We start from the raw sequence: 54511 nt of genomic DNA on the forward strand, positions 1-54511 counted from the left end.
CCGTCGTCGAGCCGACCTGGACGGACTACCACGTCGCCTACCGGGCCGGCTTCCGCCACCCGCTGGACCGGGGCGCGGCCGGACGGGCCATCCTGGCGGCCCGTCAGGGGGCGCTCATCGAGCCCGGATACACGCTCACCCACGGCGAACTCGAAGCGGGCGCCAGCGGCGCCGCCGCTCCGTTGGTCGGCATCACCGGGCTGGAGGGCAGCGTGGGCGTCGTCATGCTGGCCGACGCGGTCCCGGAGCGGGTGGGACCCCGGGTCGTCGACGCGGCACGCGAGGTCGCCGACGCCCTGCGCTGACCCCGCCACGACACCTGCCGATCCCGGCCCGGCCGCGAGCCCGGCCGGGTTTCCGTACGCCCGGCCGCGGTCGGCCGTACGGGCCGCCCCGGAGGCCGACCCGCCCGGGCCCCGACCCCGTAAGCCCGACCCCGGACCCCGACCCCGTACGCCCGGACCCGCCGGCCCGACCCCTGCCCCCGGGGTCCGGCTCCGCCGTGCCGGGGGCCGGGGTCGGGGTCCGGGCGGGTCGGGTCGGTAGATTGGCCGGGTGCTCTCACGCCTCACACGTCTGCCGCGCCCCGCCGCCCTGGCCGTCTGCGCCGCGCCCGTCCTCGGGCTGTTCGCCGTAGCGGCCCTCGCGCCACTGCCCTACGTGGTCGCCGTGCCCGGGCCCACGGCCGACGTGCTGGGCTCCGACCAGGGCAAGCCCGTCATCTCGATCACCGGTGCCCCGGTCCGCGACACCAAGGGGCAACTCCGCATGACCACCATCCGGGCCACCGGACCGTCCTCGACGATCAAGCTGCACGAGCTGCTCGGGTACTGGTTCGGGACCGGCGAGGCCGTCATGCCCCGCGAGGCGGTCTACCCGTCGGGCGGAAGCGACAAGGAGATCGAGGAGCACAACCTGGAGGAGATGACCAAGTCCCAGTCGGCCGCCTCCCAGGCCGCCCTCGGATTCCTGCGCAAGGACCCGAAGGACGTCAAGGTCGAACTGAACCTCGCCGACGTCGGCGGCCCGAGCGCCGGCCTCCTCTTCTCCCTCGGCATCGTCGACAAGCTCGACGGCGACGGCAGCGGCGCGGACCTCACGGGCGGCCGGAACATCGCCGGTACGGGCACCATCAGTGCCGACGGAGCGGTCGGCCCGGTCGGCGGAGTGGGTTTGAAGACGCAGGCCGCGAAGCGCGACGGAGCGAGCGTGTTCCTCGTGCCGAAGGCCGAATGTTCCGATGCCCGGGCGGAGTTGCCCGAGGGGCTGCGACTGATCCCGGTCACTTCGCTGACGGACGCGGTGAACTCCCTGCGGGCGCTGAACCGGAACGGAGAGGTTCCGTCCTGCTGACCCGCGACGGGCTCCGGTCCAGGCCGCGCCAGGCCGGGAAGACCAGCGGCGTCAGCGTGGTCAGCACGTAGACGCCGCCGAACAGGAGCAGGGCGGGGACGACTCCGAAACCGTCGACGAGCAGCCCCGCGGCGAGTCCGCCCATCGGCATGGCCAGCTCGCCGCCCGCCGTGGACACGCTGGAGACGCGGCTGCGGAGCTCCTCGGGGACCAACTCGTATACGACGGTGCTCAGGATCGGGTTGAGCACGCCCGCGCCCAGGCCCGCGAGGGCCATGGTGACCGCGAGCGGCAGCGGGGTGTCGGTGAAGGCGGCGACGACGTAGCGGGCGCCGCCGCAGAGCAGGAAGGCGACCGTGAACACCGCACGGCGGGGGAACCGCTCGCCCCACACCCCGTACAGCAGGGCGCCCAGCAGCGCGAAGCCGCCGAAGAGGGAGACCATCAGGCCGAGGGCCGTGGGCCCGCCGAGGGCCTCGTCGCCGTGGACCGGCAGCAGGACCGCGGACCAGCCCTGGTCCAGCCCGTTGGTCACCATCACCATCACGGTGATGCCCAGTAGCAGCCGCGAGCGGGTCAGGAAGGCCCACCCTTCGGCCAGTTCGGTCCGGTACGAGGCGAACGAGACCTTCTCGGCGAAGCGTTGGGGTTCGGCGGCCGGAACTCCGTGCAGGAAGGCGGCGACCAGCAGCGCGGAGGCGGCGAAGGTCGCCGCGTCCACCAGCAGCACGGTCCCGGCGCCGAAGGCCGCGATCAGCAGGCCCGCCACGGCGGCGCCGATCATCCGGGCCCCGCGCGAGACGGCGTCGTAGAGGCTCGCGGCCCGGGCCAGGCTGGTGCCGGCGTGCTCGGCGAGGCTGGGCAGCAGGACGTAGCGGGAGGTCAGGCCTGGGGTGTGGACGAGGCCGGTGACGGCCATCAGCGCGCACAGCATCCAGAACTCCAGCAGCCCCGCGTGGTGCAGCAGCGGGATCGCGCCCACGGACAGGGCGCAGACCAGGTCGGAGGCGGCCGAGACCCGGCGGCGACCGATCCGGTCGATGACGGGGCCGCCGACGAGCGCGGCCACGACGACCGGCAGGGTGGCGCAGAAGGCGACGATCCCGGCCCGGCCGGCGCTGCCCGTGGTCTGGAGCACGAACCACGGGACGCCGATCAGGGTGAGCGAACTTCCGGCTGTGGAGATCGTGTTGGCGGCCAGGACCGCCGCGAAGGGCCGACGGTTCACGCGGCGCGCCGGTGCATGCGGGCGTGGACGTGCGCCGGCTGCATCAGCCGGATCCCGGCGGCCACCAGCGCCTCCCCGAGCCGGTTGCGCAGGGCGGGCAGGGTGGGCAGCGGGCGCGCTGCGGTGGCGGTCGCGGGCGCGGCCTGGTGGGCGAGGTGCCAGGCGGCGGCCTCGGCGGCGAGCTCGGTGGTGCGGGCGGCGTGGTTCAGGGCGTGGTCGAAGGCGTGCACGGCAGGACTCCTTCAGGGCATGGGTGAGCTCGGGTCGGCGCGGGAGGGTCGGCGCGGGAAGAACGGGTTGCGCGGGACGGGCGGGTGGCGCGGACTACGCGCGGTCGCGGCGCGGCAGCGTGTGCGTGTGGATGCGGACGGCCTCCGCCCCCTCGGCGGGCGGCAGGTCCCGGTAGCCGTTGATCAGGTCGTGGACCCGGTGCGTCAGCTCGTGGGCCTGCTCGGGGGTCAGCCGCAGCGTGAAGTCACTGATGCCCGAGGCGCGGCGCCATTCCTTGCTCCAGTGGACGGCGTCGCCGATCCAGGTGTTGACCTCCTGCGCGTGGATCGTGGCGATCTCGTGCAGGAAGGCGTCGGCGGCGCCGCGCGTCTCGGGGTCGTCGTCGTACATGAGCGTTTCGTCGAACTGGGTGCCGTCGTGGGCCGCCCGCCACCAGCGCTCACGGCCCTTGCCGTGCTCGGGCGCGTCCTCGACGAACCCGTGCGAGGCGAGCTGGCGCAGGTGGTAGCTGGTGGCGCCGCTGGACTCGCCGAGCCGTTCGGCCAGCTGTGAGGCGGTGGCCGGCCCGTTCTGCCGCAGCGCGGACAGCATGCGGATGCGCAGCGGGTGGGCGAGGCCGCGCAGGGAGCGGGCGTCCAGGGTGCGGACGTTGGGTGCGGGGTTCCGGGTCTCTTCCTCGGGCATGCCTCAACAGTAGAGTTGCAAAGACTTCTGTGCAAGGGATTCTTTGCATAGAAGTCTTTGGAACTTCCGGGGGGTCGCGCGGCGCCTCATTCGTCCTCGTCCGCCGCCGCCTGCTCCACCAGCGGGATGATCCGCAACGGCACCGGGTTCTCCATGACGATCGCCGTCGAGGCCCGCACGATCCCCTCGAAGCCCACGACCCGGTCGATCACCCGCTGGAGGTCGGCGTTGGAGCGGGCCACGAGGCGGCACAACATGTCCCCGTGCCCCGTCGTCGTGTGCAGCTCCAGCACCTCCGGCACCCCGTCCAGGTGGGCCCGCACGTCGGCGCCCTGCCCCTGCTTGATCTCCAGGGTGGCGAAGGCCGTCACCGGGTACCCGAGGGCCGTCGGGTCCACCTGCGGGCCGAAGCCGCGGATCACGCCCTTCGCCTGGAGCCGGTCCAGGCGCGCCTGCACGGTGCCGCGCGCCACCCCGAGCCGGCGGGAGGCCTCCAGGACGCCGATCCGCGGCTCGCGGGCCAGCAGGACGATGAGCCGGCCGTCGAGCTCGTCGATTCCCATGGGGTTCCTCCCGCTGCTCCGGAGCTGGTCATACTGCACAGATCTCTCAGTCATTCTGCGGCCGGGCTGGTCAATATGTACAGCTGAAATCGAAACTATTGCGCAGCTTGTGGAAGGGCGGGAATCTGCGCTCATGACTGAGACCCTCGACACCACCCCGGCCACCGCGCGTGAGGCAGACCCCTTCCCGGTGAAGGGCATGGACGCGGTCGTCTTCGCCGTCGGCAACGCCAAGCAGGCCGCGCACTACTACTCGACCGCCTTCGGCATGAAGCTCGTGGCCTACTCCGGACCGGAGAACGGCAGCCGCGAGACGGCGAGCTACGTCCTCACCAACGGCTCCGCGCGCTTCGTCCTGACCTCGGTCATCAAGCCCGCCACCGACCACGGCCGCTTCCTCGCCGAGCACGTCGCCGAGCACGGCGACGGGGTCATCGACCTCGCCATCGAGGTCCCGGACGTCCGCGCCGCCTACGAGTACGCCGTCGCGCAGGGCGCCCGCGGCCTGGACGAGCCGTACGAGGTCAAGGACGAGCACGGCACCGTCGTCCTCGCCGCGATCGCGACGTACGGGCAGACGCGCCACACGCTGGTCGAGCGCGGCGAGTACACCGGGCCCTACCTGCCGGGCTACGTGGCCGTCGAGCCGATGGTCGCCGCGCCCGCCAAGCGGACCTTCCAGGCCATCGACCACTGCGTCGGCAACGTGGAACTCGGCCGCATGAACGAGTGGGTCGCCTTCTACAACAAGGTCATGGGCTTCACGAACATGAAGGAGTTCGTGGGCGACGACATCGCGACCGAGTACTCGGCGCTGATGTCCAAGGTGGTCGCGGACGGCACCAAGAAGGTCAAGTTCCCGATCAACGAGCCCGCGATCGCGAAGAAGAAGTCGCAGATCGACGAGTACCTGGAGTTCTACGGCGGCCCCGGCGTCCAGCACATCGCCCTCGCCTCGAACGACATCGTCGCGACCGTCCGCACGATGCGCGCGGCGGGCGTCCAGTTCCTGTCCGTCCCGGACAGCTACTACGACACCCTCGGCGAGTGGGTCGGCGACACCCGCGTGCCGATCGACGAGCTGCGCGAGCTGAAGATCCTGGCCGACCGCGACGAGGACGGCTACCTGCTGCAGATCTTCACCAAGCCGGTGCAGGACAAGCCGACCGTCTTCTTCGAGATCATCGAGCGCCACGGCTCGATGGGCTTCGGCAAGGGCAACTTCAAGGCCCTGTTCGAGGCCATCGAGCGCGAGCAGGACAAGCGCGGCAACCTGTAGCCGCCGCGCGGGTCACCTCCGCCGCGCCGACCACGTCCGAGGGTCCCGCCCCCGCCCCCGCCCTCCGGCGGGGCCGGGGGCGCCCCGCGTTCAGCGGGCCGAGGGGGCGGGCTTCGGCGCCGCGGGCTTCGGGGCGGCCGGCTTCGGATCCGTCTTCGCGTCCGCCCCGGGGGCCGTCTTCGCATCCGCCTTCGGAGCCGCCTTCGGGTCCGCCTTCGGAGCCGGCTCCGGCTTGGGCTTCGGCTTGGGCTTCGGACGGGGCTTCGGCATCTCCGGCGCCACCCACGGCTTGCTGGGCTGCATGTTCTCCGGTCCACCCGCCGCCTGTTGCCCGATCGCGGCCAGCGCCTCCTTCGCCAACGGTCCCCGGACCGGTGAGAAGAGGGGGTTCGTCCGCAGGGTCTCCTGGAGGTGCCGACGGGCCGCCTCGTCGTCGCCCAGACCCCGCTCGATCATCGCCCGGTGGTAGGAGAACTCGGCGCTGCGCAGCCCGAGCTCGGTGGCCTTCTTCGCGTACTCCAACGCCGCCGCGTCCTCGCCCAGCTTGTGCAGGGCCCACCCCAACGCGTCCGCGACCTGCACGCTCTTGTGCCGCGACCACTCCGCCGACAACCGGCGCACCGCCGCCGACGGATCGCCGTGGTCCGCCTCGAACAGGCCGAGCACCAACTCCTCGTTCACCCCGTTCGTCGTGCCCCGCGCCGCCAGCGCCGACAGCGACCCGTACGGCGCGCGCGCCTCCTCGTCCCGGCCCAGCGACTGCAGCAGCTCGCCCAGCTCCAGCGCCAGCCGCGGCGCCGGGGTCCGGCCCAGCGCCAGCCGGTAGTCCCGCACCGCCTCCCCGGAACGGCCCAGCGCGGCCAGGGCGCGGGCCCGGCCGCCCAGCGCTTCCGACTGCGCCGGGTCCGTCCGCAGCGCGGCCTCGAACTGCCGCATCGCCTCGGCCGTCTCGCCCCGCTCCCAGGACATCTCCCCGAGCCGGTACAGGACGTACGCCTTCTCCGCGGGCGCCTTCGCCGCGCCCCCGGCGTGCTCCAGCGACACCACCGCGTCCTCGCGCCAGCCCCGGTCCCGGTAGACCTGGGCGGCCCTCAGGTGCGACACCAGGCCCGGCCGGAGCTCCGACAGCCGCTCCATGGCCTTCTCCGCGGCCTTGTAGTCGCCGAGGCCCGTGTACGCGTCCACCAGGACCGGGTACGCCGTCCAGCGCTTCGGCGCCTGCGCACGGACCAGCTCGCCCCACTTCTTGCCCGTCCCGAAGTCCCGCCGGGCGTTGGCCAGCGCGCCCATGGCCGTCATCGCGTCGAAGTTGCCCTTCTCCGCGGGCCGCACCTCCAGCGACCGCTTGAGGGCCTTCTCCGCCTTCGGGAACCAGCCGGGATCGGCCGTGCGCCGCGACTGCTCCAGGTACGCCGACCCGAGCACCGCCCACGACGCGTCGTCGTCGGGATGCCCCGCGAGCCACCGCTCCCGGTCCGCCACCAGCGCAGTGAGGTCCACCGCCGCCGGCGGTGCGCCCATGCCGACCGCCGAGGCGGCCCGCTCGGTGGGCCCCGGCGGCCGGGCGTCGTCGGCCGTGCGGGCCGGGCGGATCAGCAGGGCGCCCGCGATCAGGACCACGGCGACCGCGGCCGCCACGACCGTCTTGCGGCCGGTGAAGGTCACGGGCGGCGCGGGCTGCTGCGATTCCTCGTCGATACGGTCCATGGGGTCACTGTGCGTCAATATGAAGAGCGCGCCGAGGTGTCCGAAGCCGGTCGCGGCCGTGTTCACACCGATGGCCCCGGCTGTCACGCTGGCCCCATGGCTGATGACCTCTCCGCACGGCTCTTCGCGCGCCTCGCCGAAGGACTCCCTCCCGAAGCCCTCCTGACCGACCCTCAGGTGACCGCCTCCTATTCCACCGACATGGCGAGCTTCTGCGCCGCCGGCACCCCGGCCGTCGTCGCCCTGCCCCGGACCGTCGAACAGGTCCAGCACGTCCTGCGCACCGCCACCGCCCTGCGGGTCCCCGTCGTCCCGCAGGGCGCCCGCACGGGCCTGTCGGGCGGCGCCAACGCCGCCGACGGCTGCATCGTGCTGTCCCTCATCAAGATGGACCGCATCCTGGAGATCTCCGCCGTCGACCGGATCGCCGTCGTCGAGCCCGGCGTGGTCAACGCCGTGCTCTCGCGGGCCGTCGCCGCGCAGGGCCTCTACTACCCGCCCGACCCCTCCAGCTGGGAGCAGTGCACCATCGGCGGGAACATCGGCACCGCCTCGGGCGGCCTGTGCTGCGTCAAGTACGGGGTCACCGCCGAGTACGTGCTCGGCCTCGACGTGGTCCTGGCCGACGGGCGTCTGATGCGCACCGGGCGGCGCACGGCCAAGGGCGTCGCCGGATACGACCTGACCCGGCTCTTCGTGGGCTCCGAGGGCAGCCTCGGCGTCGTCGTCGGAGCCGTCCTCGCGCTGCGGCCCGCGCCGCCCCGGCAACTGGCGCTGGCCGCCGAGTTCCCCTCCGTCGCAGCCGCCTGCGAGGCCGTGTGCGCCGTCATGGAGGCGGGCCTGGCGCCCTCGCTGCTGGAGCTGATGGACCGGACGACCGTCCGCGCCGTCAACGCCCTCGGGAAGATGGGCCTGCCCGAGACCACCGAGGCCCTGCTGCTGGCCGCCTTCGACACCCCGGACGCCGCCGCCGGACTGGACGCCGTCGCCGCCCTGTGCGAGGCCGCCGGGGCCACCGCCGTCGTCCCGGCCGAGGACGAGGCGGAGTCCGAACTGCTGCTCCAGGCGCGGCGGATGTCCCTGACCGCGCTGGAGGCGCTGCGGCCCGCGACGATGATCGACGACGTGTGCGTCCCGCGGTCGCGGCTCGCCGAGATGCTCGACGGCACGGCCGCCATCGCCCGGACGTACGACCTGCTCATCGGCGTCTGCGCGCACGCGGGCGACGGCAACACCCACCCGGTCGTCTGCTTCGATCCCGCCGACGAGGACGAGGCGCGGCGGGCCCGCGCGTCCTTCGACGCGATCATGGAGCTGGGGCTGGAGCTGGGCGGCACCATCACCGGCGAACACGGCGTCGGTGTGCTGAAGAAGGAGTGGCTGGCCCGCGAACTGGGGCCGGTCGGACTGGAGATGCAGCGCAACGTCAAGCACGCCTTCGACCCGCTCGGCCTGCTGAACCCGGGCAAGCTCTTCTGACGCAACCCGCCGGGCGGGGCGCGCCGGACGCTCCCGCGCCGGACCTGCCCGCATCACGCGTCCCCGTCCGCCGACTCGTCCGAGGGCCACGGGTCCCGCAGCCACAGGTCGTCGGCCGGGGTCGGGGTGAGCAGTTCCGCCAGCGCCGCGTCCAGGCCGAGCCGGTCGGCCTCGGTCCCCGGCGGGACGACGCGCAGCGTCCGCTCCAGCCAGGCGGAGACGGAACCGGCCGGCGCCTCCAGCAGGGCGTCGCCGTCGGGGGAACTGAGGGCCATGCACAGGACCGCCTTGTTGTCGATCTTCGTCGGCCAGATCCGGACGTCCCCGTGCCCGCACGGACGGAACACCCCCTCGACGAGCAGCTCGCGGGCGAACGTCCAGTTGACGGGGGCGCTGGAGCCGGTGTGGAAGGTGATGTGCACCGCGAACGGGTCGTCGAGGAGGTAGAGCAGGCGGGCGGGGACGGGGACGGCACGCTCGGGGGACAGGACCAGCTTGAGTTCCAGCTCGCGCTCGATGACGGGGTGGTGCATGGCGGCCTCACTTCGGTGCGTTCGTGTCCGGGCGCGGGGCCGGACCGGGCCCCGCACCCGCAGAGAGCGCACCGGGGGCCGGTGATGACGCGAGTCCGGGCAACGAACCGCGAATTGGCCGAAATCTTTCGGGTGACCGAAAGTCGACGCTCGGGGGCGGGCGGGGCCGGTCCGAGCCCGTCCCGGGGTCGCCGCGGGGCGAATAAAGGGCCGAGGTTCGCCCGAAGGCTTGGAATCTCCCGTTACCGGACCTGTCGGGAGGGGGTTCTTGGCTATGGTCCTCCCCTTGGGTCCTCCCCTGCACAAGCCTCAAGCCACGATCGGAGTTGGGGACATTGACGGCCTCCCCTGGTGACGGCGATCACGCTGCCCGCGAGGGCTACTACCCCGACCCGTCCATCCCCGGGTACGTCCGGTACTGGAACGGCGCGGCCTGGGTGCCGGGCACGAGCCGCCCCGCCGCCCCCGCGGACGAGACCGGGCCGGTGTTCCTCGACCAGACCTCCGTGACCGAGGCGCTCCCCGAACCGGAACCCGAACCCCGGCCCGCGTCGCCGGGCTGGCAGGCCGACCCCGCGCACCAGGCCGGCTTCGGCGGCCCCCGTGACGTACGCGTCTCCTGGGGCGGCCCGGGCGAGCCGGAACCCGAACGCCGCCCCGCCGGGATCTCCCTGGCCCGGGACGCGGCGCAGGCCGCGCCCCCCGCCCCCGCCGATGCCCCCGTACCCGCTGCCGCCGCCGCGTCCGCGTCCCCACCCGCCGCCGCGTCCGCCGCGCGGCGGCTCCCGACGCAAACCGCGTCCGAGAGCGTGGGCATCCTGTCGGCCCGTCCGCCCGCCTGGCCCGACGCCCCCGGCGGCGGCGTGTCCGGACTGACCTCGTCCTGGCCCGAGGCGACCCCCGCCCGGTCCGCCGCACCGCAGGCCGCCCCGCCGGACGCGGGCCACCCCGCCCGACGGACCCGGACCGCGCCCTGGGAGGACGAGGCCCGCCGGGCTCCCGCCGCTCCCGCGCCCTGGGAGGACGAGGCCCGCCCGGCTCCCGCAGCTCCCGGTCCGGCCCGCCCCACCGCCACCCGGGCCCCGGCCGCCGCGCCCTGGGAGGAGGAGGCCCGCGGGGTCCGGCCGACCGGGTCCCGGTCCGAGGCCGCCGAGTCCGCGCCGACCCGTACCCCGGGTGCCGGGGAGGCCCGCGCGGAGCGGCCCCGTCCGGCCGTCCCCTGGGACGACGAGGCCCGCCGCGGGCCCGAGCCCCGGCGCCGCCCCACCCTCCCGGAGAACCCGCCCCGGCCGCCCGCGCCGGTCACCACCCGGGCCGTCTTCGAGCGCATGGCCGAGCGGGCGGTGCGCCCCGCCGGGTTGGTCCGCCGCACCCTGGCCCGCGTCCTGGACTCCGTCGTCCTCGGCGCCTTCGCGGCCGGGGTCGCCGTGCCGTTGGTGCCCCGGGTGACGGACCACCTCCAGGCCAAGGTCGACGCGGCCCGGGGGAGCGGACACACCACCACCGTGTGGCTCCTCGACGCCACCACCGCCGGGTACGGGTGCCTGCTGCTGGCCGCCGTACTGCTCTTCGGGCTGTTCTACGAGGTGCTGCCCACCGCCCGCTGGGGCCGCACCCCGGGCAAGAAGCTGTGCGGCGTCCGCGTCCTGACCGTCGCCACGCTGCGCCCGCCCGGCTTCGGCGCGGCCCTGCGCCGCTGGCTCGTGGGGGCCCTGTTCGGCCTGCCGGGCTGCCTGCGGTCCCTCTTCGACCGGACCCGTCGTCAGGCCTGGCACGACCGGGCGGCCGGCACCTACGTAGCGCGGTAGGCGCAGCCCCTACCCCGAACGGACGCGGTCCCGTTGCGAGTCGGGCGGGCCCGGGTTCGACTCGGGCCATGAGCACCGACCAGCCGCCGCCGGGCCAGCCGCCCGAGGACGACCCGTTCCTCAAGAAGCCCCAGGAACCGACGCCTCCGTCGGGTGGCTCGCCGTACGGCCCGCCCCCCGGTGGCGGCGGGTACCCCCCTCCGCCGCCACCCGGAGGCCCGGGCGGCGGATACCCGCCCCCGCCGCCCCCGTACGGCGGTGGTGGCGACCCGTACGGCGGTGGAGGCGGCTACGGCATGCCCGATCCGCTGGCCGGGATGCCGCCGCTCGCGGACTTCGGCAAGCGGCTCGCGGCGCGCGTCATCGACGTGCTCATCGTCGGGGTTCCGCTCTACCTGATCCAACTCCCGTTCAACACGCGGCGCTACATGGTCGACTCGAACCGCGGCGAGGACGCGACCGAGATCATCACCCGCTCCTACAGCGGTACCGGCCTGGTGTGGACGCTGATCTCGATCATCGCGTACGTCGGGTACGACTGGTGGTTCACCAAGAAGAACGGCCAGACCCTCGGCAAGAGGGCGATGGGCCTGCGCACCGCGATGCTCAACGACGGCAGCGTGCCCCCCTCGAACGCCGCGCTGAGCAGGGCCGCGCTGCTGTGGATCCCGACCCTGGTCTGCTGCCTGTGCCTGTGGCCGCTCGCCCTGATCGTGTCGATGCTCATCGACAAGCCGTACAAGCAGGGCCTGCACGACAAGGTCGCCAAGACCGTGGTGGTCAGATCGGCGACCTGACCCGGTCGGCCCGTTGCGGGCGACCGTCCCCGGAAGGGGGGCGGTCGCCCGCACCCTTGTGTCCGGGCCCGGTGGCGGCCGGGCCCGGTGGCGCGGGAGCTCGGTGGCGGGGAGCTCAGTGGTGCACGGGGTGTTCCGCGTCGGCCCTGGCGGGCCCGGTGGCCGGGGAGGTGCCCTCCGGGGCGCCCTGACGGCCGGTCGGGGCGGCGTGCCGGCCGCGGCGGCGCGGCGTGGGCACCGTCAGCGCGACCAGGAGCCCGAGGGCGAGCGCGGCGGCGGAGATGACCGCCACCCCGAGCCCCGTGCTCGTCTGCGAGAGCAGGAGCATGGCGATCGTCGACACGATGACGGTGGCGGACCCGTAGGCGAGCTGTGCGGCAGTCGGTCGCGGCATGACGTTTTCCGTCCTCAAGGCGGGGGAGGGGGGAGACCGCTCGACAGGTGCGCGTGTCAAGTGAGTCCCTGACGGGATTCCCGAGGCGACCGACCGGTAAGCGCGACCCGACCCCCGCTGTCGGAGCACAGGGGGCGCACACGGGTCACCCGCCGGCCGGTTTCGAGGGGTTCTCGACCGGTCTTCGAGCGATCTCCGAGCGACCTTCGAGGAGAAGGGGAGGCGGGTCCTTCGCCCCGGAAGGACCCGTAAGGCTGCGGAACGTCCGAATAGCGGAACTGACTGACCGCATAGTGCAGTTGTAAGGAACAAGTCAAGGTCTGTCTTTTCTTTCGACTCTCCGGTCAAATGTCGTCACTTGAGACGCGCGCCGCGCGGAACCCCCCGCTCCTATGGAGACGTTCCGACCTACGTTGCGGCCGCGGGAGGGGAACGACATCAAGTGACCAGCAACTCCGCAAGGAAGCGCGCGCTGCGTGCCGCCGCCGTCGGCGTGACGATGGCCGCGACCGCAGCTTCCGGCGCTTTCTTCACCACGGCCACCGCCGACTCCAGCTGGGGCGGCGCACCCGCGGCCGACCACCAGGACCCGACCGCTCCGTCCAAGGAGAAGGTCAAGCACGACCTCGAAGGCCCGTTCAGCAAGCAGCAGGCGCAGCAGCGCGAGGCAGCCCTTGACCAGGTGCTCTCGGGCAAGAAGGGCATCGAGCAGCGCGGCGCCTCCAAGGTCGTGAAGCTCGACGACAAGAAGTACGTCGAGCTCGGCCGCGAGAAGACCGACAAGATCTTCACGATCCTCGTCGAGTTCGGTGACCAGGTCGACAACACGACCATGCACGACCCGGACGGTCCGGAGGGCCCGAAGCCGCCGGCCCCCAAGTACGGCGGCACCCCCGGTCCGCTGCACAACCAGATCGCCCAGCCGGACCGCGCGCAGGACAACAGCACCGCGTGGCGCAAGGACTTCAGCCGTTCCTACTTCCAGGACCTGTACTTCGGTACCGGCGAGGGCAAGAACTCGCTGAAGACCTACTACGAGAAGACCTCCTCGGGCCGTTACTCGGTCGAGGGCGAGGTCGCCGACTGGGTCAAGATCCCGTACAACGAGGCCCGTTACGGCTCGAACTACTGCGGTCAGACCAACTGCTCCAACGTGTGGGACACCGTCAAGGACGGCGTCCTCGCGTGGACCGAGGCGCAGAAGAAGGCCGGGAAGACCGACGCGCAGATCAAGGCGCAGCTGGCCCAGTACGACCAGTGGGACCGCTACGACTTCGACGGCGACGGCAACTTCAACGAGCCCGACGGCTACATCGACCACTTCCAGGTCGTCCACGCCGGTGAGGACGAGTCGGCCGGCGGCGGCGTGCAGGGCACCAACGCCCTGTGGGCGCACCGCTGGTACGCGTACGGCACCAGCGCGGGCAAGACCGGTCCCGAGGGCAACAAGGCCGGTGGCACGCAGATCGGCGACTCGGGCATCTGGGTCGGCGACTACACGATGCAGCCGGAGAACGGCGGCCTCGGCGTCTTCGCGCACGAGTACGGCCACGACCTGGGTCTGCCGGACCTCTACGACACCTCCGGTGGCGGCGAGAACGGCGTCGGCTTCTGGTCCCTGATGTCGGCGGGCTCCTGGCTCGGCACCGGCAAGGAGTCCATAGGCGACCTCCCGGGCGACATGACCGCCTGGGACAAGCTCCAGCTGGGCTGGCTGAACTTCGACCAGGCGAAGGCCGCGACGAAGTCCACCCACAAGCTGGGCGTCTCCGCGTACAACACCAAGGACAAGCAGGCGCTGGTCGTCGAGCTGCCGAAGAAGCAGGTCAAGACCGACATCGTCGCTCCCGCCGAGGGCTCCTCGCAGTGGTGGAGCAACATGGGTGACGACCTCAAGAACACCCTGACCCGCTCGGTCGACCTCACCGGCAAGACCTCCGCCGCCCTGTCCCTCAAGGGCTGGTGGGACATCGAGGCCGACTACGACTACCTCTACACCGAGGTGTCCACCGACGGCGGCGCCAACTGGACCGCCCTCGCCGGTACCGCCGACGGCGCGGCCCTCCCGGTCGACGCGGCCGGCAGCCCCTCGCTGACCGGTGTCTCGGGTGCCTGGAAGTCGCTGAACTTCCCGCTGGACGCCTACGCGGGCAAGAAGGTCGACCTCCGCTTCCGCTACCAGACGGACGGCGGCGCGGGCGGCAAGGGCTTCACGGCCGATGCCGTCACCCTCACCGCGGACGGCTCCCCGCTGTTCACCGACGGCGCCGAGAACGGCGACAACGGCTGGACGGGCAAGGGCTTCTCGCGGATCGGCGCCGGCTTCACCAAGGAGTACGCGCAGTACTACCTGGCCGAGAACCGCCGTTACGTGTCGTACGACCAGACCCTCAAGGTCGGCCCGTACAACTTCGGTCACGCCAACACCCGTCCCGACTGGGTCGAGCACTACCCGTACCAGGACGGCCTGCTGATCTGGCTCTGGGACACCTCCCAGAAGGACAACAACACCAGCCAGCACCCCGGCCAGGGCCTGATCCTTCCGATCGACGCCAACGCCAAGCCGATGAAGTGGTCGGACGGCACCCTGCTGCGGAACAAGATCCAGCCGTACGACGCCACCTTCAGCGCGTACTCGACGGACGCCTTCACCCTTCACAAGAACGGTGAGTCGCTCTTCCTGAAGCCGAAGCCGACCAACCTCGTCTTCGACGACCGCAAGGGCAAGTACTACTACGACGAGAACCCGACCGGCTCGGTGAAGGTCACTGACACCAACACCAAGATCAAGATCCTCAAGGAGTCCTACGAGGGCACCGAAATGACGATCGAGGTCGGACCCTCCAGCAAGTAATTCGGTAAACCCGCAGGTCAAAGCATGATCGGCCGTCGCCCTCTAGCGGGCGGCGGCCGATCGCGTTTAGATGCGTGGTGCGAGTTTCTTATTGACGGGGGAGATGAAAAGCATGCCCGGTGGAGGTTTCGTCAGACTGCCCGGAGGCAGTGTGGTGGTGGCCCTGACGCTGCCCAGGCCGTCCGGAGAAGGTGGGAACGTGCGCGTGCTGGTGCACGCCGCGAACCGGGCCCGCGCCCTGACCAGGCTGCGGAACCTCGGGATGCGGGCGGTGTACCTGCGGGGCAACGCCCAGCCGCCGACCCCGGACGAGGTCACGGCCGTCCTGCACCACCCCGACGGCCTGCTGTGGCGCTGCGCCCCCGACCGCGCGGCGGAACTCTGGCACCCGATCCGCGCCCTGCTGGGCGGCACGTAGCGCCCCGGGGGCGGCCCCCGCGGGCCCTCAGGCGGCCCGGTCGCCGACGAGGGTGACCCCGGCCTCGCGGAGGGCCTCCAGGGCCTTCGCGGTGGTGTGGGGGGCCACGGCGGCCGTCAGGTCCAGCAGGACGCGGGTGGTGAAGCCGGCGCGGGCCGAGTCGAGGGCGGTGGCCTTGACGCAGTGGTCGGTGGCGATGCCGACGACGTCGACCTCGGTGACCTCCCGGTCCCGCAGCCATTGGGCCAGGGTCACGCCGTTCTCGTCGGCGCCCTCGAAGCCGCTGTAGGCGGCCTCGTACGCGCCCTTGTCGAAGACGGCGGCGACGGCGCCCGAGGCGACGGCCGGCGCGAAGTTCGGGTGGAACCCGACGCCCTCGGTCCCGGCGACGCAGTGCACCGGCCAGGAGGTCTCGTAGTCCGGGACGGCCGGGGGGTGCGCGAAGTGCGCGCCCGGGTCGACGTGGTGGTCGCGGGTGGCGACGACGTGCCGGTAGCCGGGGGTGCTCTGACCGATGAGCTCGGTGATCGCGGCGGCGACGTCGGCCCCGCCGGAGACCGCGAGGCTGCCGCCTTCGCAGAAGTCGTTCTGTACGTCGACGACGATCAGTGCGCGGTGCATGTCGCGTGTCCTTCGGATCGGTGGGTGGGTGGTGCGGCGGGGCCCTGCGGGGGCTCTTGCCCCACCCCGCCCCTCCCCGAACCCGGGGCCCGCGGCGGATCCGCGGGCCCGGCGGCGGTCACACGTACTCGGTCGGGATGACCGCCTCGCCGCGCGAGAGCTGCGTCGCCGACAGCGGGAGCCGTCGCCGGGCCTCCGCGTGGCGCTCGCGCACCGTCTCCAGCGACTCCCGGGCCACGACCTCGCCGCCCTTGACCAGCTGGGTCAGCAGCTGGTGGCCGGCGAGGGCGGCGGGTACCGGGCCGGTCCCGATGACCTCGGCCTCGGCGACGCCGTCGGCGTCCACCCGGCGGGCCGCCCACTTGCGGCCGCCGATGGAGGTCTTGCCGCCCGAGGACTTCTTCGCGACGGGGACCAACGGCGCCTTCGGGTCGTCGGACGCGGCCCGCGCCACCAGCTTGTAGACCATGGAGCAGGTCGGGTGCCCGCTGCCGGTGACCAGCTGGGTGCCGACCCCGTACGCGTCCACCGGCGCCGCCGCCAGCGAGGCGATGGCGTACTCGTCCAGGTCGGAGGTGACGACGATCCGCGTCGAGGTCGCCCCCAGCTCGTCCAGCTGCTGGCGCACCCGGTGGGCGACCAGCAGCAGGTCCCCGGAGTCGATCCGGACCGCTCCGAGGTCCGTGCCGGCGACCTCCACGGCCGTGCGCACCGCTTCCGCGACGTCGTACGTGTCCACCAGCAGGGTCGTCCCGCGGCCGAGCGAGGCGACCTGCGCCGTGAAGGCGTCCCGCTCGCTGTCGTGGACCAGGGTGAAGGCGTGCGCGCTGGTGCCGACCGTCGGGATGCCGTACCGGAAGCCGGCGGCCAGGTCCGAGGTCGAGGTGAAGCCGCCGACGTACGCGGCCCGCGAGGCGGCGACGGCCGCCAGCTCGTGGGTGCGCCGGGCGCCCATCTCGATCAGCGGGCGCCCGCCCGCCGCCGAGGACATCCGGGAGGCGGCGGCCGCGATGGCCGAGTCGTGGTTGAGGATCGACAGGATCACGGTCTCCAGCAGCACGCACTCGGCGAAGCTGCCCTCGACGCGCAGGACCGGCGAGCCGGGGAAGTAGGTCTCGCCCTCCGGGTAGCCCCAGATGTCACCCGAGAAGCGGTACGAGGCCAGCCAGTCGAGGGTCCGCATGTCGACGACGGCCCGTTCCCGCAGGAACTCCAGCACCGCTCCGTCGAAACGGAAGTTCTCGACGGCGTCGAGCACGCGCCCGGTCCCCGCCACCACTCCGTAGCGGCGGCCCTCGGGCAGCCGTCGGGTGAAGACCTCGAAGACCGAACGGCGGTCCGCCGTGCCGTTGGCCAGGGCGGCCTGCAGCATCGTGAGCTCGTAATGGTCCGTGAAGAGCGCTGTCGACGGCACGTCCACCGGCAGGCCCAGGTCCGCAGGGTTCATGTCACGGATGCTAGCGCACATCTCGTCAAAGTGACGAGATGTGGGGGCCCGTTTGTGCGACGGCCCCCCGGCAGTGGCAGCATGGGACAAGTGAGTGTTGCTCCCGTTGAGATCGAACGCACCGAATCGGCCCGAGAGACCTACGCGGTCCCCGAACCCGACGTCCCCTGGGTGACCCTGGTGCACAACGACCCGGTCAACCTCATGAGCTACGTGACGTACGTGTTCCAGGCGTACTTCGGCTACCCGAAGGACAAGGCGACCAAGCTGATGATGGACGTCCACCACAAGGGCAGGGCGGTCGTCTCCAGCGGCTCCCGCGAGGAGATGGAGCGCGACGTGCAGGCCATGCACGGGTACGGGCTCTGGGCGACCCTCTCGCAGGACCGCAACTGATGGGCGGCGTGTTCGAACCCTTGAAGGGCGGCCCCGGGGCCGCCGTCGCGCTGGACGAGATCGAGATCTCCATCCTGCGTTCCCTCGCGGTCCAACTGCTGGAGCTGATCGGCCCCGGCGAGCCCGAGCCCGCCGCGGACGCGGACCCGCTGGCCGTGCTCTTCGCCTCCGACGGCCCGAGCGAGCCCCCGTCCGACCCGGCCCTGGCCCGACTCTTCCCGGACGCCTACGGGGGCCCCGGCGCGGGCCCGAAGGACGACCCGGAGGAGCTGCGGGCCCGCTCCTCGGAGTTCCGCCGCTTCACCGAGAACGACCTGCGCACCCGCAAGCGGGAGGACGCGCTGGCCGTCGTGCGCAGTCTGGACGGGCTCACCCCCGCCGGCGACGGGGCGGCCGTCCTGGAGTTGACGGGCGAGCTGCCGCACCGCTGGCTCGGCGCCCTCAACGACCTGCGGCTGACGATCGCGGCCCGGCTCGACATCACCGAGGACGACGAGAGCGCCGTGCTGTTCCGGCTGCCGGACGAGGATCCGCGCAAGCCCATGGTGATGGCCTACCTGTGGCTCGGCGGCCTCCAGGAAACCTTGATCGAAACGCTGATCCGCTGATCGTCCGATCGGGGATCATGTTCGCTCAGCGGACGCTCAAATCCGGATAACGATCAGATCACCGCCATGCGGTGATCTGATCGCCATCGGGGCCTATGTCCCGATTTTTTTATGCCTTCCGCCACATTTCCTCCCCTCCCGTTCCCATAAGCCCGTGATAAATCTTCACGACTGCCGAAGGGACGCCACCCCTGTCCCCAGGCCTGCTTGAACCGGCTGACCGCCGGCGTGCAACTCCATCCGTATCCGGGGGGATCGAGGACCCGATCCGCGGCCGACGAGGCGCGGGTCGGCGTGGAGAAAGGCGCACCAGACATGACCTCTGTGCAGGTCGAGCAGCACGACAGGACGCCCGGCGAGGGCGACCAGGGCGAGGGCGAGGGGTACCACCGCGCACTCGGAGCCCGCCAGATCCAGATGATCGCGATCGGCGGGGCCATCGGCACCGGCCTGTTCCTCGGGGCGGGCAAGGCGATCTCCAAGGCCGGACCGAGCCTGATCCTGGCCTACGCCATCGCGGGCCTGGTCATCTTCTTCATCATGCGGGCCCTGGGCGAACTGCTCATGTACCGCCCCGTGTCCGGTTCCTTCTCGGACTACGCCCGCGAGTTCCTGGGCCCGTTCTGGGGCTACGCGACCGGTTGGACGTACTGGCTCTTCTGGGTGGTCACCGGCATCACCGAGGTCACGGCCGCCGCCAAGTACATGGCGTACTGGACCGACGACAGCTTCCCGCAATGGGCGTTCGCGCTGATCTTCACGGTCATCCTCTACGGCGCCAACCTGATCTCCGTGAAGCTCTTCGGCGAGCTGGAGTTCTGGTTCTCCATGGTCAAGGTCACCGCCATCGTCGGCATGATCCTGATCTGCGCCGGCATCCTGACGATCGGCTTCTCCGACGCCGCCGCGACCGCGTCCGTCTCCAACCTGTGGAACGACGGCGGCTTCTTCCCCAAGGGCATCGGCGGCACGCTGATGACCCTGCAGATCGTGATGTTCGCCTTCCTCGCGGTCGAGCTGGTCGGCGTCACCGCCGGCGAGTCGAAGGACCCCGAGAAGACCCTGCCCAAGGCCATCAACACCGTGCCGTGGCGCATCGCCGTCTTCTACGTCGGCGCGCTCATCATGATCCTGTCGGTCGTGCCGTGGACGCACTTCCAGCCGGGCGTCTCGCCGTTCGTCGCCGCCTTCGAGCGCATGGGCCTGGGCATCGGCGCCGCGATCGTGAACTTCGTCGTCCTGACCGCGGCCCTGTCCTCCTGCAACTCGGGCATGTACTCCACCGGTCGCATGCTGCGCGACCTCGCGCTCAACGGACAGGGCCCGAAGTTCTTCACCAAGCTGACGAAGAACGGCACCCCGCTGCTCGGCACGACCTTCTCCGCCGCGCTGATGCTGGTGGGCGTCTGGATCAACTACGTCGCCCCGGGCAAGGCCTTCGACTACGTCGTCTCCTTCGCGACCATCTCCGGCATGTGGGCCTGGATCATGATCCTGGTCTGCCAGATCCGCTACCGCGCCAAGGCCGACCGGGGCGAGCTGCCCCAGTCCTCCTTCCGCGCCCCCGGCGCCCCGTGGACCAGCTGGTTCTCCCTGCTGTTCATCGGGATGGTCATCGTCATGATGGGCATCGACAAGGACTCCCGCGTCTCGCTGTACTGCGCGCCGCTGTGGGGCCTGATCCTCGGCGTCTCCTACCTGGTGCTGAAGTCGCGCAACCCGCGCGGCGCGGCCTTCAACAAGGTCTCCTGACCCCGCGGGGACCGGATTTCCCCGGCCGCCGTCCCGGCCGGAACCCGTGTCCCCGCGGCACTCCGTCCGACATTCGGGCCCTTCCGTACCACGCCTCGGTACGGAAGGGCCCTTCTGTCTATCCTGTCGCTCATGCTGACCCTCACCCAGGACCTGTACGACCGGATCGTCGAGCACGCCCGCAAGGACCACCCCGACGAGGCGTGCGGCGTCGTGGCCGGTCCGGCGGCCACCGGGCGCCCCGAGCGCTTCATCCCGATGCTCAACGCGGCCCGCTCGCCCACGTTCTACGAGTTCGACTCGAAGGACCTGCTGAAGCTCTACCGGGAGCTGGACGACCGCGACGAGGAGCCCGTGATCGTCTACCACTCGCACACCGCCACCGAGGCCTACCCCTCGCGCACCGACGTGACGTACGCGAACGAGCCGAACGCCCACTACGTGCTCGTCTCCACGGCCGACCAGGACGGCCTCGGCGAGTTCCAGTTCCGCTCGTACCGGATCGTCGACGGCGTGATCACCGAGGAAGAAGTGCAGGTCGTAGCAGCCTACTGACCAGTATGTGAGCGGTTGCGGTCCACGATGCGGGATCACACTCCAAACGGGGGACCGGGAATCGTTAACATGACCGCATGGTTTCCCACGACGTGAGCATCGAGACGCCCGGCAGGCTGCTGCTCGTGGCGCGGCTGCACGTCGACCTGTGCCGTCTCGCCAGCGCCATCTGTCCGGCCGGCTGAGCGATCCAGCCCTCCGCGCGGGGGCGCAAGAACCGCGCGCCTTCACGTTCTTACGGTTTTACGCCCTTCACGACACTGGAGCCTGCCATGGCCATCGAGGTCCGCATCCCCACCATCCTCCGCACCTACACCGACGGCGAGAAGGCCGTGAACGGTGAGGGCGCGACCCTGTCCGAGCTGTTCGCGGACCTGGAGACGCGGCACAAGGGCATCGAGGAGCGCATCGTCGACCAGGCGGCCGGTGGCCAGCTGCGCCGCTTCGTCAACGTCTACCTCAACGACGAGGACGTCCGCTTCCTCGACGGCATCTCCACCGCGCTCAAGGACGGCGACAGCGTCACCATCCTCCCGGCCGTGGCCGGCGGCTCGAAGTAATGCGCTACGACTCCCCGCTCGCGGCCGTCGGCAACACGCCGCTGGTCCGGCTGCCCCGGCTCTCGCCCTCCGCCGACGTGCGGATCTGGGCGAAGCTGGAGGACCGCAACCCGACCGGCTCGATCAAGGACCGCCCCGCGCTCCACATGGTCGAGCAGGCGGAGAAGGACGGCCGCCTCTTCCCCGGCTGCACCATCCTGGAGCCCACCTCCGGCAACACGGGCATCTCCCTGGCGATGGCCGCGAAGCTCAAGGGCTACCGGATCGTGTGCGTGATGCCGGAGAACACCTCGCAGGAGCGGCGCGACCTTCTCGCGATGTGGGGAGCCGAGATCGTCCCGTCGCCGGCGGCCGGCGGTTCGAACACCGCGGTCCGGGTGGCCAAGGAACTGGCCGTCGAGCACCCGGACTGGGTGATGCTCTACCAGTACGGCAACCCGGACAACGCCGGCGCGCACTACGCGACCACGGGCCCGGAGATCCTCGCCGACCTCCCGTCCATCACGCACTTCGTGGCGGGCCTGGGCACCACCGGCACCCTCATGGGCGTCGGCCGCTACCTGCGCGAGCACGTCGAGAACATCAGGATCGTCGCGGCCGAGCCCCGGTACGACGACCTCGTCTACGGCCTGCGCAACCTCGACGAGGGCTTCGTCCCCGAGCTGTACGACGCCTCCGTGCTGACCACCCGCTTCTCGGTGGGCTCCGCGGACGCCGTCACCCGCACCCGGGACCTGCTCCGCGAGGAGGGCATCTTCGCGGGCGTCTCCACCGGCGCCGCCCTGCACGCGGCGATCGGCGTCGGCCGCAAGGCCCTCGCCGCGGGGGAGAGCGCCGACATCGTGTTCGTCGTCGCCGACGGCGGCTGGAAGTACCTGTCGACGGGCGTCTACACGGCGGCCACGACGGAGGAGGCCATCGAGCTCCTCCAGGGCCAGCTCTGGGCCTGACAGCGGCAGCGGCCCCCGGCCCGCCCGCCCGGCGGGGTCAGGGGGCCGCCGTCAGCAGTTCGGCGAGGACGGCGGCGTGGCTCGTCGCCGGATCCCGGACCGCCGTCAGCAGGGTGAGGGGGCCCGTCCGGGCCAGGTCGCGCAGCCGCTCCAGTTCCGCGACCGCGCCCGGCACGCCCAGCTCCGCCTCGTAGCGCTGCCGGAACTCCTCCGGGGAGCCCCCGGCGTGGAACCACTTGCGCAGGTCCGCCGACGGGGTCAGGGGCCGTGGCCACTCGTCGACCCCGGCCGCCGCCTTCGACAGCCCGCGCGGCCAGAGCCGGTCCACGAGGACCCGTACGCCGTCCGCCTCCGGGTCGGGGGGATCGTAGACGCGCCGCAACCGGATCACCCCGCACCACCTCCGAGTCCCTTGACCTCGTCCCACACCGTCGGGTCGAGCGTTCCCAACCGGGCGCGGAACTCCCACAACGACACCTCCGCCGGCCGGTCCGCCTCCAGGAAGCCTCCCCGACCCTGTCGGCCCACCACCCCGGGCGGCAGCGGGATCACCCCGGGCCGACGGTCGTCGTACTTCCCGGTGATCCACGCGATCCGGGCCCGCTCCCGGTGCGCCCGCACGGCCAGGACCAGGCAGGACCTGCCGTCCACCAGGCCCCACAGCTCGCCCGCCCGCACCGGCGGGGGCGGCCCCGGCCCGTGCGCCGGAATCTTCGGCGCCCCGTCGCGGACACCCAGGACCCGCCGCGGCAGCACCACCACCAGCGCCACGGCGACCACCGCCGCGAGCGCGGGCCACCAGGACGTGTCCATGTTCCGACCGTAGTCGCGCGCGGGGCGCCCGGCGCGGCAACGCCCGTACCCTCCGTCGCTCCCCCGGGTGACAGGACAGGTGATTCCCCCCACAACGGCCTGCCGCGGAGGAGCGACCTGAGGTTTCGCGCCTTACGCTCGACCCACGCACGGCCCGCATTCCGTCCACGGACCGTCCACGGAGGTTCACGCTCCATGAAGCTCACCGTCGTCGGCTGCTCGGGGTCGTTCCCGTCCGCGGAATCGGCCTGTTCGAGCTACCTCGTCGAGGCCGACGGCTTCCGGCTGCTCCTCGACATGGGCAACGGCTCGCTCGGCGCGCTCCAGCGCCACTGCGGTCTCTACGACCTCGACGCGATCTTCCTGAGCCATCTGCACGCCGATCACTGCATCGACATGTGCGCGTACTTCGTCGCCCGCTACTACCGCCACGAGGGCGGTCGCTGCGGCACCATCCCCGTCTACGGCCCCGAGGGCACCGAGCAGCGCCTGACGACCGCCTACGAGGACGTCCCCGACGCCAGCTCGATGAGCGAGGTCTTCGACTTCCGGACGCTGAAGTCGGCCGCCTTCGAGATCGGGCCGTTCACCGTGCGGACCGAGAAGGTCTGCCACCCGGTGGAGTCGTACGCGATCCGCGTCGAACACGAGGGGCGGTCGTTGGTGTACTCCGGGGACACCGGGGTCTGCCCCGAGCTCGGCGCGCTGGCCGAAGGCGTCGACCTGTTCCTGTGCGAGGCCTCCTTCACGCACGGCAAGGAGGACATCCCCGACCTCCACCTCAACGGCCGCGAGGCCGGGGAGTACGCGAGCGCGGGGCGGGTCGGCCGGCTGGTCCTGACCCACATCCCGCCGTGGACGGACGCCGAGCAGAACCTCGCCGACGCCCGCGCGGTCTACGACGGCCGGGTCGACCTCGCGTACGCGGGCGCCGTCTACGAGGTCTGAGAGCGTTTGCAGGAGGCCGCGACACGACGGAGCCCCCGCCCTCCCTTCCGGGGGAGCGGGGGCTCCGTCGTGTGCCGTGGGCTGCTTACTTGGCTTCGGCCTTCTGCAGCTCGGCGAGCTCCTCGTCGGACTCGCGGCCCGGCGTCGGGAGGTTGAACTTGGTGATCGCGAAGCGGAAGACGAAGTAGTAGACCGCCGCGAAGCAGAGGCCGACGCCCGCCAGCATCCACGGCTTCTCCGCGATGCCGAGGTTCAGCAGGAAGTCGACGAGGCCGGCGGAGAAGCCGAAGCCGTCCCGCATGCCCAGGGCCCAGGTGAGGGCGAGGGAGACACCGGTCAGCACCGCGTGGATCGCGTACAGCACCGGGGCGATGAACATGAAGGTGAACTCGATCGGCTCGGTCACACCGGTGACGAAGGAGGTGAGCGCGAGGGAGAACATCATGCCGCCGACGACCTTGCGGCGCTCGGGGCGGGCGCAGTGGACGATCGCGAGGCAGGCCGCCGGGAGGGCGAACATCATGATCGGGAAGAAGCCGGTCATGAACTGTCCGGCGGTCGGGTCACCGGCGAGGAAGCGGCCGATGTCGCCGTGGACGGCGCCGGTCGGGGTGTCGAAGGAGCCGGCCTGGAACCACGGGAAGGAGTTCAGCAGGTGGTGCATGCCGATCGGGATCAGCGCGCGGTTGGCGACACCGAAGATGCCCGCGCCGACGGCGCCCGAACCGGTCAGCCACTCACCGAAGTTGTGCAGGCCCGTGCCGAGCACCGGCCAGATCAGACCGAAGACGATGCCGGTGACCAGACCCGCGAGGGCGGAGAGGATCGGGACGAGGCGGCGGCCGCCGAAGAAGCCCGCCCAGTCCGGCAGCTTGGTCCGGTAGAACTTCTGGTAGAGCAGCGCGGTGATGACACCCATCACGACACCGCCGAGCACACCCGCGTTGACCGGGGCGTCGACGTTGACGATCTTCCCGCCGACGACCTTGGCGACCTGGGGCAGGTTGCTGTCGGTGAAGGTGGCGAGCACCGCCTTGAAGACGAGGTAGCCCGTGACCGCGGCGAGGGCCGTCGAGCCGTCCGACTTCTTCGCGAAGCCGATCGCGATGCCGACGGCGAACAGCAGCGCCATGTTGTCGAGGATCGCGCCACCACCGGCGGCCATGTAACCGGCGATCTTGAGGATGAACGTCGGGAAGACGTCCTTGTCCCCGAGCATGTCGTCCGCGCCCAGGCGGAGCAGGAGCGCGCCGGCAGGCAGCACGGCAACGGGGAGCATGAGGCTCCGGCCGATGCGCTGCATGACGGCCATCACGCCAGCGCCCTTCTTCTTTTCCTCAGCAGCGGTGGCTGTGGACATGGACTTCCTCCAGTGGACAAGGCGCTGCCAGGGCAAGAAAAGGGGGTTGGCGACGTCTCGGAAAGGGGGACCGCGGGGGCCGGAACGAGCCACGCGTGGTCTACACCAATAGGTGGTGTAGACCAGTTGTAACACGGTGAGGGTTAGATAAGGAACCTTCAATTTCTAGTGGTCTACGCCACACGCGCCCCGAGTCGGTCCGCTATCCGGAACGGCGGCCTTCCGGACGTGGCGAAGGCCCCCGGATCCTGGGATCCGAGGGCCTTCGGCGGCCGGGTCGAAGGGCCCGACCACCCGGCCGCGCCTCCATATCGGCTTGGCTACGCCTTGGTGTTCTCCGACTGCATGGCCGCGATCTCCTCGTCCGACTCGCGCCCCGGGGTCGGGATGTCGAACTTGGTGATGGCGAAGCGGAAGACGGCGTAGTAGACGACGGCGAAGCACAGGCCGATCGGAATGATCATCCAGGGCTTCGTCGCCAGGCTCCAGTTGATGACGTAGTCGATCAGGCCGGCGGAGAAGCTGAAGCCGTCGTGCACGCCCAGCGCCCACGTCACCGCCATCGACACACCCGTCAGCACCGCGTGGATCGCGTACAGCGCCGGCGCCACGAAGAGGAAGGAGTACTCCAGCGGTTCCGTGATGCCCGTGACGAACGAGGTCAGGCCGACCGACAGCATCAGGCCGCCGACCTCCTTGCGGCGCAGCGGCTTCGCGCAGTGGGTGATGGCCAGGGCCGCGGCCGGCAGGGCGAACATCATGATGGGGAAGAACCCGGACAGGAACTGCCCCGCGTTCGGGTCGCCGTTCAGGAACATCGGGATGTCGCCGTGGACGACCTGCCCGTCCGGCGTGGTGAAGCTGCCGAACTGGAACCACACCGGCACGTTCAGGAACTGGTGCAGACCGATCACCAGCAGTGCGCGGTTCGCGATGCCGAAGATGCCGGCGCCCCAGGAGCCGAGCCCCACCAGCCAGTCGGAGAAGGCCTCCAGCGCGTCGCCGATCGGCGGCCAGATCCACAGGCACAGGACGGCGAACCCGATGGCGACGAAGGTCATGATGATCGGGACGAGCCGGCGGCCGTTGAAGAAGCCCAGCCAGTCGACCAGCTTCACCCGGTGGTAGCGCTGCCAGAACCAGGCGGCAAGCATGCCCATGATGATGCCGCCGAACACCCCGGGGTTCTGGAAGGTGTACTCGGCGAAGGTGTCGTCCGGCCCCAGGCAGCCGCCCCCGATGTCCTTCGTCCCGTCGGGGCAGCCGTCGGGAAAGGCGCGCAGCACGCTGCGGTACACGAGGAAGCCCACGACCGCGGCGAGGGCGGTGGAACCGTCCGCCTTCTTGGCCATGCCGATCGCGACGCCGATGCAGAAGAGGAGGGGGAGGCCGATGTCGGCGTTGAGGAGGGCGCCGCCCGCGCTCGCCATCACCTTGGCGACGTTGGTCCAGCCGAGGCCGTCCTTGCCGAAGACGTCGTTCTGGCCGAGCCGGTTCAGGATGCCCGCCGCCGGGAGGACGGCGATCGGGAGCTGGAGGCTCCGACCCATCTTCTGCAGGCCCTGGAACAAGCCGTTCCACCACTTCGGCTGTGGCACCGTCGCGGCACTGCTCGCGCTCATCGCGTCCTCCCTGACCCGGCCCGTTTTTGGCAGTCGCAACACTTGCGGCACACTGGTGTAGACCAGTTGGTGGGCAGTCTGCTGCTGATGGTCATCATTCGGCAGCTACAGGGCACGCGCCCGTGTAGATAGGCCAACCGTGAGTTACCGTGACGAAGCGGACGACGCTGGTTACGGCCGCCGAGACTCGTTCTTCGAACCACTCAGGGAGAAACACATGGCCACCAAGGCTGAGAAGATCGTCGCCGGGCTCGGCGGCATCGAGAACATCGAAGAGGTCGAGGGCTGCATCACCCGCCTGCGCACCGAGGTCATCGACCCGAGCAAGGTCGACGAGGCCGCCCTGAAGGCCGCGGGCGCGCACGGCGTCGTCAAGATGGGCACCGCGATCCAGGTCGTCATCGGCACCGACGCCGACCCGATCGCCGCCGACATCGAAGACATGATGTGAGCTGAGCCCACCCGGCTCCCCGGCGCACCGCACGCCGCTCGGCGGCGTCACCGCACGGCCGCCGCACCCACGACAGGACCCCGTCCCGGACCGACCCGGACGGGGTCCTCTCGCATCCCCGCACCGACTAGGCTCACAGCCATGTCTCGCATCGACGGCCGCACGCCCGAACAGCTCCGCCCGGTCACCATCGAACGCGGATGGAGCAAGCACGCCGAGGGCTCCGTCCTCATCTCCTTCGGTGACACCAAGGTCTTCTGCACCGCCTCCTTCACCGAAGGCGTCCCGCGCTGGCGCAAGGGCAGCGGCGAAGGCTGGGTCACCTCCGAGTACTCGATGCTGCCGCGCTCCACCAACACCCGCGGCGACCGCGAATCCGTCCGCGGCAAGATCGGCGGCCGCACCCACGAGATCTCCCGCCTCATCGGCCGCTCGCTGCGCGCGGTCATCGACTACAAGGCCCTCGGCGAGAACACCATCGTCCTGGACTGCGACGTCCTCCAGGCCGACGGCGGCACCCGCACCGCCGCCATCACCGGCGCCTACGTGGCACTCGCCGACGCCGTCGCCTGGGGCCAGAAGAAGAAGCTGATCAAGGCCGGACGCAAGCCGCTCACCGGCACCGTCGCCGCCGTCAGCGTCGGCATCGTCGACGGCGTCCCGCTCCTCGACCTCTGCTACGAGGAGGACGTCCGCGCCGAGACCGACATGAACGTCGTCTGCACCGGCGACGGCCGCTTCGTCGAGGTCCAGGGCACCGCCGAGGGCGAGCCCTTCGACCGCAAGGAGCTCAACGCGCTCCTCGACCTCGCCACCGGAGGCTGCGCCGACCTGGAAGCCCTCCAGCTCGGCGCGCTGGACCTGCAGGCTCCGTAGTCCGCGCAGAACCACCGGGCGCGCAGCCGCGTCCGAGCAAGTACGGGCGCACGGTGTCACAGCCGTGCGCCCGTCCACATATCCGAGCCGTGGGGGGACCCCGAAATGAAGCCGAAGTTCCGCATTGCCGCCGTGGCGCTGGCCGCAGCGCTCACAGTCCCGGCCCTGACCTCCTGCGACGCCATATCCACCGCGATGGACTGCGCCAACACGGCGGTGGCCATCGCGGACAGCGCCAACGACCTCCAGCAGGCGGTCTCGCAGGCCGGCAACAGCCCGCAGGAAGCCCAGAACGCACTCAACTCGATCGACGCGAGCCTCAAGAAGATCGGCGACCAGACGGACAACGCCGACCTGGGCAAGGCCATCGACTCGATGACCACGGCCGTGGAGAACGTCCGCACCTCCCTGGAGGGCGGCAACGTCAACCCGGACATCAAGCCGGTCGCCGACGCCGCCTCGGAGATCTCCAAGGTCTGCACCCCGGGCTGAGCCGTCCGGCGGCCCGGAATAATGAGGGCATGACCTCGACGCCCAGCCGCCTGATCCTGGCCACCCGCAACGCGGGCAAAGTCACCGAACTCCGCGCCATCCTGTCCGACGCCGGCCTGCCGCACGAGCTGGTCGGCGCGGACGCGTACCCGGACATCCCGGACGTCAAGGAGACCGGCGTCACCTTCGCCGAGAACGCCCTCCTCAAGGCCCACGCCCTCGCCCGCGCCACCGGCCTGCCGGCCGTCGCCGACGACTCGGGCCTGTGCGTCGACGTCCTGAACGGCGCGCCCGGCATCTTCTCCGCCCGCTGGGCCGGCTCCCACGGCGACGACCGGGCCAACCTCGACCTGCTGCTCGCCCAGCTCGGCGACATCGCCGACGAACACCGCGGCGCCCACTTCTTCTGCGCGGCGGCCCTGGCCCTGCCGGACGGCACCGAACGCGTCGTGGAGGGCCGGCTCCTCGGCACCCTGCGGCACTCCCCCGAGGGCGGCGGCGGCTTCGGCTACGACCCGATCCTCCAGCCGCTCGGCGAATCGCGCACCTGCGCGGAACTGACGGCGGCCGAGAAGAACGCCATCTCCCACCGCGGCCTGGCCTTCCGCGCCCTGGTCCCGGTGATCCGGGAGCTGCTGGGCTGACGCCCGCCCCGAACGCGCCGAAGGCCCGACTCATGGAGTCGGGCCTTCGATTGCTCGGGTCGTGCGGCCTGAGGGATTCGAACCCTCACGGGATTACTCCCATCGCACCCTAAATGCGAGGCGTCTGCCGTTCCGCCAAGGCCGCGTGAGGCCCATCGTAGCGGCCGATCACGGGCTGCGGCACGGGTGTCGCGCGGAATGCGTCGACGCACTTCCCGTCCGCTCCGGGCGTCCGCACCGGGGTGGTGCGGCCGTCCGGGTGGGCGGGTGCGTCAGATGCCCAGGTCCTTGATGATCTTCGCTACGTGGCCGGTCGCCTTCACGTTGTAGAAGGCGTGCGCGACCTTGCCCTCCTCGTCCACGACGACCGTGGAACGGATGACCCCGGTCACCGTCTTGCCGTACAGCTTCTTCTCGCCGAAGGCGCCGTACGCCGTCAGGGTCTCCTTCTCCGGGTCCCCGACCAGGGTGACCTTCAGGTTCTCCTGCTCGCGGAACTTGGCGAGCTTCTCCGGCTTGTCGGGGGAGACGCCGATGACGTCGTACCCCGCGGTCGCCAGGGCGTCCAGGTTGTCGGTGAAGTCGCAGGCCTGCTTGGTGCAGCCCGGCGTCAGGGCCGCCGGGTAGAAGTACACGATCACCTTGCGGCCCTTGTGGTCGGCCAGCGAGACCTCGTTGCCGTCCGCGTCGGGCAGGGTGAAGGCGGGGGCGGTGTCGCCCGGCTGGAGTCGCTCGCTCATCTCAACAGTCTCCTCGGGAGGGGATCGGTACGTCATGAGCCTAAGCTGACGGAGCTGACAGACTGTCCATGACGGATCACGCCACAGACGACACGACGACACAACGACGGAGGCAGCGCGGTGCCGGAAGCCAGGACCCCCGCTCAGATCGAGGCGGACATCGTCCGTCGCCGCGAGCAGCTCGCCGAGACGCTCGACGAGATCGGCGTGCGCATGCACCCCAAGACGATCGTCGGGGACGCGAAGGCGAGGGTCGCCTCGACGGTCGACCAGACCGCCGGACGGGCCTTCGTCGCCGTCAACCGGCTCGTCACCGACGCCAAGGACGGCCTGCGCCACGAGGACGGGGCGCCGCGTTTCGAGCGGATCGTGCCCGTGGCCCTGCTGGCCGTCGGCGTGGTCGGACTGCTCGTGGTCTCGGCGCGTCGCAAGCGTTGAGCACCCACCGGCGGACGGGGCGGGGCCGGGCGGGTAGGTTCGGGGCGTGAGCGAGAACACCACCCACGACAAGCTGCCCATCCGCATGCTGCACGACCGCGTGCTCGTGAAGTCCGACCTGCCCGAGGGCGAACGCCGCTCCGGCGGCGGCATCCTGATCCCGGCGACGGCGGCCGTGGGCAAGAGGCTGTCCTGGGCCGAGGTGGTCGCGGTGGGGCAGAACGTACGCAGCGTGGAGCCGGGAGACCGGGTGCTGTACGACCCGGAGGACCGGGCCGAGGTCGAGGTGCGCGGGGCGACGTACGTCCTGATGCGCGAGCGGGACCTGCACGCCGTGGCCGCCGAGCGGCTGGAGGGGTCCAAGGACTCCACCGGGCTCTACCTCTGATCCGGCGGGTCTCCGGCGGATCCCCACGGGACCTCCGCCGGGCCCCGCCTTCCGTCCCGCAGCACCCCCGAGGGCCGGTGGCCGAGGTCACCGGCCCTTTTCGGCGCCCCTTTGCTACGGTGGAGGGGAACCCCCGACGAGACGCGCCGTACCGGGTTGCAGGACGCAAAGACGACGCACCCCCGTTTCCGTCTCGTCCCGGAGGTGCCTGTCATGGCCTGGGTTCTTCTTCTCGTCGCCGGTCTTCTCGAAGTCGGCTGGTCGATCGGCATGAAATTCACCGAGGGCTTCACCCGGCTGTGGCCGTCCGTGTTCACCGGCGCCGGGATCGTCGCCAGCATGGTGCTGCTGTCCTACGCCGCGAAGACCCTGCCCATCGGCACCGCGTACGGGGTCTGGGTGGGCATCGGCGCGGCCGGCGCCGCGGTGCTCGGCATGGCGGTGCTGGGGGAACCCGTCACCGCCGCCCGGATCTTCTTCATCTGCCTGCTGCTGGTCGCCGTGGTCGGGCTGAAGGCCACCTCCGGTCACTGACCCCGACCGGGTCTCATTCGAGGTAGTCGGCCGGGGGGCGGCGGCCGAAGGCGCCGCCCTGGGCGTCGCCGCCGGCGTTCCGGCCGGCGTCGGTCTGCCCGCCGTCGGTGCGGCCGCCGTCCGTCCGCCCGCCGTCGGTCCCGCCCCCCTGGTCCTGACCGCCGTTCGTCCGGCCGCCCTGGGTCTGGCCGCCGTTCGTCTGCCCGCCGTCGGTCTGCCCGCCGTTGGTCTGGCCCCCCTGCGTCTGGCCGCCCTGCGTCTGTCCCCCCTGCGTTTGGCCTCCCTGTGTCTGCCCGCCGTCGGTGCGGCCCCCGTCGGTCCGACCGCCCTGGTCACCGCCGCCATCCGTCCGACCGCCGTCGCCGTCGCCGTCGCCGCCGCCGCCGTCCGTCCGGCCGCCCGTCGGCGGGGTGGCCGGGTCGTCGGGGAAGTTCGGCGGGGGCTGCGGGACGTCCGGTTGCTGGGGCTGGGACGCGCCCCGCTGGAGTTCGAGGTCGAAGTCCACGGGGTCCGAGGCCTCCAGGGCCGACTTCGTGTAGGCCGCCCAGATCCGCGCCGGATAGCCGCCGCCCCCGATGCGCCGCTCGCCCAACGCCCCGTAGAGGGACTGGAGGGTGCCCGTGTCCGGATCCTGGCCCATCATCGACACCACCGTGACCAGGTCCGGGGTGTACGCCGCGAACCACGCCGAGCGGTCCAGTTCGGCCGTGCCCGTCTTGCCCGCCGCCGGGTGGCCCGCCGCCAGGGCGGCCGTACCGGTGCCGTTGTCGACGACGCTGACCAGCATGGACGTCGTCGTGTCGGCGGCCTCCCGGCTGATGACCTGCTCCGGGGTGCGGTCGGGGAGCCCGATGGTGTCCCCGTCCTTCGTGATCTTCTCCAGGAAGGTGTACGGGGTGCGCCGGCCGTGGTCGGCGAGGGTCGCGTACGCCTGCGTCATGTCCAGGACGCTCGCCTGCATGGTGCCCAGGGCGATGGCCGGGCCCGCGTCGAAGTTCGGGGTGCTCTTCGGGATGCCCAGGGCGATGGCCGTCCGCTTGACCTTCTCCCCGCCGACGTCCACGGCCATCTGCGCGTACACGGTGTTGACGGAGAGGTCGGTCGCCGTGTTGACGGTGATGTTCCCGTAGGACACCTGCCCCTCGTTCTCGGGGGCGAAGCGGATCCGGCCGCCGACGACCGGGCGCTTGTTGTCGCCGTTGTAGATCGTGTTCGGGGTGATGCGACGGCCGTCCTGGGTCCGGGAGCCGTTCTCCACGGCGGCCGCGAAGACGAACGGCTTGAAGGTGGAGGCCACCTGGTAGTCGTGCCGGGTCGCGTTGTTCACGTACTGCTTGGTGTAGTCGATGCCGCCGTACAGGGCGACGACCTTGCCGGTGGCGGGATCGACGGAGGCCCCGCCCGCCCGCACCAGACGGTCCGCCGGACGGGCCGCCGGGTCGAGTTCGTCCACCATCTCGGTTCGTACGGCGTCGACGAACGCGGCCTGACGGCGCTTGTCGATCGTCGTGGTGATCCGGTAACCGCCCTCCGCGAGGGTCTTGTCGTCCAGGATCCCGTGCTCGGTGATGTAGTCCTTGACGGCCTCCACCAGGTACCCGCGCTGTCCCGACAGACCGGACGCCGGACGGAGCTTGCCCGGCTCGGGGAACCGCGCCGCCGCCCGCTCGGTCGGGTCCATCCAGCCCTTCTTCACCATGCCGTCGAGCACGTAGTTCCAGCGGGCGACGGCCCGGTCGCGGCTGCGCGGGTGCGCGATCACGTCGAACGCGCTGGGGGAGTTGAGCAGGGTCGCCAGGTAGGCGCCCTCGGCGGTGGTCAGCCGGGTGACGTCCTTGCCGTAGTAGGCCTGGGAGGCGGCCTGGATCCCGTAGGCGTTGCGACCGAAGTAGCTGGTGTTCAGGTAGCCCTCCAGGATGTAGTCCTTCGACTTCTCCCGGCCGAGCTTGATCGCGATGAAGAACTCCTTGACCTTCCGGTTCACCGTCTGTTCCTGGCCCAGGTAGTAGTTCTTGACGTACTGCTGGGTGATCGTCGAGCCGGACTGCTTCCCCTTCCCGGTGACGGTGTTCCAGGCGGCGCGGACCATCGCCTTCGGGTCCACCGCCCGCGCCGAGTGGAAGTCCCGGTCCTCGGCGGCCAGTACGGCCTCCTGGACCGTCAGCGGTACCTGGGACAGCGGTACGTTGACGCGGTTGACCTCGCCGTCACGGGCGAGCTGCGAACCGTCCGAGTACAGGTACACGTTGGACTGCGCGGTGGCGGCCGCGTTCGCCGGCGGGATGTCGACCAGCAGGTACCCGGCCACCAGGGCGCCGCCCAGCAGCAGTGCGACCAGCACGAGACCGCCCAGCAGCATGCGCCAGGTCGGCAGGACGCGCCGCCAACCGGTGCGCCTGCGCCCGGCCTTGCCGGCGGGCCGGCCGCCGGCACCACCCTTACGGGGAGCGCGTTCGACGACGGGCTCGGCCGGAACGCCCCCGGGGGTGTCCGGATCGCGAGGCGTCCAGCCCGGTGGTGGTGACTGGTCGCTCATCGCCGGTACTCCTCGGGGCTGTGCGAAATATCCACATCCGTACCTCATGGTGTCTACCCGATGGCCGGTGCATCCGCGCCGGACGGGCATAAATCGGTCGCGTGGCTCGCCCCTCCGCACTAAGCTCGCGCGCTTTGGCCGACGTAGGAACGACGTGGAAAACGGAGGGATACGGTGCGTCAGAGAGCGCTGCTCTACGGGGCCGTCGCGGCGGGCGGCTTCCGGCGCTACGCGGCCTACGGAACGGCGACGGCCGCAGGGGTGTTCACCAACACCGTGTTCGGTTTCATCGTCGCGTACACGTACATCGCCCTGTGGGACGAACGGCCGGGCCTCGGCGGCTACGACCAGGCCCAGGCCCTCACCTTCGTCTGGGTGAGTCAGTCCCTGCTCGCGGCGGGGGCACTCATCGGGGGCGGCTTCCAGGAGGAGTTCCAGGAACGGGTCCGCACGGGCGACATCGCCGTCGACCTGTACCGGCCCGCGGACCTCCAGCTGTGGTGGCTCGCCTCGGACCTCGGCAGGGCCGCCTTCCAACTGCTGGGACGCGGGGTGGTGCCGCTGGTCGCGGGAGCCCTCGCCTTCCCGCTGGCGCTGCCCGTCGACCCGGCGCGCTGGCTGCTGTTCCTGGTGTCCGTCGCGCTCGGGCTGACCGTCAGCTTCGCGGTGCGGTTCCTGCTCGGGCTGGCCGCGTTCTGGCTGCTGGACGGCACCGGGATCAACCTGATGGCCACCGTCGTGACCATCTTCTTCTCGGGGATGGTGCTGCCCCTGACGGTGTTCCCCGGCGAATTCGGGGACCTGGCGCGGGTCCTGCCGTGGGCGGCGATGCTCCAGGTCCCGCTCGACGTCCTGCTCGGCACGCACTCCGGGGCCGGGGGAGCGGCACGGGCGCTGGGCTTCCAGGCCGGATGGGCGCTGGTCCTGCTGGGCGCCGGCCGGTTGATGCAGGCGGCGGCGACGCGGAAGGTGGTGGTCCAGGGTGGCTGAGTCGACGGGAACGGCCGTCGAGGACGGTCCCGGCACGGACGCGGGGGCCGTGCGGCCCGTGGGGTTCGACGGGCCGGTCCGCAACCGTGCGTGGGAGGGGCTGCGCGGCTACGGGCTGATCGTCGCGATGTGGATCCGCTCGACCATGACCTACCGGACGTCGTTCTTCCTCGCGACCTTCGGGAACGCGACGATCACCCTGCTCGACTTCGCCGCCATCGCCATCATGTTCTCCCACGTGGACGCGCTCGGCGGGTTCGCGCTCCCCGAGATCGCGTTGCTCTACGGATCCTGCTCGGCCTCGTTGGGCCTGGCCGACCTGCTCCTCGGCAACACCGACCGCATCGGGTCCCGGATCCGCGACGGCTCGCTCGACACCATGCTGGTGCGGCCGGTCCCGGTGCTCGCGCAGGTCGCGGCCGACCGGTTCGCCCTGCGCCGCCTCGGTCGGATCGCCCAGGGCCTGGGCGTGCTGACCTGGGGCGTCCTGGCGCTGGACGTGGACTGGACGGCCGGGAAGGTCCTGCTGGTCCCTGTGATGATCCTGGCCGGGGCGGGGATCTTCGGAGCGGTGATGGTGGCCGGAGCCGCCTTCCAATTCGTCGCCGGGGACGCGGCGGAGGTGCAGAACTCCTTCACGTACGGCGGCTGCACGATGCTCCAGTACCCGCCGACGGTCTTCGCGAAGGACCTGCTGCGCGGGGTCACCTTCATCGTGCCGCTCGCCTTCGTCAACTGGCTGCCCGCCCTGTACGTCCTGGGCCGGCCCGATCCGCTCGGCCTGCCGCAGTGGGTGGCGTTCACGAGCCCGCTCGTGGCCTTCCTGGTGTTCCTGCCCGCGTCGCTGGCGTGGCGCGCGGGTGTCCGTTCGTACCGCAGCACGGGGAGTTGAGGGCAGATGTCAGAAGCACTGATCGCACTGGACGGCGTCGAGAAGGTCTTCGACGTGCGCCGCCGCGTCAACTGGATCCGACGGGAGAAGCGGCAGGTCAGGGCCGTGGACGGGATCAGCTTCGAGGTGGCGCGGGGCGAGATGGTCGGCTACATCGGGCCCAACGGCGCCGGCAAGTCCACCACCATCAAGATGCTGACCGGCATCCTCACCCCGAGCGGCGGCCGGCTGCGCGTCGCCGGCATCGACCCGGCGCGGGAACGGATGCGCCTCGCGCACCGGATCGGCGTGGTGTTCGGGCAGCGCACCACGCTGTGGTGGGACCTGCCGCTGAAGGACTCGTACGGGCTGATGCGCCGGATGTACCGGATCCCGGCGGCCCGCTACGCCGAGAACCTGGAGCGGTGCGTCGACCGGCTCGACCTCGGCGAGCTGCTCGACGTACCGGTACGGCAGCTGTCGCTGGGGCAGCGGATGCGCGGCGACATCGCGGCGGCGCTGCTGCATGATCCGGAGGTGCTCTACCTGGACGAGCCGACGATCGGCCTCGACGTGGTCAGCAAGGCGAAGGTGCGGGGCTTCCTGCGGCAGCTCAACGAGGAACTCGGCACCACGGTCCTGCTCACGACCCACGACCTCCAGGACATCGAGCAGCTCTGCGAGCGGGTGATGGTCATCGACCACGGCCGGCTCATGTACGACGGCGCGCTCGGCGGGCTGCACGAGGCGGGGCCCGAGGGGGCGGGCGAGCGGACCCTGGTGGTCGACCTGGAGTCGGAGATCGCGCCGATCGAGGTCGCGGGGGCGCGGGTGGTGAAGGTGGACGGCCCCCGACAGTGGCTGGCCTTCCCCGCCCGGGCCTCGGCGGCGCCGCTGGTGGCCGAGGTCGCGGCCCGCTACCCGCTCCTGGACCTGTCGGTGCGCGAGCCCGACATCGAGGACGTGATCGCGCGGATGTACGCGGGTCGGGGTTGAGTCAGGGTCCCGTCTCGGGGTCGATCCCGGGGAGACGTGCCGGGGCGGGCCATTCAACTGGTGCGGATCTCTGCATAGTGTGGTCCACATGAGTGACGAGCGGCCCGAGAAGTCCTTGCCCGAGAAGGCTCCGGCACCGGAGACGGCGCCGGAACGGCCGTCCCTGGAGAAGGCGTCGCCGGAACGGGCGCCGTTGCCGGAACTGAGGGCCTCCGACGCCGACCGGGACCGGGTGGTGGAGCGCCTGCGGGACGCCGTCGCCGAGGGCCGGCTCGACATGGAGGAGTTCGAGGAGCGGCTGGAGGCGGTCTACGCCTCCAGGACGTACGCCGAGCTGGCCCCCCTGACCCGCGACCTGCCGCCGGTGCCCGGCGAGTCCCCCGCGGGGTTCCCCGCGCCCGCCGCACCCGACCCGGGCCCGGCGGCGCGGTCGTCCTGGCAGTCCCGCATCGGGGGCAGGGGCACCTCCGCCACGGCCGTCGCCGTGATGTCGGGGTTCCAGCGCAAGGGGCACTGGACGGTGCCGGCCCGCTTCAACGCCGTGGCCTTCTGGGGCGGCGGCGAGATCGACCTGCGGGACGCCGACTTCGCCGAACGCGAGGTCGTGATCACCTGCGTGGCCGTGATGGGCGGCATCGAGATCACGGTCCCGCCGGGCGTGGAAGTCGACGTACGGGGCATCGGGATCATGGGCGGCTTCGACCAGGGCTCGGCCCAGTCCCGGCCGGAACCCGGGGCACCGCGCGTGATCGTCAACGGTCTCGCCTTCTGGGGCGGCGTCGGCATCAAGGTGAAGTCGCCGAAGGGCTCGAAGCCGCTGGACGGCGGGAAGCGCCGCAAGGAGCTGTAGGCCGGGCAAGGGGCACGGGACCGGAGGGGTCCCAGGGGGTGCCGGGGGCACCCGCACGGCGCGCCGGGAACTCCCGGGGCCTCCCGGGAGTCGGATGCTATGCAGACAAAACCGGCCACAGGGGGAAGGCAGGAACCCGTGGAACACGTGGACAGTGACACGAGGGCGCGCACCGCGCCACCTCCGCCGCCCCGGGGCGCGTTCGTGTTCAACGCGGCGGACGAGGAACGGCGGCGCGGCGTCCGCCGGATGAAGACCACCGCGACGGGCCTGCTGGTCCTGGTCGCGGTGATCTACGTACTCGCCAAGTACGCCCAGCACGCCTGGGGCGCGGGCGGCTGGGCCGGGTACGTGGCGGCGGCGGCCGAGGCCGGCATGGTGGGCGCCCTCGCGGACTGGTTCGCGGTCACCGCGCTGTTCCGCCGGCCGCTGGGCCTGCCGATCCCGCACACCGCGATCATCCCGACCAAGAAGGACCAGCTGGGAGTCTCCCTCGGCGAGTTCGTCGGCGAGAACTTCCTCTCCTCCGACGTCGTGCGCGCCCGGCTGGGCGCCCTCGGCATCGGCGGCCGCCTCGGCGCCTGGCTGGCGGAACCCGAACACGCCGACCGGGTCACCGCCGAGCTGGCGACCGCGCTGCGCGGGGCGCTGACCGTCCTGCGCGATTCCGACGTGCAGGCCGTCGTCGGCGAGGCCATCACCCGGCGCGCCGAGCACGCCGAGATCGCCCCGGGCCTCGGCAAGACCCTGGAGAAGGTGGTCGCGGACGGCGGCCACCGCCGGGCCGTGGACCTGGTGTGCACGAAGGCCCACGACTGGCTCGTCACGCACGGCGACTCGGTGATGGACGCCGTCCAGGGCGGCGCCCCGGGCTGGACGCCGCGCTTCGTCGACCGGAAGATCGGCGACCGCGTCTACAAGGAACTGCTGCGCTTCGTCACGGAGATGCGCGACATGCCGGAGCACCCGGCGCGCGGGGCGGTCGACCGTTTCCTGACGGACTTCGCCGCCGACCTCCAGTCGGACACGCAGACGCGGGCGCGCGTCGAACGGCTGAAGTCCGAGATCCTCGCGCGGGGCGAGGTCCAGGACGTGATCGCCTCCGCGTGGACCGCGATCCGCTCGATGATCCTCTCGGCGGCGGAGGACGAGCAGAGCGAGCTGCGGCTGCGGGTGCGCGCCTCCCTGATCTCGCTCGGCGCGCGTCTGGCCACCGACGGCCGGCTCCAGGCGAAGGTGGAGGGCTGGATCGAGGGCGCCGTCGTGTACGTGGTCACGACGTACCGCACCGAGATCACCTCGCTGATCACGGACACGGTGGCGAGCTGGGACGCGGAACACACCTCCCGCAAGATCGAGGCCCACATCGGGCGCGACCTCCAGTTCATCCGCATCAACGGCACGGTGGTCGGCGCGCTGGCCGGTCTCCTGATCTACACGGTGTCGCGGGCGTTCGGGGCGTAGGGGGGCGGGCGGGCGGTCGTTCGCGCGACCGCCCACCGGGCCGGGGTCGGGCCGTTCCTCCCGGTCCCCGCGACCCTTCCGACCGGGGGATCAGCCCCGGTCGGCCACCGCCCAGGTCGTGGCGGCCACGACACCGGCGGCGCCGATGACGGCCGGCCAGGCGCCGACCTTCTTGGCCAGCGGGTGCGAGCCCGCGAAGCCGGCGACGTACAGGGCCCCGAGGCCCGCCGCGACCGGGACGCCTCCGCGCCGGTGCCACTCCCGTCCGGCCACGAGCCCGGCGGCGCCGAGCACGACACCGCCCAGCGGGCGCTTCCTGGTCCAGCGGGCGACGGCGTAGCCGCCGACCAGGCCTGCGGCCGTCACCACGGAACTCGGTACCCGCGCCATGTCGAACTCCCTCGGTCTTCTCGGCTGATGATGCTCGTTCGTGCTGTTCCGTCGTCGATCACACCGGGCTGCGGTCCGATGGTCCGACCGTCCGATGGATCCTCCCCGAGGCTAACGCGGCCGCCCGGAAGCACGTCGGGCGCCCACCGCGCCCAGTACGAGCACGGCCCCGCCGATGACGGCGTGCGGCACCGCGTGCTGCACGGCCCGGGGCAGCACCGCCACGATCCCGAGGACGAGCAGGAAGGCGAGCGCGAATCCGCCCGCCGCGCGCAGGAGTCTGTCCACGGGCTGCTCAACGCGGTGGCCGGGTGCGCGACACGGACCGCGTCGCGGCGATTTGTCGCACACTCTCCGTTTCTGCGGAGCGGCTCGGGAGGGAACCCGGAAGGCGTAGATTCGGTCTTCCAGGGGGAAACCCGCTCAACCCACCACCAGGAGTCGACGCCTTGATCTCTTACGGACGGGCCGTCCTCGACCTCGCGGACGAGCTGGTCGACGCCTACGCGGACGTGTTCTCCGGTCCGCCGTGGAACGAAGGTGAAGAAACCATTCGCCAGTTCTCGACCCGGCTCCAGACCGATGTTCGGCGCCCGGGGTTCCGTACGGCGTTCGCCCAGTCCGCCACAGGCATCGACGGCTTCGCCACGGGCTGGCTGACCCCGGCCCCCTTCCCCAAGAACCGCGCGTACCCGCAGGTCACCGCCCAACTCGGGGCGGCCCGGGTGCGGGAGCTCCTCGTCGGGGCCCTGGAGATCGACGAACTGGCCGTACGCGGCTACGCGCGCGGCCACGGCACCGGCCGGACCCTCCTCACCGAGATCACCGCGGACGCCCCCGACGGGCGGGCGTGGCTGCTGACCTCGCGGCTGGCCACGGACACGGTCGCCACGTACCGCCGCCTGGGCTGGCACGAGGTCCCCGCGCTCCCGGGCACGGAGACGGGCGTGATCGTCTTCCTCTCCCCGACCCACCCGAACCTCTGACGCGAACCTCCGACCCGGTCCGCTGAATCGTTCCGCCGGCCGGGCCCGGCCCGTCCCTCCGGCCGGTTCCGCTTCCCCTTCGGGACCGGGGCGCGCCGCGTGTCCGCGCGGGCGGTACACCGGGTCGGGGGAGGGGCATACCCGGGCCATGATCACAGCGCGGCGGAACCCCGCCACCCCGAAGCCCGAGTCCGGCACGACCGCCACCCCGAACCCGGCGACCGCCCCCGGGGCCGCTCCGCCGGGCACCCCCATGCCGGGCGCCACTAGGCCAGGCACCACCGGGCCCGCCTCGACCACGCCCGCCACCGCCACGCCCGCTTCGACCCGGCCCGCGACGCCCGCTTCGACCCGGCCCGGGAGCCGGCCCGGGACCCGGCCCGCCACGCGGGCCTCCGGCCGGGCCGTCGCGTCGCGCCTGGCCCGGCGGCAGCACGGGCTCGTCACGCGGCACCAGCTCACCGCCGGCGCGGGCGTCCCCGGCGGCACGATCACCTCCCGAGCCCGCCCCGGCGGCCCCTGGCAGCGGCTGTTGCCCCGCGTGTACCTCCTGCAGACCGGCCCGCCCGACCCCCGCCAGCGCGCGCTGGCGGCCGTCCTGTACGCGGCCGAACCCGCCGCGGACCCGCTCTCCGGCGACACGGCCGTCCTCACCGGCGGCGCCGCCCTCGCCCTCCTCGGCATCCGCGAGGCCCCCGCCGCGCCGGCCGACGTCCTGATCCGGGCCCCGCGCCGGCTCGCGCCCGCCCCCGGGGTCAGGCCCCGGGCCACGTCCCGCTGGCCGCGCACCATGACCGTGTCCGGTGTCCCCACGGCCCGCCCCGTACGCGCCGCCGCCGACTTCGCCGCCCGTACGGATCCGGGCGCGCCGCCCGACCGGATCCGTTCCGTCCTGGCCCAGGTCGTGCAGGCCGGTTGGTGTCACCCGCACGACCTGCACGCGGAACTCCGCACGTCCCGCCTGTTGGCCCGCCCCGCGGTCCGGGCCGCCGCCGCGGAACTCCTGGTAGGGGTCCGCTCGGTCGCCGAGGCCCGGGCCCGCGACACCCTCGGGGCCACCGACCTCCCCACCCCGCTCTGGAACGCCCGCCTCCACACCGCGGACGGCGTCTTCCTGGCCAGTCCGGACGCCTACTGGCCCGACGAGGGCGTGGCCCTGGAGGTCGACTCGGCGGAGTACCACTACACCCGTGACGCCTGGCAGGCCACCCTGCGCCGCCGCCTGCGGCTGGAGTCGCACGGCGTCCTGGTGGTCAGCGCGACCCCGGCGATGCTCCGCGACTCACCGACCGAGGTGCTCGCGGCGCTCCGGGCCGTGCTCGCCCTGGGGGCGTCCCGCCCCGTCCCGCCCACGGCCCTGGCCCGCGGCCACCAACAGCTCGCCCTGTTTCCGGACAAGGGCTGAGGAAGCGGAGGCCCGGCCCGGGTGCGCCGCCGCGCGGCGGATCAACCCGCTTCCGGGGCGGCCCCGTTCGCGCCGGCCGGCCCGTCCGCCCCGGCGGCGGGCCGCGTGCGGCGTTCCGGTGCGGCCCGGTGCGGTGCGGCCGCGTCCCGGGTCGCGATGACCCGCGCCGCGACGACCTCGGGCGGTTCGTGCTCCCAGAACCGGAGCACGGTCCAACCGGCCGACGCCAACTGCTCGTTCGTCTCCCGGTCCCGTGCCATGTTGCGTTCGAGCTTCTCGCGCCACCACTCGGCGTTGGACTTCGGTCGCGTCGCGTGTTGCGGGCATCCGTGCCAGAAGCATCCGTCCAGGAAGACGGCGACCTTCGGGCCGGGGAAGGCGATGTCGATGGTGCGGCGCGGCATCCCGGGGACCTTCACCTGGAGCCGGTAGCGCAGCCCCGCGGCGTGGAGCAGCTTGCGCACCGCCACCTCGGGCGCGGTGTTCCGTACGGCCTGCCGGCTCATCCGCGCGGAGACGGCGGCGGAGGAGGGTTCCGTCGGGATCATCGGGCGCTCCCCGCTTGCCGGTGGTCATGGGCGACGGGGTCCGATCCCGCCGGGAATCCGCGGGCGCCCCTGGGGCCGATGGTACGGAACGGCACCGACAGGGGTCTCGAACGCGGGCGGGGGCGGCCGTGACCGCGGGCCGGCCGGCGCCCTCCGCGGGCGGAAGGGCCTGCCGGTCCGGGCGGTCAGGACTCCCCGTGGCACTCCGAGTAGGGCTTCGTCGAGGCGCACCAGCACGGGGCCGTCGGGCCGGGCGGCCAGGAGGTGGCCTTGCCGCGGGCCGCCAGGGTGGTGGCGTACTCGGCGAGCAGGGAGGGGGAGGCCGGGGAGGTCTTCTCGGAGGCGGCGAAGGCCTCGTACGAGGGGACGCTGCCGGTGACGATGCCGAGGTTGGTGGTGCCCGACGAGGCGAGGGCGCGGAGGGACGCCTCGATGCCGGTCAGGTGCGTCGCGTGGGAGGCGTACTCCGTCGACAGGGTCGGGTACGAGGTGAGGAGCTCGGCGAGTTCGCGCTGGGGCCAGTGCAGGATCGCCACCGGGAACGGCCGGGAGAGGGCGGCGCGGCGGTCGCCCAGTTCGGCACGCAGACGGGCGATCTCGGCGCGCAGTTCGGCCGGGTCGTCGGAGCCGAGGGCCCAGATGCGCTTCGGGTCGTGGAGTTCGTCCAGGGGGATCGGGCCGATGTGCCGGGTGTCGGCGACCATGTCCCATTCGTCGTGCGGGAGCCCGAGCAGGCGACGGACCCGGTGGCGGCCCGTGAGGAGGGCGGTGGTGGCCTGGGTGAGGGGGGTCTCCTCGGAGGTCAGCAGGGTCGCCGCCTCGGTGAAGCAGTCGTGCGAGGCTTCCAGCTCGTCGTGGGCTTCGAGGGTTTCCGCGATCACCTCCCAGGGGGCCGGGTCCGCGGGGGCGGCGGCCCGGATGCCGGAGATCAGGGCGCGGGCCTCGGCCTCGTGGCCGTACTCCCACAGGTTCGCGGCCTGCAGGGCCTTGATCAGGTGTGGATCCGCGGGCGAGGCGGAGAGGAGTTGGTCGTAGAGGGCGCTCGCCCGGTCCCGCGCGTCACCCAGTTCGAGGTGGGCGGCGGCCTGGAGGAGGAGCGGCTCCTGGTCCTCGGGGTAACGGGTCGCCGTGCGGATGAGGCGCTCGGCTTCGGCAATGTGCTCTGCAGGCGTGTCGGGGCGCATGGTTCACACCGTACTGCCGCTGGTCAGTTGAGGGGGGAGGACTTAGGGTGCGGCCCGTGCGGGATCACATACGTGTGGTGGTGCAGGGGAGCGGCCGGCGGGGGCGCGGGGCCCGTCTCGCACGGCTGTTGTGGGTGGGCGCCGAGGTGGTCACCACGCTGGGCGTGGTGGTGGCGTTGCTGGTGGTGCACCAGGTGTGGTGGACGAATCGGCAGGCCGCGGCCGCCGCGCAGGAGCAGGTCCAGGCCCTGGAGCGGTCCTGGGAGGGGGAGCCCGCGGAGGCGGGCGCGCGGGCGGATCCCGGTCCGGGCGATACCGGTGTCGCGGACGGCTCCGCGGGGGACGCCCCCGGGGGTGGTGCGGAGCCCTCCGCGGCGGGTTCGCGGTCCCCGTCCGATGCCGGGCCGCTGTCCCCGTCCGTGCGGCCGACGGCAGGGTCGGGGGCCTCCGCGGCGCCGCGGCCGAAGCCGGCGCCAGCGCCGGAGGAGGCGTACGCCGTCCTGCGGATTCCGCGCCTGGGCCTCGCAGTTCCCGTCGCTCAGGGGATCGACAAGCGGGCCGTGCTGGACAAGGGGTACGTCGGCCAGTACCCGGGGACCGCCCGGCCCGGGGAGCGGGGCAACTTCGCGCTGGCGGGGCACCGCAACACGCACGGGGAGCCGTTCCGGTACGTCAACAGGCTGCGCCCCGGCGACGAGTTGCACGTCGACGTGCGCGGCCGGCGTTACACCTACGTGGTCGGGCAGGTGTTGAACGAGACCACCGAGCGGGACACCGGGGTGATCGCACCGGTGCCGCGCAGCGCGGTGCGGCCCGAGTACGGGTACAGCCGGCCGGACGCCTACATCACGCTCACCACCTGCACGCCCGAATACAGCTCCAAGTACCGCCTGGTGGTGTGGGGGACGCTCAAGTCGTCCTGATGCGGTTCAGGTGGCCGGGCGTTCGCACGGGGTCACGGCGCGACAGGCTCCAGGGCCTGTCGTCAGAGTCCCGCCGTCGCCCGAAGGGCGGCCTCGCGGTGTCCGGGAGTTCGACGACAGGTCCTAGGGTGGGCCGGGTGCGTACGAAACGGGTGAAGCGTCCGCAGTTGGTGTGGTTGGGGGTGCCCTTCGTGTTGTTCCTCGGGGCGCTGCCGGTGGTGAACAGGATCGAGCCGCGGCCGGGCGGGGTGCCGTTCCTGTTCGTGTGGCTGCTCGGGGCGACGCTGGTGACGCCGCTCGCGGTGTGGCTCACGCGGCGCGGTGACCGCCGGGATCCCGCCCGGCGCGACCCCGGTGGTTCCGCGTGAGCGGGGCCTTCGTCGCGACCTCCGTCTTCGCGGTGTTCATGGTGGTGACCGTCGCGCTCGGCCTGCTCGCGGTCCGGGGGCGGGGCGGCGGCGGGGGAGGCCTCGCCGAGTGGTCGGTGGGCGGGCGCTCGCTGGGGACCGTCTTCGTCTGGGTCCTGATGGCGGGGGAGGGTTACACCAGCTTCAGCTACCTCGGAGCCGCCGGCTGGGGCTACAACTACGGCGCCCCGGTGCTGTACGTCGTCGCGTACATGTCCTGCGGCTACGCGGTGGGGTACGTCGTCGGCCCCATGCTGTGGGACTACGCGCGCCGGCACGGGCTCGTCGGGATCAGCGACATGGTGGCCCACCGCTACGGGCGCCCCTGGCTCGGGGCGGCCGTGGCCGTCCTCGCCACGGTGTTCCTGCTGCCCTACATCCAGTTGCAGATCACCGGCATGGGCGTCGTCGTCTCGACGGTGACCTACGGGGCGGTGTCGCTCGAAGCGGCCTACCTCCTGGCGTTCGCGGTCACCACCGGCTTCGTGGTCGTCAGCGGACTGCGCGGGAGCGCGTGGGTGTCGGTGCTCAAGGACGTGATGGTGATCGGGACGCTGGGGTTCCTCGCCGTGTACGTCCCGTTCCACTACTTCGGCGGCTACGGGGAGCTCTTCGACCGGCTCGTGGCCGAGAAGCCGCAGTGGCTGACCCTGCCCGGGAACGGCGGGGCGGCCGGGGACGGCGGTGGAGAACTCGGGGTCGGGTGGTTCGTGAGCACCTCCGTGCTCAACGCGCTGACCGTCGTCATCTTCCCGACCACCGTGGCGGGGTACCTGGGGGCGCGCAGCGCCGACGCGCTGCGGCGCAATGCCGTGCTGCTGCCCGCCTACAACGTGTTGTTGTTCGTACCGATGCTGCTCGGGATGGCCGCGCTGTTCGTGGTGCCGGGACTGTCCGGCGCCGGGTCGAACCTGGCGCTGTTCGAGCTGGTCGTCGACTCGCTGCCGGCATGGGCGGTGGGCGTGATCGGGGTGGCCGCCGCACTGTCGTCGATCGTGCCGATGGCCGTGTTCATGCTGGTCATCGGGACGATGTGGGGCCGTAGCGTGCTGTCGCTCGTGCCCCGGTGGAGTGCGGGGGAGAGGCAGGTGCTCGCCTCCCGGATCGTGGTCGTGGCCGCCGGGTCGATCGCCCTGGTGATGACCTACGTCGCTCCCAACACCCTGGTGCGGCTGTCGCTCGTCTCGTACGAGGGCATGGCGCAGCTGCTGCCGATGCTGCTGCTGGGCCTGGTGTGGCGCGGGTTGACGGTGGCGGGTGCGGTGGGCGGCCTGGTCGTGGGGGTGGCGGTGGTCTGTGGACTGGTCTTCGGCGGGCACGACCCGGTGCTGGGCGTGAACGCGGGGATGGTCGCGCTGCTGCTGAACCTGGCGGTGGCGCTCGGGGTGTCCCGGGCCGCCGGACCGCGGGGCGGCGCGGGGACGGACGGGGACGGTCGACCCGACGGGGAGGTGCTGGCCCGGGATCCGCTCGAACGCCGGGAATCCGTCGGCTGATCCCCTCTCCTTGTCGGTGGGCCCGGTTACCATCGGTCCGAGAGCCCTATTTCGTACGGGAGTCCGTGCGAGCGCGTGTGCGGGCGTCGTCGCGTGGGGCCGCCGGGTCGGGCGGCTCGTGAGGGGGAGGGGGTGGCCGGCATGACGGGGACGAAGCGAACCGCCGTGCGCACTCCGCTGTCCTTCCTCGCCACTTCCAGGGGCTCGCGGCTGCTCGCCGCCCTGCTCCTGCTGCTCGGCGGGTTCCTCGGCCTGATGGCGGGCGAGAACGGCCTGGCCACCGCGGTGGTGGCGTTGGCGGCCGTCGTCGCCGTGGGCGCCGCGGCCCTGGCCGCGTGCCTCGTCCGGCCCGTGCCACCGCACCGAATACGCACCGCGATCCGTGATCGCGAGCAGCGCACGGCGTTCCTGCCGCAACGCGACCCCGATGCCTCGGGCCGGTCCCGGCCCAGGGCGCCCGGCCGTCTCCTTCCGACGGCCGCGTAGGGGCGCGCAGCACCTTCCGCCTTCTGCTTCCGCCGACCGGTCACGGTCGGGCCGATCACTGTCGTCGCCCCTCGCGGGTCGTCACGCCGAAATGCACCTTCTTCGACGTTCGACGAGACCCCTCGGAGGGCCCGCGTGTCCGTTTTCACTCATCTCGTTGCCGAGCTGGGCCGGCTCATGGAGCCGGTACTGGCCGAGTCCGCGACCGCTGCCGCGATCGTGCTGTTCACCGTGCTCGTACGGCTCGCCCTGCATCCGCTGAGCCGTGCGGCGTTCCGGGGCGCGACGCCGGCGGCCGGCTGCCTGCCCGTACTGCTCCAGTTGCCGGTGTTCTTCGTCATGTACCAGGCGTTCTCCTCCTCGGAGGTCGGCGGAGAGGCCAACGAACTGTTGGGCCACCGACTGTTCGCGGCGCCGCTCGGATCCCGCCTGACGGGCGCGCTGGCGGAGGGCGGTCCCCTCGGGCCGCAGGGCCTGGTCTTCCTCGGCCTGTTCGCGGCCATCGCCGTGGTGGCCGCCTGGAGCGCGGTGCGGGGACGGCGCGCCGCCGCGGCGGCGCCCGCGCTGCCCGTCCCGACGCCGGGCCCGCGCGCGGGCAAGGCCGGGGCCGGGGCCGGTAAAGCCTCTGCGCAGCCGAAGCCGGCGGTGGAGCTGAGCGCCGAGCAGCAGGCGGCGATGCGGAAGCTGGGCGGCGTACTGCCCCTGCTGTCGTTCGGGACGCTGATCACGGCCGCCGTGGTGCCGCTCGCGGCCGGGCTGTACCTGCTGACCACCACCGCCTGGTCGGTCGCGGAGCGGGCCTGGCTCCAGCACCGCAAGGACCGTGCGGCGGCGGCCGCCGGCGAGGGCGATGCCCCGGTCGCCCCGTCCACCCCCGCCACCCCGGTCGCCGCGGCCGGCCGGACGACGGGCCGCAGGCGGTAGCGGGCGTTCCAGTCCGTGAACAGGGTCTTGCGGATTGGGCGGTCATCTTGGAGGATCAACCAATCCTCCGATGGCCGCAACCCATCGGCCGGCCCCGGCATGCCCCGGGCCGACCACCCCCGACCACGGGAGAATGCCCATGAAGCTGCTGCGTGTCGGACCCGTCGGGTCGGAGCGCCCCGCGCTGCTCGACCAGGACGGCACCCTGCGTGACCTGTCCGGCCTGATCACGGACGTGGACGGCGACCTGCTCGCCGACGACTCCGCGCTGTCCCGGGTGCGGGACGCCGTGGCGGCGGGCGAGCTCCCGGTGCTCGACGCGGAGGGGCTGCGCGTCGGCTCCCCGGTCGGCCGCATCGGCAAGATCGTGGGCATCGGGCTGAACTACCACGGCCACGCCGCCGAGGTCGGCGCCGAGGCGCCGCCGGAGCCGATCGTCTTCCTCAAGGCCCCGGACACCGTGGTCGGCCCGGACGACACCGTGCTGATCCCGCGCGGCAGCGTGAAGACCGACTGGGAGGCCGAGCTCGGCGTCGTCATCGGCGCCACCGCCCGCTACCTGGACTCCGCCGAACAGGGCCTCGCCCACGTCGCCGGCTACCTGCTGGCGAACGACGTGACGGAGCGCGCCTTCCAGACGGAGCGCGGCGGCACCTGGGACAAGGGCAAGAACTGCGAGACCTTCACCCCGCTCGGCCCCTGGCTGGTCACCGCGGACGAGGTCCCGGACCCGCAGGTGCTGGACGTACGGCTGTGGGTGAACGGCGAGCTGAAGCAGGACGGCCACACCTCCGACCAGATCTTCGCGGTCGGCGAGGTCGTGCGGTACCTGAGCCACTTCATGACCCTGTACCCGGGCGACGTCATCGTCACGGGCACGCCCGCGGGCGTGGCCGCCGGACAGCCGGAACCGAAGCCGTTCCTGCGGGCCGGTGACGTCGTCGAGGTGGAGATCGAGGGCCTCGGACGCCAGCGCCAGGAGTTCAAGAGCGCCTGACCCACGGCACGGCGAAGGGGCGGACCATCACGGTGGTCCGCCCCTTCCGTGTCCCCGTACGTGGTGCCGATCAGCCCTCGGTCGTCGGGCGGCGGCGGCGGTTGGCGATGACCAGGCCCGCGCCCGCGGCGAGGGTCGCGGCGGCCGCGCCCCCGATCAGGACGTTCTCGGATCCGGCGCCCGTGTTCGCGAGCGGTCCGGAACCGGTGCTGCCCGCCGGGGTCACGTTCGTGTTCCCGGTCGTGCCGGTCGTGCCGGTGGTGCCGGTGGTCCCCGTCGTGCCCGTGGTCCCCGTCGAACCGGTCGTGCCCGTGCCGCCCGTCGTGCCCGTGCCGCCGGTCGTGCCGGTGCCGCCGGTCGTGCCCGTGCCGCCGGTCTGGCCCCCGGTGGCCTTGTCCTTGGCGCGCGCCTCGTGCTGGCCGGTCTTGAGGAACTCGGCCCGGTCCTGGGCGGTGCCCTTGAGCGCTGCGAGGGCGGCCTTCTTCAGCTCCGGGCCGGCGCCCGTCACCATCGCCGAGATCAGGACGGTGTTGTCGTCGTCGCGCAGGGCGTGCTGCGTGGTCTTCACGAACTCGCGCAGCTGCTCGGGCTTCGGGTTGCCTTCGAGGAGCTTGATGATGCCCTCCTTCAGACCCGGCCCGGCGTCCTTCAGCATCCCGAACAGGGCGACCCGGTCGTCCTCCGCGCGGACCGTGTGCTGGCCGGTCGCGACGAACGCGCGGACCTGCTCGGGCGTTCCCTTGGAGAGCAGCTCGTTGGCGGCCTTGGTGATGCCCTTGCCCGCTCCGTCGAGCATGCGGATGATCTCGACCAGGTCGTCCTTGTAACGGGCCTCGTGCTGCCCGGTCAGCAGGAACGCGGTGATCGCCTCGCGGGTGTTCACCTTGAGGGTCTCGTCGGCCGCGGCGCGCACGGCCTTGCCGCCCGCCTCGCCGATCGCGGCGACCCGTACGCGGTCCTCCTCCAGCTGCAGCTTCGGCCGTTCGACCTCAAGGAAGCGCCGCATGTCCTCGGCCTTTCCCTTGAGCGCCTTCTCCGCGGCCGCGCGCATGTCCTTGCTCGTCGCCGGGTCCTTGAGGAGCGCCTCGATCGCGGCCCGGTCCTTGGCGGCCTCCGGGGTTTCGCCGGAGTTGGTCGTCGTGCCGCCCGGAGCGGGGTTCGCGGGCTGGGCGGCCCCGTCGGGCGTGGTCGCCGAGGACCCCGCGTTCGCCGCCGAGGCGGAGTCGGCGGCGAACGCGGGCGAGGAGAGCAGGACGGCCGGGGCTATCGCGGCGGCGGCCACGACGGTTGCGATCCGGGGCAGTTTCACTGATGGAATTCCATTCTTCACACGTGTGATGATCTACAGCTTGTGAAGAATATGTCGCTCGCGTCCCCGGAAGCGTCGATTTCACGCCCATCCCGATCCTGATGGTGGCCGATCGGGCGTCCGGCGCGGTCGCTCAGAGGTCGACGGCGACGCCCTCCGCCGACGACCGCCGTGCCGCCTCCAGCACCGCCAGGCACTGCGCCGCCTCGTGCGCGGTGACCGGTGCCGGTCCGCCCGAGCGCAGGGCGGCCGCGACCGCCGCGTAGTACGCGGGGTAGTCGCCCGCCGCCGTGGGCACCGGCAGGCCGCCGCCGGTCAGCGGGGACTCGCCGGAACCCAGTCGACCCCACAGGTGCTCGGGCTCCTCGCCCCACGGTCGGCTCTCGTCCCCGGGGCGCAGGCCCTCGCGCAGGGCGGCCTCCTGGGGGTCCAGGCCGTACTTGACCCAGCCCGCGCGGGAGCCCAGGACCCGGAAGCGCGGTCCCAGCTGGGCCGTGGTCGCGCTGACGTGCAGGTGCGAGCGGACGCCGTTCGCGTGGGTGAGCGCGATGAACGTGTCGTCGTCCGCCTCGGCGCCCGGGCGCCGCACGTCCGCTTCCGCGTAGACGCGTACGGCCGGGCCGAACAGTACGAGCGCCTGGTCCACGACGTGGCTGCCCAGGTCGTACAGCAGGCCGCCGATCTCCTCCGGCGCGCCCGACTCGCGCCAGCCGCCCTTGAGCTGCGGGCGCCAACGCTCGAAGCGGGACTCGAAGCGCAGGACCTCGCCCAGGTCGCCGCCGTCGAGGAGCCGGCGCAGCGTGAGGAAGTCGTTGTCCCAGCGGCGGTTCTGGAAGACGGACAGGAAGGTGCCGGTCCGGTCGGCGAGGGCGGCGAGTTCGCGGGCCTCGGCCGCCGTGGCGGCGAGCGGCTTGTCCACGACCACGGGGATGCCGGCCGTGAGCGCGGCGGTGGCGAGCGGGACGTGGGTCTTGTTGGGGGAGGCGATGACGACGAGGTCCGGGGCGTCCTCGCCGCCCGCGCGGGCCCACAGCTCGTCCGCGGACGCGGCGAGCCGGACGTCGGGGAAGGCCTCGCGGACCTGGCCCTGCCGGCCGGGGTCGGAGGTGACGACCGTGTCGAGGACGAGCCCCTCGGTCGCGGTCACGAGGGGGGCGTGGAACACGGAACCGGCGAGTCCGTAGCCGACGAGGGCGACGCGCAGGGGGGCGGTGGGGGAGGCGGTGTTCATGGGACCACTTTGGCAACAGCGTTGCGCAAGTGCAAGGAGGGTGGACAATGGGCAGGTGAACAGGGGTGACGGGGCCGGTCGCGGCGGGGTGAACCTGCCCGCGCTGCGCGGGCACAACGAGGCGGTACTGCTGGGGCTGCTGCGCGCCGCCGGACCGCCCGGCCTCGGCCGCGCCGAGCTCGCCGACGGCGCGGGGCTGACGCCGCAGGCCGTCAGCAAGATCGCGGCCCGGCTCGCCGCGGACGGCCTGGTGGCCGACGCCGGCCGCGGCCCCTCCACCGGCGGCAAGCCGCGCACGCTGCTGCGACTCGTCCCCGGCGCCCGGCACGCGGTGGGCGTCCACCTGGACCGCGACGAACTGCGGGCCGTACGGGTCGACCTCGCCGGCGTCGTCGTCGCGCGCCTGCGCGTCCCGCTGGACTTCGGGGCGGGCCCCGAGCCCGTCGTGGACGCGGTCGTGGAGGCCGTCGCGGGGCTCCGGGGACGGACGGGGACGCCCCCGCCCGTAGGCGTGGGGGTGGCCGCGCCGGGGCCGCTGGACTGGCGCAGCGGGGTGCTGGGCCGGGTGACCGGGTTCCCGAACTGGGCGGGGTTCCCGCTACGGGAGGTGCTGGCCGGGCGGCTGGGGCTGCCGGTGGTGCTGGACAAGGACACCAACGCCGCCGTCGCGACCGGGGGTCCGGGCGGGCCGGGCGCGGGCACGTCGGTGTACCTGCACGTCGGCACCGGGCTCGGCGCCGGGCTGCGGCTGGACGGCGAGATCCACCGGGGCGCCAGGTCGGCGGCCGGGGAGTTCGGGCACCAGGTGCTGAGCCTGGACGGCCCGCCGTGCCGGTGCGGGGGACGGGGCTGCCTGGAGGTGCTCTGCCTGGACGCGGTGGCCCGCGGGGACCTGCCGGAAGCGGCCCGGATCCTGGGGGAGGGCGCGGCGAACCTGGTCGCGCTGCTCGACGTGGACCGGGTGCTGCTGGGCGGACGGGTCGTGGACGCCGATCCGGACATCTTCGTCACCGGGGTCCGGGCCGCGCTGGCGGCGCGCCCCCTGATCGACACGGCCCCGCCGACGGTGGCGCAGGCCCCGGGCGGCATCGCCGAGGGCGCCGCGGAACTGGCCCTGACCCCGCTGTACGTCCACCCCGGAACGCCCCCGGCCGGTGGGTGACGGGCCCGCCGCCCGATCCGGGCACCCCCGCCGACGTGCGGGAACGGGTTCGGCGCTTGACCCGGTGCGCCATCCGGGCGTAAACCGGAGGTGCTCACGCGCGGCTCCCGACAAGGGGTCGCGCGCGCGTGGAAGGGTGCGGACAAGGCCGGGGTGATTGTCGCCTCGTCCTATCATCGTCCCGTCCGGCGAGCAGCGAAGGTCTTCCATGCGACTGCGCAAAGCCCTTGCCCTCACCGCCGTCCTCCTCGCCTCCGCCGCGCCCTCCGCCGTGGCGGACATCGGCACCGGAGGCGGCGCCCGACCGGCCCCGGCGCTCCCCTCGCGCGCGCTGGCCAGCTGCGGGGACGGCAAGGGCGCCGCCTTCCCCATCGGGGCCCGGATCCGTGGCGGCCCGGCCGTCTACCGGGCCGGCGGCGGGGCGCAGACCTGGCTGTTGGACCTGACGAACACCACGAGCGGCTCGTGCACGGCGATCCACCCCGTCGTCGTGTTCACGGACAAGGCGCGGGCCCTGCGCCCCGCCCACCTCCGGATGGAGTTCGACGCTCCGGGCGGTTCCCACCCCGTCAGCCTGGAGCGGACCGACCGCGACGAGATCATCGCGGTGTTCGACGGCGGCGACGCCTTCTCCGGGTTCTCCGTCGGCGCGGGCGGCTCGATCACCGTCACCGTGCGCCTCGCCTTCGCCGAGGAGACCCCCCACGGCGAGGTCGTCGCGGACGCCGCCCTCGTCCAGCGCAAGGGCGACCACGGGGACGACGGCGACTGGGTCGGGGAGGCCGGCGGCTACCGGTTCGAGGTCGAGGGCCCGCAGGACGCCGCCGAGGCGGGAGCCCTCGCGCACACCGGCCCCCGCGACCACCCCTGGGCGTACGGGGCCGGCGCCCTCGCCACGCTCACCGCCGGAGGCGGCCTGCTCCTGGGCGCCCGCCGGTTCCGCGCACCCCGCACCCGCTGACACCCGCCCGACCTGCACCCCGCCCGCCGGCACCCCGCTCCCGGCACCGCGAGCCCGGGACCCCGCACGCCCAGCCCGCCCCGCGCGCGACGATCTCCGTACACCTGCCCCACGTACAGTCCCCACGTGGAAGAACAGACCCAGCGGCACCAGCACCTCCCCGGCAGCCCCGTGCGCTCGGGCATCCCGGAGCACGGCCGGATCCCCAAGTACTACGCCGTCAAGGCGCTGATCGCCGATCTGCTCGACGAGCTCGGCGAAGGCGGCTCGCTGCCCACCGAGCGGGATCTCGCGGAGCGCTACGCGGTGTCCCGCGAGACCGTGCGGCAGGCCCTGCGCGAGTTGCTCCTGGAAGGCCGGCTCCGCCGGTCGGGGCGCGGCACGGTCGTCGCCGGACCCAAGCTGGAGCAGCCGCTCTCCCTCGCCAGCTACACCGAAGGGGTGCGCCGGCAGGGCCGCCGCCCCGGCCGCAACCTGATCGGCCTGGAGCGCTTCCCCTGTCCGGACGGCCTCGCCGCCGGCATCGGCGCGGAGAGCGGCGAGCCCGTCTGGCACCTGGAACGGGTACTGCTCGCCGACGACGAGCGCGTCGGCCTGGAGAGCACGTACATCAGGGTCGCCCGCGCGCCCCGCCTCGACATCGATTTCCAGCCCGACTCCTCCTTCTACGGCTACCTCCGCGACGACCTCGGCATCGCCTTCGGCGAGGCCGACGAGAAGCTGGAGACGGTCCTCGCCACACCCCGCGAAGCCCTGCTCATCGGCACCCCGCCGGCCCTTCCGATGCTGCTCATCCACCGGTTCTCGCGGGACGGGCAGGGCCGCCCGCTGGAGCGGGTGCGTTCGCTCTACCGTGGTGACCGGTTCAGCTT

Annotated in this window: 60 protein-coding genes, 1 tRNA gene and 1 riboswitch (2 of these 62 only partly in view); of the genes, 39 read left to right on the plus strand and 22 right to left on the minus strand. The window is 72.4% G+C overall.

Annotation, left to right across the window (positions count from 1 at the left end):
* On the plus strand, positions 1-305 hold the 3' end of the coding sequence (locus tag ACFVS6_RS24520) for an IclR family transcriptional regulator (protein WP_069920456.1). It extends 337 nt beyond the left edge of the window; 305 of the gene's 642 nt are visible here — the last part of the coding sequence; its start codon lies off the left edge, out of view; it ends in the stop codon at positions 303-305.
* Positions 306-555: 250 nt separating this feature from the next.
* Positions 556-1353 carry a S16 family serine protease gene (locus ACFVS6_RS24525; protein ID WP_389706897.1) on the plus strand — a complete coding sequence of 266 codons (798 nt, stop codon included), beginning with the start codon at positions 556-558 and terminating at the stop codon, positions 1351-1353.
* On the opposite strand, the gene ACFVS6_RS24530 is transcribed toward ACFVS6_RS24525, so the two are convergent.
* The 4 genes from ACFVS6_RS24530 to ACFVS6_RS24545 all read right to left on the minus strand — a co-directional run bounded on the left by ACFVS6_RS24530 (position 1283) and on the right by ACFVS6_RS24545 (position 4059).
* Positions 1283-2581, minus strand: coding sequence for an MFS transporter (locus tag ACFVS6_RS24530; RefSeq protein ID WP_389706899.1), 1299 nt, complete (start codon positions 2579-2581; stop codon positions 1283-1285). The two genes, ACFVS6_RS24525 and ACFVS6_RS24530, sit on opposite strands and share 71 nt — an antisense overlap.
* Positions 2578-2811: a hypothetical protein gene (locus ACFVS6_RS24535; protein ID WP_389706901.1), complete on the minus strand. Its 234-nt coding sequence runs from the start codon at positions 2809-2811 to the stop codon at positions 2578-2580. The genes ACFVS6_RS24530 and ACFVS6_RS24535 overlap by 4 nt, the downstream gene beginning before the upstream one ends.
* A gap of 94 nt (positions 2812-2905) precedes the next feature.
* Positions 2906-3496 carry an ArsR/SmtB family transcription factor gene (locus tag ACFVS6_RS24540; protein WP_388900069.1) on the minus strand — a complete coding sequence of 197 codons (591 nt, stop codon included), beginning with the start codon at positions 3494-3496 and terminating at the stop codon, positions 2906-2908.
* Between the two features lie 86 nt (positions 3497-3582).
* Positions 3583-4059: an Lrp/AsnC family transcriptional regulator gene (locus tag ACFVS6_RS24545; RefSeq protein WP_389706903.1), complete on the minus strand. Its 477-nt coding sequence runs from the start codon at positions 4057-4059 to the stop codon at positions 3583-3585.
* Between the two features lie 133 nt (positions 4060-4192).
* Here ACFVS6_RS24545 and hppD point away from each other — a divergent pair, with 133 nt between their 5' ends.
* Entirely contained in the window at positions 4193-5338 is a 1146-nt protein-coding gene (hppD, locus tag ACFVS6_RS24550; RefSeq protein WP_389706905.1) for a 4-hydroxyphenylpyruvate dioxygenase, read from the plus strand.
* Positions 5339-5428: 90 nt separating this feature from the next.
* Here the strand turns inward: hppD and ACFVS6_RS24555 are convergent, their stop codons facing one another.
* Positions 5429-7045: a tetratricopeptide repeat protein gene (locus tag ACFVS6_RS24555; protein WP_389706906.1), complete on the minus strand. Its 1617-nt coding sequence runs from the start codon at positions 7043-7045 to the stop codon at positions 5429-5431.
* Between the two features lie 96 nt (positions 7046-7141).
* On the opposite strand from ACFVS6_RS24555, the gene ACFVS6_RS24560 reads away from it, so the two are divergent.
* Positions 7142-8524, plus strand: a complete 1383-nt coding sequence (locus ACFVS6_RS24560; protein WP_389706908.1) for an FAD-binding oxidoreductase — start codon at positions 7142-7144, stop codon at positions 8522-8524.
* A 53-nt stretch (positions 8525-8577) separates the two neighbouring features.
* Here the strand turns inward: ACFVS6_RS24560 and ACFVS6_RS24565 are convergent, their stop codons facing one another.
* Positions 8578-9057: an SsgA family sporulation/cell division regulator gene (locus tag ACFVS6_RS24565; RefSeq protein ID WP_389706910.1), complete on the minus strand. Its 480-nt coding sequence runs from the start codon at positions 9055-9057 to the stop codon at positions 8578-8580.
* 335 nt (positions 9058-9392) lie between these two features.
* Here ACFVS6_RS24565 and ACFVS6_RS24570 point away from each other — a divergent pair, with 335 nt between their 5' ends.
* Positions 9393-10865: an RDD family protein gene (locus ACFVS6_RS24570; RefSeq protein WP_389706912.1), complete on the plus strand. Its 1473-nt coding sequence runs from the start codon at positions 9393-9395 to the stop codon at positions 10863-10865.
* A 68-nt stretch (positions 10866-10933) separates the two neighbouring features.
* Positions 10934-11662 (plus strand): RDD family protein, encoded by a 729-nt coding sequence (locus tag ACFVS6_RS24575; protein WP_389706914.1) that lies wholly within the window; start codon positions 10934-10936, stop codon positions 11660-11662.
* Positions 11663-11777: 115 nt separating this feature from the next.
* On the opposite strand, the gene ACFVS6_RS24580 is transcribed toward ACFVS6_RS24575, so the two are convergent.
* Complete coding sequence (locus tag ACFVS6_RS24580; protein ID WP_389706916.1) at positions 11778-12056, minus strand: hypothetical protein; 279 nt, start codon at positions 12054-12056, stop codon at positions 11778-11780.
* A gap of 499 nt (positions 12057-12555) precedes the next feature.
* Here ACFVS6_RS24580 and ACFVS6_RS24585 point away from each other — a divergent pair, with 499 nt between their 5' ends.
* Together ACFVS6_RS24585 and ACFVS6_RS24590 are read left to right on the plus strand one after the other, a co-directional pair.
* Positions 12556-14910: an immune inhibitor A domain-containing protein gene (locus ACFVS6_RS24585; protein ID WP_389707005.1), complete on the plus strand. Its 2355-nt coding sequence runs from the start codon at positions 12556-12558 to the stop codon at positions 14908-14910.
* 112 nt (positions 14911-15022) lie between these two features.
* Positions 15023-15328, plus strand: coding sequence for a hypothetical protein (locus ACFVS6_RS24590; protein ID WP_281208469.1), 306 nt, complete (start codon positions 15023-15025; stop codon positions 15326-15328).
* A gap of 27 nt (positions 15329-15355) precedes the next feature.
* On the opposite strand, the gene ACFVS6_RS24595 is transcribed toward ACFVS6_RS24590, so the two are convergent.
* Positions 15356-15949, minus strand: coding sequence for an isochorismatase family protein (locus ACFVS6_RS24595; RefSeq protein WP_389706918.1), 594 nt, complete (start codon positions 15947-15949; stop codon positions 15356-15358).
* Between the two features lie 118 nt (positions 15950-16067).
* Positions 16068-17396, minus strand: coding sequence for a nicotinate phosphoribosyltransferase (locus tag ACFVS6_RS24600; RefSeq protein WP_389706920.1), 1329 nt, complete (start codon positions 17394-17396; stop codon positions 16068-16070).
* 81 nt (positions 17397-17477) lie between these two features.
* On the opposite strand from ACFVS6_RS24600, the gene clpS reads away from it, so the two are divergent.
* From clpS to ACFVS6_RS24635, 7 genes are all read left to right on the plus strand, one after another.
* Positions 17478-17792 (plus strand): ATP-dependent Clp protease adapter ClpS, encoded by a 315-nt coding sequence (gene clpS, locus ACFVS6_RS24605; RefSeq protein WP_281208472.1) that lies wholly within the window; start codon positions 17478-17480, stop codon positions 17790-17792.
* Complete coding sequence (locus tag ACFVS6_RS24610) at positions 17792-18400, plus strand: DUF2017 domain-containing protein (RefSeq protein WP_389706922.1); 609 nt, start codon at positions 17792-17794, stop codon at positions 18398-18400. Before clpS ends, ACFVS6_RS24610 begins: the two co-directional genes overlap by 1 nt.
* A 315-nt stretch (positions 18401-18715) precedes the next feature.
* Complete coding sequence (locus tag ACFVS6_RS24615) at positions 18716-20152, plus strand: amino acid permease (RefSeq protein WP_389706924.1); 1437 nt, start codon at positions 18716-18718, stop codon at positions 20150-20152.
* Between the two features lie 132 nt (positions 20153-20284).
* Positions 20285-20707: a Mov34/MPN/PAD-1 family protein gene (locus tag ACFVS6_RS24620; protein ID WP_389706926.1), complete on the plus strand. Its 423-nt coding sequence runs from the start codon at positions 20285-20287 to the stop codon at positions 20705-20707.
* 77 nt (positions 20708-20784) lie between these two features.
* Positions 20785-20892 (plus strand): putative leader peptide, encoded by a 108-nt coding sequence (locus tag ACFVS6_RS24625; RefSeq protein WP_389706928.1) that lies wholly within the window; start codon positions 20785-20787, stop codon positions 20890-20892.
* 87 nt (positions 20893-20979) lie between these two features.
* Positions 20980-21267 carry a MoaD/ThiS family protein gene (locus ACFVS6_RS24630; protein ID WP_281208476.1) on the plus strand — a complete coding sequence of 96 codons (288 nt, stop codon included), beginning with the start codon at positions 20980-20982 and terminating at the stop codon, positions 21265-21267.
* The gene (locus ACFVS6_RS24635; RefSeq protein WP_389706930.1) at positions 21267-22217 is read left to right on the plus strand and encodes a PLP-dependent cysteine synthase family protein; all 951 of its coding nucleotides are present in this window, start codon (positions 21267-21269) and stop codon (positions 22215-22217) included. Before ACFVS6_RS24630 ends, ACFVS6_RS24635 begins: the two co-directional genes overlap by 1 nt.
* A gap of 37 nt (positions 22218-22254) precedes the next feature.
* Here the strand turns inward: ACFVS6_RS24635 and ACFVS6_RS24640 are convergent, their stop codons facing one another.
* A complete protein-coding gene (locus ACFVS6_RS24640; RefSeq protein WP_389706932.1) occupies positions 22255-22608 on the minus strand; it encodes a DUF488 domain-containing protein in 354 nt (117 codons plus the stop codon).
* The gene (locus ACFVS6_RS24645; protein ID WP_389706934.1) at positions 22605-23030 is read right to left on the minus strand and encodes a hypothetical protein; all 426 of its coding nucleotides are present in this window, start codon (positions 23028-23030) and stop codon (positions 22605-22607) included. Before ACFVS6_RS24645 ends, ACFVS6_RS24640 begins: the two co-directional genes overlap by 4 nt.
* A 195-nt stretch (positions 23031-23225) precedes the next feature.
* On the opposite strand from ACFVS6_RS24645, the gene ACFVS6_RS24650 reads away from it, so the two are divergent.
* Positions 23226-23978 (plus strand): MBL fold metallo-hydrolase, encoded by a 753-nt coding sequence (locus ACFVS6_RS24650; protein ID WP_389706935.1) that lies wholly within the window; start codon positions 23226-23228, stop codon positions 23976-23978.
* Between the two features lie 85 nt (positions 23979-24063).
* Here ACFVS6_RS24650 and ACFVS6_RS24655 read toward each other — a convergent pair whose 3' ends face one another.
* Positions 24064-25338: a PTS transporter subunit EIIC gene (locus ACFVS6_RS24655; RefSeq protein ID WP_389706937.1), complete on the minus strand. Its 1275-nt coding sequence runs from the start codon at positions 25336-25338 to the stop codon at positions 24064-24066.
* Positions 25339-25658: 320 nt separating this feature from the next.
* On the minus strand, positions 25659-26960 hold the full coding sequence (locus tag ACFVS6_RS24660; RefSeq protein WP_389706939.1) for a PTS transporter subunit EIIC: 1302 nt from the start codon (positions 26958-26960) through the stop codon (positions 25659-25661).
* Positions 26961-27099: 139 nt separating this feature from the next.
* On the opposite strand from ACFVS6_RS24660, the gene ACFVS6_RS24665 reads away from it, so the two are divergent.
* The 4 genes from ACFVS6_RS24665 (at position 27100) to rdgB (ending at position 29423) form a co-directional block, all read left to right on the plus strand.
* The gene (locus tag ACFVS6_RS24665) at positions 27100-27411 is read left to right on the plus strand and encodes a PTS glucose/sucrose transporter subunit IIB (protein ID WP_281208483.1); all 312 of its coding nucleotides are present in this window, start codon (positions 27100-27102) and stop codon (positions 27409-27411) included.
* A gap of 141 nt (positions 27412-27552) precedes the next feature.
* Positions 27553-28287, plus strand: coding sequence for a ribonuclease PH (rph, locus tag ACFVS6_RS24670; protein ID WP_389706941.1), 735 nt, complete (start codon positions 27553-27555; stop codon positions 28285-28287).
* Positions 28288-28392: 105 nt separating this feature from the next.
* Positions 28393-28779, plus strand: a complete 387-nt coding sequence (locus ACFVS6_RS24675; RefSeq protein ID WP_389706943.1) for a hypothetical protein — start codon at positions 28393-28395, stop codon at positions 28777-28779.
* A gap of 29 nt (positions 28780-28808) precedes the next feature.
* Positions 28809-29423, plus strand: a complete 615-nt coding sequence (rdgB, locus tag ACFVS6_RS24680) for an RdgB/HAM1 family non-canonical purine NTP pyrophosphatase (RefSeq protein WP_389706944.1) — start codon at positions 28809-28811, stop codon at positions 29421-29423.
* A 62-nt stretch (positions 29424-29485) separates the two neighbouring features.
* Here rdgB and ACFVS6_RS24685 read toward each other — a convergent pair.
* Together ACFVS6_RS24685 and bcp are read right to left on the minus strand one after the other, a co-directional pair.
* Positions 29486-29568: transfer RNA gene (locus ACFVS6_RS24685), tRNA-Leu, on the minus strand.
* A 127-nt stretch (positions 29569-29695) separates the two neighbouring features.
* Entirely contained in the window at positions 29696-30163 is a 468-nt protein-coding gene (gene bcp, locus ACFVS6_RS24690) for a thioredoxin-dependent thiol peroxidase (protein WP_319193606.1), read from the minus strand.
* A gap of 120 nt (positions 30164-30283) precedes the next feature.
* On the opposite strand from bcp, the gene ACFVS6_RS24695 reads away from it, so the two are divergent.
* The 3 genes from ACFVS6_RS24695 to ACFVS6_RS24705 all read left to right on the plus strand — a co-directional run bounded on the left by ACFVS6_RS24695 (position 30284) and on the right by ACFVS6_RS24705 (position 31523).
* On the plus strand, positions 30284-30601 hold the full coding sequence (locus ACFVS6_RS24695) for a DUF3618 domain-containing protein (RefSeq protein ID WP_389706946.1): 318 nt from the start codon (positions 30284-30286) through the stop codon (positions 30599-30601).
* Between the two features lie 46 nt (positions 30602-30647).
* A complete protein-coding gene (locus tag ACFVS6_RS24700) occupies positions 30648-30989 on the plus strand; it encodes a co-chaperone GroES (protein ID WP_362880373.1) in 342 nt (113 codons plus the stop codon).
* Positions 30990-31091: 102 nt separating this feature from the next.
* Positions 31092-31170, plus strand: a riboswitch (guanidine-III (ykkC-III) riboswitch).
* A 32-nt stretch (positions 31171-31202) separates the two neighbouring features.
* A complete protein-coding gene (locus ACFVS6_RS24705; protein WP_030158619.1) occupies positions 31203-31523 on the plus strand; it encodes a multidrug efflux SMR transporter in 321 nt (106 codons plus the stop codon).
* A gap of 13 nt (positions 31524-31536) precedes the next feature.
* Here ACFVS6_RS24705 and ACFVS6_RS24710 read toward each other — a convergent pair whose 3' ends face one another.
* The gene (locus ACFVS6_RS24710; RefSeq protein ID WP_389706949.1) at positions 31537-34059 is read right to left on the minus strand and encodes a transglycosylase domain-containing protein; all 2523 of its coding nucleotides are present in this window, start codon (positions 34057-34059) and stop codon (positions 31537-31539) included.
* 174 nt (positions 34060-34233) lie between these two features.
* Here ACFVS6_RS24710 and ACFVS6_RS24715 point away from each other — a divergent pair, with 174 nt between their 5' ends.
* From ACFVS6_RS24715 to ACFVS6_RS24735, 5 genes are all read left to right on the plus strand, one after another.
* Positions 34234-35049 (plus strand): ABC transporter permease, encoded by an 816-nt coding sequence (locus ACFVS6_RS24715; RefSeq protein WP_389706951.1) that lies wholly within the window; start codon positions 34234-34236, stop codon positions 35047-35049.
* 49 nt (positions 35050-35098) lie between these two features.
* Complete coding sequence (locus tag ACFVS6_RS24720; RefSeq protein ID WP_389707007.1) at positions 35099-35941, plus strand: ABC transporter permease; 843 nt, start codon at positions 35099-35101, stop codon at positions 35939-35941.
* A 6-nt stretch (positions 35942-35947) separates the two neighbouring features.
* Positions 35948-36916: an ATP-binding cassette domain-containing protein gene (locus tag ACFVS6_RS24725; RefSeq protein WP_389706953.1), complete on the plus strand. Its 969-nt coding sequence runs from the start codon at positions 35948-35950 to the stop codon at positions 36914-36916.
* A gap of 88 nt (positions 36917-37004) precedes the next feature.
* Positions 37005-37766, plus strand: a complete 762-nt coding sequence (locus ACFVS6_RS24730) for a DUF1707 domain-containing protein (RefSeq protein WP_389706954.1) — start codon at positions 37005-37007, stop codon at positions 37764-37766.
* Between the two features lie 147 nt (positions 37767-37913).
* Positions 37914-39230: a DUF445 domain-containing protein gene (locus ACFVS6_RS24735; protein WP_389706956.1), complete on the plus strand. Its 1317-nt coding sequence runs from the start codon at positions 37914-37916 to the stop codon at positions 39228-39230.
* A 90-nt stretch (positions 39231-39320) separates the two neighbouring features.
* Here ACFVS6_RS24735 and ACFVS6_RS24740 read toward each other — a convergent pair whose 3' ends face one another.
* Both ACFVS6_RS24740 and ACFVS6_RS24745 read right to left on the minus strand, forming a co-directional pair.
* The gene (locus tag ACFVS6_RS24740; RefSeq protein WP_389706958.1) at positions 39321-39620 is read right to left on the minus strand and encodes a hypothetical protein; all 300 of its coding nucleotides are present in this window, start codon (positions 39618-39620) and stop codon (positions 39321-39323) included.
* Positions 39621-39731: 111 nt separating this feature from the next.
* Positions 39732-39908 carry a hypothetical protein gene (locus ACFVS6_RS24745; protein ID WP_389706959.1) on the minus strand — a complete coding sequence of 59 codons (177 nt, stop codon included), beginning with the start codon at positions 39906-39908 and terminating at the stop codon, positions 39732-39734.
* Between the two features lie 161 nt (positions 39909-40069).
* On the opposite strand from ACFVS6_RS24745, the gene ACFVS6_RS24750 reads away from it, so the two are divergent.
* The gene (locus ACFVS6_RS24750) at positions 40070-40606 is read left to right on the plus strand and encodes an N-acetyltransferase (RefSeq protein WP_389706961.1); all 537 of its coding nucleotides are present in this window, start codon (positions 40070-40072) and stop codon (positions 40604-40606) included.
* Positions 40607-40754: 148 nt separating this feature from the next.
* Positions 40755-42011, plus strand: a complete 1257-nt coding sequence (locus tag ACFVS6_RS24755) for a hypothetical protein (RefSeq protein ID WP_389706963.1) — start codon at positions 40755-40757, stop codon at positions 42009-42011.
* Positions 42012-42052: 41 nt separating this feature from the next.
* Here ACFVS6_RS24755 and ACFVS6_RS24760 read toward each other — a convergent pair whose 3' ends face one another.
* Entirely contained in the window at positions 42053-42559 is a 507-nt protein-coding gene (locus ACFVS6_RS24760; protein ID WP_389706964.1) for a very short patch repair endonuclease, read from the minus strand.
* A gap of 185 nt (positions 42560-42744) precedes the next feature.
* Complete coding sequence (locus tag ACFVS6_RS24765; protein ID WP_389706966.1) at positions 42745-43743, minus strand: SEC-C domain-containing protein; 999 nt, start codon at positions 43741-43743, stop codon at positions 42745-42747.
* A 56-nt stretch (positions 43744-43799) separates the two neighbouring features.
* Here ACFVS6_RS24765 and ACFVS6_RS24770 point away from each other — a divergent pair, with 56 nt between their 5' ends.
* From ACFVS6_RS24770 to ACFVS6_RS24795, 6 genes are all read left to right on the plus strand, one after another.
* The gene (locus ACFVS6_RS24770; protein WP_389706968.1) at positions 43800-44666 is read left to right on the plus strand and encodes a class E sortase; all 867 of its coding nucleotides are present in this window, start codon (positions 43800-43802) and stop codon (positions 44664-44666) included.
* 137 nt (positions 44667-44803) lie between these two features.
* Entirely contained in the window at positions 44804-45034 is a 231-nt protein-coding gene (locus tag ACFVS6_RS24775; protein ID WP_389706970.1) for a DUF3311 domain-containing protein, read from the plus strand.
* Positions 45035-45072: 38 nt separating this feature from the next.
* A complete protein-coding gene (locus tag ACFVS6_RS24780) occupies positions 45073-46569 on the plus strand; it encodes a sodium:solute symporter (RefSeq protein ID WP_389707008.1) in 1497 nt (498 codons plus the stop codon).
* A gap of 141 nt (positions 46570-46710) precedes the next feature.
* The gene (locus tag ACFVS6_RS24785) at positions 46711-47055 is read left to right on the plus strand and encodes a DUF6412 domain-containing protein (protein WP_389706971.1); all 345 of its coding nucleotides are present in this window, start codon (positions 46711-46713) and stop codon (positions 47053-47055) included.
* Between the two features lie 177 nt (positions 47056-47232).
* Positions 47233-47979, plus strand: a complete 747-nt coding sequence (locus ACFVS6_RS24790; protein WP_389707009.1) for a YidC/Oxa1 family membrane protein insertase — start codon at positions 47233-47235, stop codon at positions 47977-47979.
* Between the two features lie 139 nt (positions 47980-48118).
* Positions 48119-48976: a fumarylacetoacetate hydrolase family protein gene (locus ACFVS6_RS24795; RefSeq protein ID WP_389706973.1), complete on the plus strand. Its 858-nt coding sequence runs from the start codon at positions 48119-48121 to the stop codon at positions 48974-48976.
* 70 nt (positions 48977-49046) lie between these two features.
* Here ACFVS6_RS24795 and ACFVS6_RS24800 read toward each other — a convergent pair whose 3' ends face one another.
* Positions 49047-50285 (minus strand): ALF repeat-containing protein, encoded by a 1239-nt coding sequence (locus tag ACFVS6_RS24800; RefSeq protein ID WP_389706974.1) that lies wholly within the window; start codon positions 50283-50285, stop codon positions 49047-49049.
* 133 nt (positions 50286-50418) lie between these two features.
* On the minus strand, positions 50419-51516 hold the full coding sequence (locus tag ACFVS6_RS24805) for a Gfo/Idh/MocA family oxidoreductase (protein WP_389706975.1): 1098 nt from the start codon (positions 51514-51516) through the stop codon (positions 50419-50421).
* A 55-nt stretch (positions 51517-51571) separates the two neighbouring features.
* Between ACFVS6_RS24805 and ACFVS6_RS24810 the strand changes: the two genes are divergently transcribed.
* The 3 genes from ACFVS6_RS24810 to ACFVS6_RS24820 form a co-directional block, all read left to right on the plus strand.
* A complete protein-coding gene (locus ACFVS6_RS24810; RefSeq protein WP_389706977.1) occupies positions 51572-52678 on the plus strand; it encodes an ROK family protein in 1107 nt (368 codons plus the stop codon).
* A 208-nt stretch (positions 52679-52886) separates the two neighbouring features.
* Positions 52887-53639, plus strand: coding sequence for a hypothetical protein (locus tag ACFVS6_RS24815; protein WP_389706978.1), 753 nt, complete (start codon positions 52887-52889; stop codon positions 53637-53639).
* A 126-nt stretch (positions 53640-53765) separates the two neighbouring features.
* Positions 53766-54511 carry the 5' portion of a GntR family transcriptional regulator gene (locus ACFVS6_RS24820; RefSeq protein ID WP_389706979.1) on the plus strand. Its footprint extends 25 nt past the window's final position, so only the first 746 of its 771 coding nucleotides appear in the window; it begins with the start codon at positions 53766-53768; its stop codon lies beyond the right edge, outside the window.

Origin of the sequence: Streptomyces sp. NPDC057939 (assembly GCF_042887545.1) — a bacterium.
Classification (GTDB): Bacteria; Actinomycetota; Actinomycetes; order Streptomycetales; family Streptomycetaceae; genus Streptomyces.

Excerpts from the sequence above, each read along its gene's own strand:
- ACFVS6_RS24540 (WP_388900069.1), bottom strand. The coding sequence starts at position 3,496 with ATGCCCGAGGAAGAGACCCGGAACCCCGCACCCAACGTCCGCACCCTG.
- ACFVS6_RS24545 (WP_389706903.1), bottom strand. The coding sequence starts at position 4,059 with ATGGGAATCGACGAGCTCGACGGCCGGCTCATCGTCCTGCTGGCCCGC.
- hppD (WP_389706905.1), top strand. The coding sequence starts at position 4,193 with ATGACTGAGACCCTCGACACCACCCCGGCCACCGCGCGTGAGGCAGAC.
- ACFVS6_RS24555 (WP_389706906.1), bottom strand. The coding sequence starts at position 7,045 with ATGGACCGTATCGACGAGGAATCGCAGCAGCCCGCGCCGCCCGTGACC.
- ACFVS6_RS24560 (WP_389706908.1), top strand. The coding sequence starts at position 7,142 with ATGGCTGATGACCTCTCCGCACGGCTCTTCGCGCGCCTCGCCGAAGGA.
- ACFVS6_RS24565 (WP_389706910.1), bottom strand. The coding sequence starts at position 9,057 with ATGCACCACCCCGTCATCGAGCGCGAGCTGGAACTCAAGCTGGTCCTG.
- ACFVS6_RS24575 (WP_389706914.1), top strand. The coding sequence starts at position 10,934 with ATGAGCACCGACCAGCCGCCGCCGGGCCAGCCGCCCGAGGACGACCCG.
- ACFVS6_RS24580 (WP_389706916.1), bottom strand. The coding sequence starts at position 12,056 with ATGCCGCGACCGACTGCCGCACAGCTCGCCTACGGGTCCGCCACCGTC.
- ACFVS6_RS24585 (WP_389707005.1), top strand. The coding sequence starts at position 12,556 with ATGGCCGCGACCGCAGCTTCCGGCGCTTTCTTCACCACGGCCACCGCC.
- ACFVS6_RS24590 (WP_281208469.1), top strand. The coding sequence starts at position 15,023 with ATGCCCGGTGGAGGTTTCGTCAGACTGCCCGGAGGCAGTGTGGTGGTG.
- ACFVS6_RS24595 (WP_389706918.1), bottom strand. The coding sequence starts at position 15,949 with ATGCACCGCGCACTGATCGTCGTCGACGTACAGAACGACTTCTGCGAA.
- ACFVS6_RS24600 (WP_389706920.1), bottom strand. The coding sequence starts at position 17,396 with ATGAACCCTGCGGACCTGGGCCTGCCGGTGGACGTGCCGTCGACAGCG.
- clpS (WP_281208472.1), top strand. The coding sequence starts at position 17,478 with ATGGGACAAGTGAGTGTTGCTCCCGTTGAGATCGAACGCACCGAATCG.
- ACFVS6_RS24610 (WP_389706922.1), top strand. The coding sequence starts at position 17,792 with ATGGGCGGCGTGTTCGAACCCTTGAAGGGCGGCCCCGGGGCCGCCGTC.
- ACFVS6_RS24615 (WP_389706924.1), top strand. The coding sequence starts at position 18,716 with ATGACCTCTGTGCAGGTCGAGCAGCACGACAGGACGCCCGGCGAGGGC.
- ACFVS6_RS24620 (WP_389706926.1), top strand. The coding sequence starts at position 20,285 with ATGCTGACCCTCACCCAGGACCTGTACGACCGGATCGTCGAGCACGCC.
- ACFVS6_RS24625 (WP_389706928.1), top strand. The coding sequence starts at position 20,785 with ATGGTTTCCCACGACGTGAGCATCGAGACGCCCGGCAGGCTGCTGCTC.
- ACFVS6_RS24630 (WP_281208476.1), top strand. The coding sequence starts at position 20,980 with ATGGCCATCGAGGTCCGCATCCCCACCATCCTCCGCACCTACACCGAC.
- ACFVS6_RS24635 (WP_389706930.1), top strand. The coding sequence starts at position 21,267 with ATGCGCTACGACTCCCCGCTCGCGGCCGTCGGCAACACGCCGCTGGTC.
- ACFVS6_RS24645 (WP_389706934.1), bottom strand. The coding sequence starts at position 23,030 with ATGGACACGTCCTGGTGGCCCGCGCTCGCGGCGGTGGTCGCCGTGGCG.
- ACFVS6_RS24650 (WP_389706935.1), top strand. The coding sequence starts at position 23,226 with ATGAAGCTCACCGTCGTCGGCTGCTCGGGGTCGTTCCCGTCCGCGGAA.
- ACFVS6_RS24655 (WP_389706937.1), bottom strand. The coding sequence starts at position 25,338 with ATGTCCACAGCCACCGCTGCTGAGGAAAAGAAGAAGGGCGCTGGCGTG.
- ACFVS6_RS24660 (WP_389706939.1), bottom strand. The coding sequence starts at position 26,960 with ATGAGCGCGAGCAGTGCCGCGACGGTGCCACAGCCGAAGTGGTGGAAC.
- rph (WP_389706941.1), top strand. The coding sequence starts at position 27,553 with ATGTCTCGCATCGACGGCCGCACGCCCGAACAGCTCCGCCCGGTCACC.
- ACFVS6_RS24675 (WP_389706943.1), top strand. The coding sequence starts at position 28,393 with ATGAAGCCGAAGTTCCGCATTGCCGCCGTGGCGCTGGCCGCAGCGCTC.
- rdgB (WP_389706944.1), top strand. The coding sequence starts at position 28,809 with ATGACCTCGACGCCCAGCCGCCTGATCCTGGCCACCCGCAACGCGGGC.
- bcp (WP_319193606.1), bottom strand. The coding sequence starts at position 30,163 with ATGAGCGAGCGACTCCAGCCGGGCGACACCGCCCCCGCCTTCACCCTG.
- ACFVS6_RS24705 (WP_030158619.1), top strand. The coding sequence starts at position 31,203 with ATGGCCTGGGTTCTTCTTCTCGTCGCCGGTCTTCTCGAAGTCGGCTGG.
- ACFVS6_RS24710 (WP_389706949.1), bottom strand. The coding sequence starts at position 34,059 with ATGAGCGACCAGTCACCACCACCGGGCTGGACGCCTCGCGATCCGGAC.
- ACFVS6_RS24725 (WP_389706953.1), top strand. The coding sequence starts at position 35,948 with ATGTCAGAAGCACTGATCGCACTGGACGGCGTCGAGAAGGTCTTCGAC.
- ACFVS6_RS24730 (WP_389706954.1), top strand. The coding sequence starts at position 37,005 with ATGAGTGACGAGCGGCCCGAGAAGTCCTTGCCCGAGAAGGCTCCGGCA.
- ACFVS6_RS24740 (WP_389706958.1), bottom strand. The coding sequence starts at position 39,620 with ATGGCGCGGGTACCGAGTTCCGTGGTGACGGCCGCAGGCCTGGTCGGC.
- ACFVS6_RS24755 (WP_389706963.1), top strand. The coding sequence starts at position 40,755 with ATGATCACAGCGCGGCGGAACCCCGCCACCCCGAAGCCCGAGTCCGGC.
- ACFVS6_RS24760 (WP_389706964.1), bottom strand. The coding sequence starts at position 42,559 with ATGATCCCGACGGAACCCTCCTCCGCCGCCGTCTCCGCGCGGATGAGC.
- ACFVS6_RS24765 (WP_389706966.1), bottom strand. The coding sequence starts at position 43,743 with ATGCGCCCCGACACGCCTGCAGAGCACATTGCCGAAGCCGAGCGCCTC.
- ACFVS6_RS24780 (WP_389707008.1), top strand. The coding sequence starts at position 45,073 with ATGGTGGTGACCGTCGCGCTCGGCCTGCTCGCGGTCCGGGGGCGGGGC.
- ACFVS6_RS24785 (WP_389706971.1), top strand. The coding sequence starts at position 46,711 with ATGACGGGGACGAAGCGAACCGCCGTGCGCACTCCGCTGTCCTTCCTC.
- ACFVS6_RS24790 (WP_389707009.1), top strand. The coding sequence starts at position 47,233 with ATGGAGCCGGTACTGGCCGAGTCCGCGACCGCTGCCGCGATCGTGCTG.
- ACFVS6_RS24795 (WP_389706973.1), top strand. The coding sequence starts at position 48,119 with ATGAAGCTGCTGCGTGTCGGACCCGTCGGGTCGGAGCGCCCCGCGCTG.
- ACFVS6_RS24805 (WP_389706975.1), bottom strand. The coding sequence starts at position 51,516 with ATGAACACCGCCTCCCCCACCGCCCCCCTGCGCGTCGCCCTCGTCGGC.
- ACFVS6_RS24815 (WP_389706978.1), top strand. The coding sequence starts at position 52,887 with ATGCGACTGCGCAAAGCCCTTGCCCTCACCGCCGTCCTCCTCGCCTCC.